The organism is Christiangramia qingdaonensis, from assembly GCF_048381525.1.
Lineage (GTDB): Bacteria > Bacteroidota > Bacteroidia > Flavobacteriales > Flavobacteriaceae > Christiangramia.
The window spans coordinates 284545-333470 of the sequence record NZ_JBLWIM010000015.1 but is presented as its reverse complement, the minus strand read 5'-3'; the positions used below and the strand labels follow the sequence as shown (position 1 = coordinate 333470).

Below are 48926 nucleotides of genomic sequence, written 5' to 3'. Positions count from 1 at the left end.
TTATCAATTTTGCATTTAGAGGAACCTTTCAGAAGCCCTGCTATTTCTGGCTTCGCATGATTTCCTTAATGCGGGTGCAAATATAAAAACAATTTGTATTGTCACAAACTTTATTTTCTAAAATATTTATTTTGATTTCTTTCAATCCTTCTAATTAATATCTATATTGCCCGAAACTAACTAAATTAGAATGGAAGAAAAGACAAAATACGAAATGGAGTTTCCAATTCAAGCTTCTCCTTCGCTATTGTATCAATATATTTCAACTCCCTCAGGTTTAAGTGAGTGGTATGCAGATAACGTAAATTCCCGTGGGGAATTTTTTACTTTTATTTGGGAAGGTAGTGAGGAGAAAGCCAAACTAATGAGTAAGAAAAGCGATGAACGCATTAAGTTCAAGTGGGTTGAAGATGAAGATTCTCCATATTTTTTTGAATTAAGAATACAAGTGGATGATATTACTAAAGATGTTTCCCTGATGATCACAGATTTTGCTGAAGAGGACGAGATCGATGAAGGAAAAATGTTATGGGAAAATATGGTTTCAGATCTAAAACAGATATTAGGTTCGGCCTAGAAAAGTCTCAAGATAATAGTACCTTTGCCCCGTTTTAAACGGGGTTTTTTTTATGATCAATTTAAATGGTAATATAGTTCAGGATTCAGAAGCTAATCTTTCAGTTCTCAACAGGGGGTTTGCTTACGGAGATTCAGTTTTCGAAACTATTAGAGTTATTAATGGAAAAATAATGTTCTGGGAAGATCATTATTTCAGGTTGATGGCTTCTATGCGAATTATGAGAATGGAGATCCCATCCAGTTTCTCACCAGAATTCCTGGAGAAAGAAATTCTGAGCATCGTTGCTGAAAATGATCTTTTAGAAAAAGCTGCAAGAGTACGGTTTGCTGTTTACCGCGAAGAAGGTGGTTTTTATACGCCTGCAACCAGGGAGATCGCTTACGTGATGACGGTAATAGAGATGGAGAACTCGTTCTATCTTTTAAATACAGAAGATTACGAGATCGAATTATTTAAAGATCATTATGTGGGTAGCGGACTTTTATCAACGATCAAGTTGAATAACCGTGCGGTAAATGTTTTAGGAAGCATCTATGCTAAAGAGAATGATTATCACAACTGTTTGCTTCTGAATGAGAAAAAGAGCGTAGTGGAAGCTCTGAATGGTAATTTATTTCTAGTTTCAGGTTCCAAAATCAAAACGCCTCCACTTACAGATGGTGTTTTAAACGGAATTATTCGAAAACAATTACTTGAGATCATCAAGAAAACTGAAGATTACGAATTAGAAGAAGCTTCAATTTCGCCTTTCGAATTGCAAAAAGCTGATGAGCTCTTTATTACTAATATTGCGGTTGGTATTCAGCCAGTGTCGAAATATCGTAAAAAACACTACGACTCAGTTGTAGCTAAAAACCTGCTTAGTAAGTTAAATGTAAAAGCGAGGTTAGGCTAATTAGTTGTAAGAAGGGTTCTCTGGTGAGTTGGACCATAACATATATTCTCCACCTAATTCCAGCATTTTATCTTTCCAGAAAGAAGAGTAGGGCTTTTCAAGTAGGTCCTTGTTGTCCTCATTTGCAGTGACCACCCATGAATGAGAATTTAACTCGTCATCCAGCTGCTGAGCATCCCATCCAGAATATCCTAAAAAGAACTTTATTTGCTTATCTGAAATTAGATCTTTAGAGATAAGTTCCATCACAGCTTCGAAATTACCACCCCAATATATTCCATGAGCGATCTCAATACTATCAGGTATAAGATCGGGGATCTTATGAATAAAATACAGGTTGTCCTGTTCTACAGGACCGCCATTATAGACATCAAAGTTCCCTTTGATTTCAGGGATAAGATCTTTAAGTGTGAAATCAAGAATCTTGTTCAGGATGAATCCTACCGATCCGTTTTCGGAATGGTCGGCAAGTAGAACCACCGAGCGATTAAAAGAGACATCTCCAATTATGGATGGTTCTGCAACGAGAAGATGGCCTTTGGTTGGTTTCAACGCAATCATTTGTAGCAGTCTTTAGAACTAAACTATATTTTTTCTGTTAAAAATGCAATACATATCTAAAATTTTTAGATAAAAAAAAGCCTTCCCTGGGGAAGGCTTATGATATTTACAATGCAAATTATTAGTTCACAGCTTTTTGTAAATCAGCTCCGGCTTTAAATTTCACTACGTTTTTAGCAGCGATCTTGATAGTTTTTCCGGTTTGTGGGTTTCTTCCTTCACGAGCAGCTCTTTTAGATACAGACCAAGATCCAAATCCTACTAATGATACTCTATCTCCTTTTTTAAGAGATTTTTCAACGTTTTCTAGAAAAGATTCCAATGCTTTTTTAGCTGCTGCCTTAGAAATTCCAGCATTCTCAGCCATTGCGTCGATTAAATCTGTTTTGTTCATAATTTGAATTTTAAATTAATTGTTGGTTAAACATTCTGTTAAACTGGTTTACAAATTTATACGGATTTCCCGTCCACGCAAGTAATGACAAGGGAAAAGCCCATATTTGTTGATAACTCGGTTGATTTGTTAATAAAGATAATTGTTTTTTATTAAAATCCAACCAAATCAGCATTAATAAGGGTTTAGCGCATTTTTGCTTTTTCTGAAAATTTGAAGCCATTCAAAAGTGAATGAGTTTCCATTTTACGTTTTCCCGGTAATTGAATCTGTTTAATTTCAATGAATCCACCCTTTGCCGCAACCAACAATTGCTTTTCTTTTATAAGAACCTTTCCGTAGAAGTGATCATGTTCTTCATTATGGCTAATCACATCGTAAATTTTTACAGTCTGTTCCTGCGCATCACCATTATCTAAATAACACCAGGCAGAAGGGTAGGGATTGAGTCCGCGTATATGATTGTATATTTCATTTAAAGGTTTATCCCAATTGATCTTGGTATTCTCGCGATTCAATTTTGGAGCTTCTCTAAGCGTTCCGGAATCTTTCTGGGCAATTGGCTTAGTCGTTCCTTCAGAGATTGCCTTTAGTGTCTTTACAACCAGTCCTGACCCTTTGTTCATCAATCTATCGTGTATGGTCTCCAGGTTTTCATGTTCACCTATAACAACAGATTCTTGCATGATCATGGCGCCGGTGTCAATTTTTTCATCCAGAAAGAAAGTGGATATTCCAGTTTCTTTTTCACCATTCATTATCGCCCAGTTAATTGGAGCAGCTCCGCGATACTGAGGCAGTAAGCTCGCATGTAAATTGAAAGTGCCAAACTCAGGGTAGTTCCATACAGATTCAGGCAGCATTCTAAATGCTACGACTACCTGCACATTAGGATCGATTTGCTTCAACTCTTGTTGAAATTCTTCAGATTTTAGATTAGTAGGTTGAAGAACATTAAGTCCTTTAGAAACCGCAAAAGTCTTTACGGCACTTTCTCTTAACTTTCTTCCTCTACCAGCTGGTCTATCTGGAGCAGTAATCACTCCTACAACATTATAGCCGGCTTCAAGAATTGCTTCAAGGCTTTTCACTGCAAATTCCGGAGTGCCCATAAATACTATTCTGAGATCAGTCATTTATTGTTATTTTGTACTTGTTAGTTATCGTTTTTTCTAGAATGCCTCGCTCCACCAGTAATCGAATTACCTTCAGAACAGAGGATTCTTTATAGTTTAATAGAGAAGATATTTCTTTAGTGTCCAATGCCCTTGATTTTAATAGTTTTTGCAGCGCCAGAAATATTTCATTCATTTCATCTCGACTTAAAATATCAGTTTCAGCATTGCAAACAGAGCAACGGCCACATTTCTCAGGCTTAGTTTCTCCAAAATATTTCAGCAACTGTATCTGTTTGCAAACCTGATCATTCTGAACGAAATCGAGCACAGCCGATATCTTTTCTCTTTTTGTTTTATTGTATTTAGTAATAAATCCAGAAACAGGATTTATAGTGGATTCGTCTTCCCTGGGAACCAGAAAGGTAATGGAAGCATCATGTTTGGCAATCGAGAACTCTATAATTTCCTGTTGCTGTAAGTCTTCAAAAAGGCTCAAACATTCATTTTCCTGAAGATCTGCTTTCTCGGCTACAGATGACATATTAAAGTTCACCAGATTATCAAATACACCACCATAGTTTCTTAACAGGGTTCTTAAGAGGTGTGCATATTTTGGATTGTCATCAAGATAAATTTCCAGTTGATCCCCGCTCAATTTTATCATTATTTCAGTTTTCTTCTGAAACTGTTGAGACAGTCTAAGGACACTGCAACGATCTAATAATTGTAAGGCGTTATAAGTCTTACCTGAAATTAAATGATATTGATTGCAGAAGCTGGCAAAATTAAAATCATATACCTGATTTTCACCTTCTCCATATGCTATGCTGAAATAAGCGTTCAGTTTTCTATAGATAAATTTGACATCTTCAACAGACGCGAGATTGTTTATAAACTGATTCTTTAGTACTGGAATGTCGCCAGCATTCGTCAGTATAACGGCTTTAGAAATCTCTCCATCTCTACCGGCTCTTCCTGCTTCCTGGAAATAGCTTTCTAAACTTTCAGGTAGATCAATATGCACAACGGTGCGAACATCTGGTTTGTCTATACCCATCCCGAAGGCAGTCGTTGCAACCATTACACTGGTATCGTTGTTCATCCAGGATCTAAACTTTGTGGTTTTATCCTCCTTTTTCGTTCCGCCGTGATACGCAGCGGCTGTAATTCCATTTTTGTTTAGAAAGTCGGTGATCTCCCTCGTGGCATTCCGGCTTCTTACATAAACAATGGCAGAATCATTTCCCAGCAGCCTCGTTAATCGAAAGTATTTATCTTCAGTTTTGACAACCTCGTAATACAGGTTACTTCTTTCAAATGATTTCTTAAATACCGCCCTGTTCTTTAACTGGAGCTGTTCGCAGATATCTTCCACTACCATTTTCGTTGCCGTAGCCGTAAATGCTGCAACAGGTACTTCTGGTATAATTTCCCTAACTTCTGAAATATTACGGTATGCTGGCCTGAAATCATGTCCCCATTGAGAAATACAATGCGCTTCATCTACAGCGATCAGGTTTACGTTCATTTGTTTCAGTCGTTCCTTGACTATATCCTGCTGAAGCCTTTCCGGAGAGAGGTATAGAAATTTAAAATTTCCGAAGATGCAATTGTCAAGATTTCTATCCAGATCGGCATAGCTGATTCCGCCGGTGATGGCCATCGCTTTGATATTCCTTTTTTGAAGAGCCTGTACCTGATCTTCCATTAAAGAAATTAGTGGTGATACCACCACGCAAATTCCTTCTTTTATCATCGCTGGTACCTGGAAGCAGATAGACTTCCCACCGCCGGTAGGAAATAAGGTCAGCGTATCCTGACCAGCGAGGATAGCCTCGATCACTTCCAGCTGTGAAGGCCGGAATTTCTGGAAGCCCCAATATTTTTCTAGAATTTTTAAAGCTTCCGTTTGCAAAAGATTTATAGTTGGTTCAGTATAAATTTAGTTCTTTCTGCCACACTTGCTTTAGGAATTTCAATAGGACTATAGCCAAAGCGCCTGTAAGTGTCATACAAATGTTCTGAAATTCGTACAGCTTCTTCATAGGTTTCGTAACGCTCATTATCGCTTTTGTAGATATCCTTCCATGGTGGTAAGATAAAAACTTTATCATAGGCATGCTCCTCACAGGTCGCACTGAATATCTCAGGATAAACAGTGTCAAAATAATCCATATAGGCAACAACATCGGGCAATCCACGATCTAGAAAGATGCGATTCGCTGAGGAATTAGAAGCTTCCTTAAACTGATTTAATCTCCCTTCAAGTAATTTTTCACTGAATAGTAAGGGCTGCTCCAGAAAGAGCTGATCGATACCATCTCTTTGTGCTTCAAGGGTTACCTGCCTGGAGATCTCATGGATACAGTTTTCTCCTTTAGCTTCCAGTTCGTGTATGATGGAAGACTTTCCAGTACCGGGTCCACCGGTAATAACAATTTTCATAGTTTTCACCCGGCAAATTTCGGTAAATGAATTTGATTATAAAAATGTTGTCTTTCCTTGTATCTTTGTCATAAAAGAAGGAGAAAACTATGAGTGATTCGACAAATCCGGAGGAATTTTACGCAAAACTTAAAAAACAGCTTCAGGATACGGCAATGTGGCCTGCAGAATATCTTTACAAATTTATTGTTCCCACAAAAGGGGAGAAGGTAACACAGGTTGAAGATATATTTGATAATATGGGAGCTGTGATCAATACCAAACAATCTAAGAAAGGTACGTATACCAGTGTTTCTATTAACGTTAGGATGAAAGATCCTGATCATGTGATTGCTAAATATAAGGAGGTCGCTGATAAAGTTGAAGGGGTTATTTCTCTTTAATGATCGCACAATTGCGCTATTTTCTTGTCATTCTTACTGAATATTTAGTATTTTGCACGCAGGAGAAAACTTCTATTAAATTACCTAATTAAATCTCAATTTTGACAAACGCTTTAGAATATAACTCTGAAAGGAGTAAACTGATCATTCCTGAATATGGCAGACATTTGCAGAAAATGGTCGAACATGCTGTAGAAATCGAAGATGATAAAGAACGTAACAAAGTTGCTAATTCAATTATTGCTGTAATGGGTAATATGAATCCGCATCTTCGTGATGTGCCAGATTTTCAGCATAAATTATGGGATCAGTTATTTATAATAAGTGATTTTAAGCTAGATGTTGAGTCTCCTTTTCCAAAGCCGACGAGGGAAATGCTTACAGAGCGTCCTGAAATGCTTGACTATCCTGAGAATAATCCTAAGTACAGGTTCTACGGAAACAATATCAAGCGCATGATCGATGCGGCAAAGGATAAGGAAGAAGGTGATTTTAAAGATGCCCTGGTGATGACTATCGCCAATCATATGAAAAAATCTTACCTGAACTGGAATCGTGATTCTGTAGACGATGAAGTCATCATTAATCATTTAAAAGAATTGAGTGGTGGAAAGATCAATCTAAAAAATGCAGATGAGGATCTAACCCAGGCTTCAGAGCTTATTCGTGGAAGCGGATCGAACAAGAAGAAATACTCAAAAAACAAAAAGCATTCCGGCGGCCGCAAGCCTGGTCGTAAACGCCACTAATATTTTCTTTAATGGGAACATTTCAAATAGAAGGCGGTCATCGTTTGAGCGGGGAAATACAACCTCAGGGAGCGAAAAACGAAGCGCTGCAAATTTTATGTGCAGTATTGCTAACCGATGAGAAAGTGGTTATCAATAATATTCCAGATATCCTGGACGTTAACAAGCTTATCAACTTACTAAAAAATCTAGGCGTTAAGATCGAAAAGCTGGGTAAAGGAAGTTACTCCTTTCAGAGCGATGATCTGGACATGGATTATCTTAATAGTGAACAGTTTAAGATCGATGGAGGAGGACTTCGGGGTTCTATCATGATCGTTGGACCTATGCTTGGAAGATTTGGGAAAGGGTTTATTCCGAAGCCGGGTGGTGACAAAATTGGTCGACGCAGGCTAGATACTCACTTCGAAGGTTTTATGAAACTTGGTGCAGATTTCAGATATAACAAAGAAGAACGTTTTTACGGAGTTGAAGCTCCAGAAGGTCTAACTGGAAGTTATATGTTACTTGAAGAAGCTTCAGTAACCGGAACTGCCAACATAGTGATGGCTGCAGTACTAGCTAAAGGAAAAACGACTATTTATAATGCAGCCTGCGAACCGTATTTGCAGCAGTTATGCCTAATGATGAACCGCATGGGTGCCAACATTAGTGGAATTGGTTCTAACATGCTTATTATAGAAGGTGTAGAGAAGCTAGGAGGTTGTGATCATACAATTCTTCCAGATATGATCGAAATTGGATCATGGATTGGCCTTGCCGCTATGACCAAAAGTGAGATCACAATAAAGAATGTAAACTGGGATATGTTGGGTATCATCCCTACTACTTTCAGGAAACTGGGGATTACTGTTGAAAGAAAAGGTGACGATATTTTTATACCTGCACATTCTGAAGGTTATGAGGTGCAAAGCTTTATCGATGGATCGATCATGAATATCAGTGATGCTCCATGGCCAGGATTTACACCAGATCTTTTAAGTATTATACTTGTAATTGCTACTCAAGCAAGGGGGAGTGTTTTGATACATCAGAAGATGTTTGAAAGCAGGTTGTTCTTTGTAGATAAACTTATAGACATGGGAGCCAAGATCATACTTTGTGATCCACATAGAGCTACAGTAATTGGCCATGACTTTCAATCTCAGTTAAAAGCTACTACTATGACCTCTCCAGATATTAGAGCTGGAATCTCCTTATTGATTGCTGCACTTTCAGCAAAAGGAACTTCAACGATACATAATATCGAGCAAATTGACAGAGGTTACGAAAATATTGAAGAAAGATTAAAAGCGATTGGAGCGAAGATCACCAGAATCGCCTAAGGGTTTTTTCTTCGGAAAGCAAAGCATAAAAAAAAGCTGTTCGTTAGAACAGCTTTTTTTATGTTTTATATATTATCAAGTTTAGACTTCTGACTTCGCCTGTTCTTTATGCTCCTTATAATGAAACAGGTTCTGCTCCTTGATCATTTTTGTAGTTTTTTCAGGCAGCATATCTTCCCAGCCACTTTTTCCTTCGCTGATCATTTTCAGAACTTCCCGGGAATAAACATTCAGCGTTTCTGGATTGTAATTCTTAATATCCTCAACACGTCCATTGTATTTAAAGAACTTAAATAATTCTTTCATTCTTGGGTGTACTTTTAGATTTTCGCTGGTAGTAAGCTCACCAGTTTCTTCATCTTTCAGTGGATATAAATAAACCTTCAGATCTTTAAAGAATAATTTTCCGAAGGCCTCAAGAATACCTCCGCTAAGATGTCTATAGTATTTTTCATCAAATACATCAACCAGATTCTGAACACCCATAGTAAGACCCATACGTTGTTTGGAGTATCTGGAGAAGTATTCGACTACCTTAAAGTATTCCTGGAAGTTAGAAATCATAACTGTTTGGCCTAGAGAACATAAGAGCTCAGCTCTGTCCATAAAGTCACGTTCGTCTATTTCACCTTCAGCCCTTAAGTTGGACAGCGTGATCTCGAAGATGATCTCAGTATTTTCTTCAGAAACTTTACTCTCGTTAAAAAACAATTCTTTTGATCTCTCATACATATCCATATTTACTTTAGTAACAGGTCTAAAGCTACCACGAAGGGCCAGGATATTCTTTTTATAAAGTATTTTTGCTGGAAGAACATTGTTACCGTCAGGACCGAACATTACTGCATCGGTCATTCCATTCTTAACTAGCTGTAAGCTCATTAGCCTGTTATCAACATTCTCGAAACGAGGACCTGAGAAATTGATCGTGTCGATCTCGATTTGATCCTTGTCTATATGATCATATAGATAACGTAGTAATTTTTTAGGATTGTCGTACTTGTAATAAGCGCCGTAAATAAGGTTAACACCTAGTATTCCTAAAGTGTTTTGCTGGTGGCGGGCATCATTTTCATGAAATCTTACGTGTAATAGGATTTCATTATATTCTTCTTTAGGATCTACCTGATATCTAATTCCTACCCAACCATGACCTTTGTATTTCTTCGCGAAATCTATGGTAGCTACAGTATTGGCGTAAGTAAAGAATAATTTGTTTGGATGCTTTTCACGAGAAATACGCTCTTCGATAAGATGGGTTTCGTGAGATAACATTTTCTTCAGCCTTGCTTCAGTAACATACCGCCTGTCATCTTCAACTCCGTAAATTGCGTCACTAAAATCCTTATCGTAGGCACTCATTGCCTTTGCGATGGTTCCAGATGCACCTCCAGCTCGAAAGAAGTTTCGCACTGTTTCCTGCCCGGCACCAATTTCAGAAAAAGTTCCGTAGATATTTTCGTTAAGATTGATACGCAGGGCCTTACTATTAATAGAAGGAACATTTTCAAATTCCTTATCGCCCATTATGGTAATTGGCATATTTTATTGTTTAGGTAAGCATTGTTAATTGCGTACTTCAAAAGTACTAAAAGCGGTAGGCATACAAAAAAATATATTTACTTTTGTGTCAAAAATAACAGCATTTGGAAGTTACATTCTTAGGTACTGGAACATCACAAGGCATACCTATAATTGGTGTAGATCACCCGGTTTGCTACAGCGATGATCCTCGTGATAAGAGGCTTCGGGTCTCTGTACTTGTAAACTGGAAAGGAAAGAATATATTGATTGACTGCGGGCCGGATTTCAGACAGCAGATGCTCGCCAATAATGTAAAAAAACTGGATGCTATTTTTTATACACATGAACACAATGACCATACTGCCGGTCTGGATGATATAAGACCATACTTCTTTCGGCAGGGAGATATTCCTATTTTCGCTCATCAAAGAGTTTTAGATTCCCTACGAAGAAAGTTCGATTATATTTTTACTTCGGAAGATCGATATCCCGGAGCTCCCGCAGTTATTGAAAACGTAGTGCGTAATGAGGAGTTTCAATTCGAGGGCTTGAATGTTCTGCCTGTAGATTTTAAGCACAATAAATTACAGGTCTTTGGATACAGAATGGGTGACTTTGCCTATCTCACAGATATAAAGACAATTACCGAAGAAGAGATCGCGAAACTGAAAAATTTAAAAGTTCTGGTAGTAAGCGCTTTAAGAAGAGAACCACATCATTCACATTTTAATCTGGAAGAAGCGCTTGAATTTGTAAAAATGGTGAAGCCGGAAAGAACATATTTTACACATATTAGTCATATGCTTGGATTTCACGCAGAAGTAGAGGAGGAGCTACCTGAGAATGTCCATCTTGCATATGATAACTTAAAAATTGAAATTTAGCATGCGCAGCAAAATTCTAATGTATCTATTCATTTTCGCTTTATTATTCTGCATATTCATCTATGTAAATGATAAAAGAATTCTGGATTCAAAACAGGAAAAGATCGAGCAGCTCGAGGATAAGCTTTCTGAAGTAGAACTCAATCAGGATCAATTGTCTGTAGCAACTTCAGAAGATTACTTCAATCTGGAGGATAATGAAGATGCGATCACTTACTTTCAGAATAATGGAGTAGAGACCGAAGGCCTTATTACGAGAATCGAGGATGCGATCATTTCGCAGAATAGTGCTTCAAATGATAATCCTCTGGTTCCACATGCCGGTATGGAAGGTTCTATGAGGATCAACAAGATAAAAGTGCTTAACCACAAATGGATCATTGCCGACTTTACCGATGGATCTTACTGGGGTGAAGTCTTCCTAACCTACACTATTCAGGAGGACGGTACTCCGGTTTTCAATACTGAGAAGTCATTCCTTTATCCTAAATATTAGAGTTTTTTCTTAAGCCATTCCTTTAGTTCAAAGAAATTCTGAGGAGCAACCCCATGGCCGACTGGAAATTCAGAATAAGTAAAATCTACGCCAAGATTTTCCAAGAATGGTTTTGTTCTGCGAGCCCAGTCTACCGGAATCACCTGATCTTCAGATCCATGTGAGCAGTAAAAAGATAGCTGACTAAGATCATTCTTAAGGTAATCCTGCCCAAATATTTCTTTATTAATATAACCGCTAAGTGCAATTACATTATCGACTTTTTCCGGATACGTCAATGCCACAGCATAACTTAGAATACTTCCCTGGCTAAAACCTAATAAATTGATCTTCGACGCATCTACTGGATAGTTTTCGATCACCTGATCAATAAAAGTAGCGATCATATCTCTTGACTTAATAGCCTGTATATCATCACTAAACTTTCCGTTTTCATTATCAAAATGAATAGCATACCAAGCATTACCATATGGTTGCATTGGGTAAGGCGCTTTAGCTGAAATGATAAACAATTCTTCTGACATTTCATCAGCGAAAGAAAACAGATCGTTTTCATCGCTTCCGTAGCCATGTAGAAGAATAAGTGCAGGCGCATTTTCAACGCTTACTTTAGGTTTTCTTATAATATGATCTAGAACAAAATTTTCTTGCATTACTTAACTGTACTTAAAAATTTCTGAAATAAGGCACCAAGAATAGGCACTTCCTTGGTTTGACCCTGTATTGCTGTAATAATTCCATAGCCCCATAGCACTATGAAAAAAAGGTAGAAGGCTCCTATGATAAACACCTGGTCAAACAACCCCATTAAAGCTCCAATGAGGTAAAAGGTGATATTGATTCCAAATGCCTGCCTTATATGAAAACTAGCAAATTCATTCTTCTCTTCCATATTCATGAAATAGGCAATGATGGTTCCTACAATGGTGATATAAGAGATAATGGCACTGGTCTTTGCGTTACCTTCGGTATTCATAATTATGATCTTAAAATTAATCCGGCATTGTTAACTACTCCAACAGCTTTTCCCTTTAATTGGCTATCCAGAAAGATGCTGTTCTTAGAAGTAGATAGAATATCGTTCTTTCCAAAAGTATAATTTACATCTGGCAGGAATAAGCTAAGATTGGCAGGGCTACCTTCTTCGAGTTTCGTTGTTTCCAGCTTAAAACGTTCTAATCCCGAAGTTAGAAACTTAATGGTTTCTTCAGTAGTAAATATTGTTTGCAAGGCACCAAAGGCCGATTCAAGACCAATACTTCCATACAATGCATTATCAAATTCTACTTTTTTATTTTCCACATCTATTGGATTGTGGTCTGTAGTAACCATATCTATAGTGCCGTCCTTTAATCCATGTATCAGTGCCTCATTATCTAGCTGGGTGCGTAATGGAGGTAAAACCTTTGCATTAGCATCGAAGCTTGCCAGCATTTTGTCTGTAAGAAGCAGATTATGAATCGCCACGCTGCAGGATATATCAAGGCCTTTCTTCTTGGCTTCTCTTATAAGTGTAACCGACTTTGCCGTTGAAATTGTAGGAATATGTAGTTTTCCACCGGTATATTCGAGAATGTAAAGATCGCGAGTGATTTGCAGTTCTTCAGCTAGATTGGGGATTCCTTTAAGGCCCAGGGCAGTACTATTCACATGCTCATTAACCATCCCATTGGTCGCAATTCGATTTTCCTGCGGATAACTTTGTATTAAAGCGTCAAAATTTTGTGCATACTGCAAGGCGATTCTAAGAAGATTGGGATTTTTTAAGGGTGATTTATAATCTCCAAAGCTAATCGCACCGGCCTGTTGCATATCCAGCAATTCAGCCAGATCTACACCTTCACTTTTAATGGTAAGTGCACCAATAGGATAAAGATTTACTGGATGTCCCGAACTTTTAGATTTTACCGCAGATATGGAACCGCTATGGTCAAGTACAGGATTGGTATAAGGATTTAGAGCAACGCCTGTGAACCCTGAGCTTCCAGCAACTTCAAGTCCGTTTTCTATGGTTTCCCTTTCTTCATAACCGGGTTCTCCAAAGCAAACACTACTATCAAACCATCCTCTGGATACATGCAAACCTTCGATCTCTACTTGTTTTACATCCTCCTTTAGTATTTCCTTCTCAATTTCAGTAATTACTCCATTCTCGATATAAATGTCGGTCGTTTGCCCGTTTAGAGGCGAAGACTCATCAATAATTGTAACCGCTTTTAGAAGTAATTTCATTTCAGAAGTTTTAATAATAGCATTTCTATTGCCAGAAATATGAGCGCAAAAATAATAAACCATTTCCAAAGCGAGCTGCTTTCGTTTCCTGCTTTTACTTCGGAAAAATATTCTGCTATAGATTCATGATTCTGGAATGAAAATATCTCTGGATCTAAGTATTCGAGCTCACTTTCGTTTCTTGGTGCGTTGAAACTCAAGTTTGCGAATGTCTTATCCCGGCTCTCAATCCTATAATTTCCGGCATTCAATTCTTCTGTACCAACTTTGATGGAAACCCGGTCTGCAAATCTCTGCTGTTGTGGTATAAAATCCAGTTTATCCCGGGTGAGATGAAGCACATGATCCTCTTCGATTCTTGCCGGTATAGATTTTTCTTCAACTTTTGAAGTCTGATAATAAAGTTGAGCAGGAGGGAGGCTCTGCAGTCCTATCTGATATAAAACAGGTACGATTAGTGGCGAATTCTGAAAATTTGATATTTGCTCATTTAACGGTGCCGTAAAAATATAGGTATTGGAATTGGATAGGAGAAAAGGATCATTACTCTGGAAATCCAGGATGCTGTTACCGGAGATGTTACTGAAATAGCCCGCAACACGGGGATACTCGAAATTTTGAATCCTCTTCTGGAATACATTTTCTAACAGCGGATGGTCAAAATTAATAGTAGTAATGAGTTTATCGCCCTCGATCCATTCAGGTTTAAATCCCAATTGAAATTTTTCTGAAAACCGAATTAACTCATTTCTGTTTTTTGAATTTGGAATAAATAGAACGCTGGACCCTTTGATTGAACGCTGTCGTATATTATTAAGGTTTGCATCACTTAACCTACTCACTTCATTTAAAATGATCAAACTGGCTTGCTGAATATCGTTGTATTCAACTCCATTCGGTTGGCTTATTTTTAGATTAAATTCAGGTTTTGTATATAATCTTTGTAGAAAATTTGAATCACCTTCAGAAATAGCCAGAACATTGATTGGGGTTTGTTCAGAAATACTGAAGTAGACGATATCATCATATTCCAGCCCCTCATCATCTATAACAACTCTTCCGTTAGATATGCTTTGTGATGGTATTGAAAATATGGTTTTTGCATCGGTGTTGTTGGCATCAATTGTTTTCCTGCTCAAAAGTTGATCACCATCATACATGGAAATAATTCTTCCCTCCTTTAGTGAACTTCCAGATAATAGAACTTCGAACTCAAGAATTCCTGCATTTGAATTTAGTAAATAAAGAGAATCGATCTGTAAATTCTGGGTACTTTCAGGGGTTAGTTTTATGCTTGAAATATTATAATCAGAAATATCTAATTCAGTTTGACCTAGAAAACTTTCCTGGAAATCAGAAATAAGAACCAGATTTGAAGAATCAATTTTACGCAGCTGCTGGGATTTCAGCAGAACACTTTTTAGATCCAGTTGTCTGGAGGAATATTTAATTTGCTGAAGTACCTCTCTTAATTCATCACCAGACTTTTGATAATGTACGGCATCATTGGTGATCAGGCTATATTCATATGTGGCATCGATATTTTCAAGAAGTTCGTTTCTGGCTATTTCCAGGAGTTCGTCACCTTGTTTCTTTAATTGCAAACTGTAAGAATTGTCCAGATAAATGATCAAATCTTTAGTTGAAGTTTCAGATTTTGCGGGAAAATAGGGTTTGGCAAACGCAAGTATTAGAAAACCTAGCAGAGACAATCTTGAGAAAAGAACCAAAAACTTCTTGAGTTGAGAGTTTTTGCGTGTTTGCTGCACGACACGTTTCAAAAATTTTACGTTGGTGAAGTCTTCTTTCTGAAATCTGCGTAGTTTAAAAAGATGAACCAGAATAGGAATTATAAGCAAAAACAAAGCATACAGTAATTCCGGATGTTCAAATTGCATAGAAACGAGGCTGTTTCTCAAATATAGCTAAACACTCAGAAGTTTTAGTGCCTGGGAACGCTAAATTTAAAATTACTTCCCTCACCTTCAGTAGAAGAAATACTTACTTTCCCATGCATGGATTCAACCAGTTTTTTTACGGTGGCGAGCCCAATTCCACTACCTACATTACCATCACGGTCGGCGGTATCCAGTGTTGCAAATAACTCAAAGATCTTATCAAATCTTTCCGCAGGAATTCCCTTTCCATTGTCTATAACTTCAAAGTAGTAAAATTCTTCTTCCGCAGTAAATTCGATCCTGACTTTTCTTATATCCTTATCATTATATTTAAGTGCATTACTGATCAAATTCATAAACACCTGAGTGAGTGCTGCTTTGTTCACCGCAGTCAACTCAATATCTTCAGGATAGCTGATCTCAATATTGTTGGAAACCGTATAAAGATCTACGATAGGCTTTAAGAGCTTGCCTAAGTTTATATTTGAAGCTTCTTTTTTAATGACATGGTCACTGCGATAAAAACTTAAAATACCATCAATATAATTCCGTAGAGAATACGAGGCTTCGACCAGAAACTGCAGGTATTGGTTCGTCTCTTCATCAAATTTCTCCTTATTCTCGTCTTTAAGTAATTCACTTAGGGAAATGATATTTGCAAGGGGAGACTTTAGATCGTGAGAAACAAGACTCGCGAATTTTTCTAATTCCTTATATTTTTCTTCCAGTTTGTTCTGAACAGTAAAAAGTTTCTGTTTCTGCTTTCTGGATTCAAATAACTTTAAAGCCTGTTTTGACAAGGCTAGCAAAGCTTTTTCCTGCATGGAACTAAGCTCTTTTTCGAAAGTATCAAAAATACAGAATACCGCTATGGCGTGACCATCGGGATTATATAATGGGACACCAGCGTAAAAACTATACTCAGTAGCATACATCCCTGTAGCGGACTCAAAAATTTCGGGATCTTCAGAGCGTTTGAGACAGAGAATAGGAGTTTTACTTTTGATCGTAAGATCACAAAAAGAATTTTCTCGATCGATTTCAGTTATTTCAGCGCCATGAACTGATTTGTTCCAGATACGATCCCGATCGACAATATTAATTTTAGCGACGGATACCTCGCAGGCGACTGTAGCCAGGAAAGTAAGATTGTCATAATCTTCGTCTGGTCCAGTGTTCACAATTTGATATTCCTTTAACGCGGCCCGCCTTAATTTCTCATTAAAAGTGCCTGAATTTTTCTGCATTACCCCTTATATTCTTGATTTAAAGTTATTTAAATTTAAATAACTTTTTCAGAATAAAAACTTAAACCGGGATATTATGTCTTAATACACTGAACTCGAATACAGTACCTCTATTTTCTTCAGAATTAAGCGTAATAGTACCTCCAAGACTGTTTACCAACTTTTTAACTGTGGAAAGTCCAATTCCATGACCTTTTTTACCTCTACGATCCTGTTTCGCAACCGTAGTAAAAAGATCAAAGATCTTAGACTGCTGTTCCTGGGCGATACCTATCCCATTATCACTGATTTTGAAATTGAAGAAGTGCTCATTTTCAGTACAATCAATGTCTATCACTATTTTTTCGCGATCATTGTACTTAAGACTATTATTAATTAAATTCATAAAAATCTGCCCTATAGCTGAGGCATTTCCATCTATTAATAAATTATTATCGGGTAGATTGATCTCACAGTTGTCTGCGATTTGGAGAAGATCTATGATGTCTTCCAGCATATCGTTCAAAAAGAATTCTTTTATACTACTGTCACCTTGGTGTTCATTGGAATAATGGTCTAGCAAACCATTAATGTATTCACTTAGAGTAAGCCCGGAATCTTTTAGATATGATATATATTTTGCTCCTTCTTCGCCTAATTTTACAGCATATTTGGCTTTTAGAACATCTGCAGTAATGATCATGTTCGCAAGAGGCATCTTAAGATCATGGGATACAGTACTCGCAAATTGTTGCAACACTTTATAGCTTTCATCAAGCTCTTCTTTCATCTTTTCCAATACACTATTGGCTCTACGTGTCTCTAGCAAAAGTTCGACCTGCTTTCCAAGTGATTTTAATGCCATTTTTTGTTCTTCATCCAAATGATGTTCTTTGGAATCATAAACACAAAGCGTCCCCATAGGGTAACCCTTAGTATCCAGTAGAGAGATACCTGCGTAGTAATTAATAGGCGTATCTGCAGTAACGAAGGGATTATCAAAAAAGCGATTATCTTTCGTCGCATCGGGAACTTCCAATAGATTTTCAGGATCTGTAATTGTATGACCACAGAATGAAACATCTCGTGCTGAGCCTTTCAGATCTGTTCCATAACTGGATTTAAAAAAATTGCGGTCGGCATCGATCATATTTACTACCGCGATGGGAGTTTTACAAATATAACTAGCCAGCCTGGTAATATTATCATATGCCTCTTCCGGAAGAGTATCCATAATATTAAGTTCTCGTAGAGACTCAAGTCTTTGAAGTTCATTAACGGGCTTTTCCGGAGTTATCATATAAGCAACCTTTTTTTAGAGTTCAAATAAAGATAAAAATACTGATGTTAAAAATACTAAAACTGATCTTTTTCGTAAACACCCAAACCAAAGAGTGCAAAATCATATTTAACGGGATCTAAAGGATCCATTTTTCTCAATTCCCAATCGAGCTCTTTTACTGCCTTAGCATCGTTCGCTTTCCTGTGCAAAATTCCGAGTTTCCTTGCAATGTTACCAGAATGAACGTCTAAAGGACAGCTTAGTTTAGCGGCAGAAATCGTTTCCCATATTCCAAAATCCACTCCATGATTATCTTTCCTGATCATCCAGCGTAAATACATATTGATCCTTTTTGCTGCTGAATTTTTGAGTGGATCACTCACATGTTTTTCTGTTCTTACCTGGTGAGCTAGTTCAAAAAAGATCTTTTTTAATTCATGAATTGCATTCTGAAGATGGGTTTCAGTCTGATATTTAACAAAAATATCCTCAAGTCCGCCGTGATGAAGATAAATATTCCTAAGAGCTTTTAAAAAATACTTTAGATCATACGCATTAAAAGTACGATGAACAAAACCTTCAAATCTATCAAGGTCTTTATCTGAATGATTCAAAATAAAATCATGCGGAGAATGATCCATTAAAGCCATCATCTGGTTGGCATTTTTCAAAATGCTTTTGCGGTTTCCCCAGGCGATAGTCGCTGCCAGGAAACCCGAAATCTCAATATCTTCCTTCTTCTGAAATAGATGCGGAATGCTAACCGGATCTTCAGCAATAAATGCAGTTGTGTTATACTGAGCGGTTTTGAAATCAAGAAATTCCTTTAAATCTGCTTTCTTCAAATACTGGTTTTTATTTCAGGAGCAATCTTCCCGTCTACCATCGTAAGTTTTCTGTCGGCCATGTTTGCCAGTTCCTCATTATGCGTAACGATCACAAAAGTTTGATCAAATTCATCCCTGAGTCTGAAAAATAATTGGTGAAGGTTCTCAGCCGATTCAGAATCCAGGTTTCCTGAAGGTTCATCTGCAAAGATCACGGCAGGATTATTAATAAGACTTCTGGCTACCGCTATTCTCTGTTGTTCTCCACCACTAAGTTCTCCAGGCTTATGAGAAGCCCTGTTTTTTAGACCAAGAAATTGAAGTAATTCCATAGCGCGAGCTTCAGCTTCCTTTTTCGGAGTTTTATGGATAAACGCCGGAATACAGATATTTTCCAATGCTGTAAACTCTGGAAGCAACTGGTGAAACTGAAAGATAAATCCTATATGCTTGTTTCGAAATTTAGAAAGTTCTCTGGACTTGAGTCCGTAGATATCAGTTCCGTTGATGAGCAGTTCTGAGTTTTTATCCTTTCCTGGTTTGTCCAGAGTACCCAGAATTTGCAATAAAGTCGTTTTTCCCGCACCTGAAGCTCCAACGATCGAAACGATTTCTTTCTTCTTGATATGCAGGTCTACCGACTTCAATACGTGCAGATCCCCGTAATATTTATGTATGTTCTTTGCGATTATCATGAATGCGAAATAGACATTCCGAAATTAGCCAAATTGCAAGCATTCCCCAAGCTAACTGCGGAATATGTTTCGGAGGTTATTGTAATCTATAAAATAAACGACTCTAAGACTTAAATTATGCCTTGCAGGCTTTGAAAATAAATTATCCAGGCTATCTGAATAATTGAGTTCACTCAACTTATCTTCGTTAAAGATCGAATTTCTATACAGTAATACGGCTTCACTACCGGGAGCAAATTGCCAGCGGTAGCTTAAATCCAGATTCCAGATGTTGAAATTAGCGTCTGGATCTCTAAAGGTACTGGTGTCATAATTTGTAGCCTCGAGTTCACCATCTTCAATCAAATTAAGATATGAGTTGTCACCAAAACTAGCCGTGGACCAGAATTGTCTTGCGCTCAAACTTAATCCCTGTTTTGTATTAAAGTTATAATTAGCTCTAATTGAATTTTCCACGGTTTTCTGATCTCTTATTCCGAAGATGATATTGTCATTTACTTTGTTAACGAAACTAGGTCGCTCTTTTTGTAATCCGTAATCAAACTCATAGACCATATTAAACCTGTCACTAAACCTGAATCTAGGTTCAATGCTTAAACCATAATAGGCATAATCTGTATCAAAATATTCTTCCACATAGATCCTTGAGTCCAGCGCAAACTTCTTGCGATAATCTGAAGAAATAAAGAACCTTGAACTTGCAAAAGGTTTGTAGGTTATATAAGTGTCTACAGCCCTGGTTTCAAAATAATCTCTAAACTTTGAATTGAAATCCAAAGATCCTCCAAAAGCAAACCGTTCGCGAGTCATAGCGAAGAAATCTACGCCCATCCCAGTATTGATCGTTTTGTCTGGTTTATATCTTCTACGGTGCTGGCCGTATAGACTAATTTGAAAATTATTAAAATTACCCTGTGGTTCAAAGATCTGGTAGGAAGTTCCCCAGAAGATATTATTATAATTGTTCGTAAAGTTGATGCCAAGGTCGTTAATGTCGAAAGTCTCGTTCGCGAACTCATGAGCAACTCTATACCTGAAATTTCCTTTCGTACGACGTGCTGCGAAATAGGAGGCAAAACCAGTAAGATTCTGGCCAGGAAGGTTGACATTACTCATCTTCGCCTGCCCTTCAACATTAAAACTGTTGGCTTTATTATATACATCAAATAGAAAGCCAGTTACATTTCCATCTCTAAAGTTACCGTCACGTGTTACATTCGTATTAATCAGCGTTATAGAAGAGTTTTTATTAAACCTTTGATCCAGAACTACAATATTATAATTTGCAAGAGGCTCAGTGATCGTGGATCTTGTTTTGCCAGTTACAGTGTCACGATAAACTGCTTTTGCTTCGCTGGTAATGGCATTAAAAACTCCAATACCTAAACCGCGGTCTGTTCTTCCGGAAACCTTCAGGGCATTAATAAGATCTGTTCTACTGGGATTTTCAAGAATTTCCTCACTATCAAGTCTGTTGGTTTGAGCAGCGTTAAAACCAATGGGAGTACTCCCAACTCTTCTTGAATAAAATAAGTTGCCTTTGTTAAATAGCTCGGTTCCTTCAGTAAAGAAAGCACGGTTTTCACCAAAGATCTGTTCAAAAGGCCCTAGATTCAATTCTACTTCATCATAAGCAGTTTGGCCAAAGTCTGGCACTAAGGTCAGGTCTAATGTAAAAGAGTCATTGATTCCATATTTAAGATCCATCCCGGCGTTGAAACTAAAATCGTCATTACCGTCAAAAGAATCAAAAGCAGATTGTATATAAGGGTATAAACTCAGGCGAACAGGTGGATCAATGTTATTAATACCAGTAAGCAAGCCTGTATATTGTGCCATTTGTCCTACCGACTTATTTATATAGTTCCAGACATAGGTCTCATTTCTATGCGTGATCTCGCGAGAAAATTGTAAGCCCCATCGTTGTTTTTCAGTTTCCGGAAATCTCAATGCAGAATAGGGGATCTTCATCTCCAGATACCAACCATTTTCATCCTGTGAAACTGCCGACTCCCATACCACATTGTAACCATAATCTTCCTGAGATCCAGTGATGCGGGCATCTGCTTGTGTTCCGGCGGAAGTTACGATAAACCGGGTCTGGTTTTCACCGTCATCGTAAGTATTGATGTCCATCAAAAAATATTCAGATTGCTGAAGATTATCTCGCTGAGTAAATTGCCTGATCGTTTTATCGGGATCACTTTCCATCATGGTTGCAGCAATGTAGATGGCAAGGTCATCATACAGAATCTTAACTTCGGTAGCGTGAGATTCCGGAATAGGAGTACCATCTCCAGGTTCTACCATTACAAAGTTTTTAGCTATAGAAGCTTTTTTCCATACATCTTCCGAAGCCAATCCATCGATTTTAGGAGCTTCCTGTATACGAGTTGCTTTGTAATTCTTTCTGTTTTCTGAATTTTGTGAGGATAAAATGCTGCAATTGATGATAATAATGAAAAGCAGCCAGTATTTTTTCGACATTTATTGATGAATGTTCAATATTGTTATTTATGTAAAAGTATATGCTTAATCTTTATCGGCAAAGTTTTTCATTAAATTCCCGTTAAACGAGGTATTTTTTGTTTAATTAGACATTAAATTTGATAAACAAAAATTATATTGCAGGTTATGAAAGAAGATAATTTGAAGAAAGCGACTCTTGCCGGGGGATGTTTCTGGTGTACAGAGGCTGTTTTTCAGAGATTAGATGGTGTAGAAAAAGTGGTGTCAGGTTTTACAGGTGGTGCGATCAAGAATCCCGCATATAGAGAGATCATTACAGGTCGCACCGGTCATGCTGAAGCAATACAAATTACGTACGATCCAGGTAAGATTACATACAACGAATTATTAATGGTGTTTTTTGCAACTCATGATCCTACTACGCTTAATAGACAACAGAATGATGTTGGAACTCAATATAGAAGTGCGATATTTTTTCACGATGAAGAGCAGGAGAAGGTTGCTAAAAAAACAATAGAGATCATTGAAGAAGAGAATGCGTTTGACGATCCTATCGTTACCGAAGTTACTGAAGCTTCCGCTTTCTACGTTGCAGAACAGGAACATCAGGACTTCTACAATCAGCACAGGCAACAACCATATTGTCAATTTATAATCGACCCGAAAATAACAAAGCTAAAAAAATACTTTTCAGATAAGCTGAAGCAAACTAATGATCATGGCATATAAATTTTTTGAAGAATATAACCAGGAGGTTACTGGTAAAATGAAACAGAGCTTCCAGGATATCATAGTGGGGGTAGGGGAAAACCCGGAACGCGAGGGAATTGTAAAGACTCCTGAAAGAGCCGCCAAAGCAATGCAATTCTTGACACAGGGGTATGAAATGGATGCGGAAAAAATCCTGAAGAAAGCGATGTTCTCTGAAGATTATGACGAAATGGTTGTGGTAAAGGATATAGAGCTTTATTCTCTTTGCGAGCATCATATGCTGCCATTCTTCGGCAAAGCCCATATAGCATACATTCCTAACGGAAAGATCGTGGGATTAAGTAAACTTCCTCGGGTTGTGGATGTTTTTGCTCGAAGACTACAAGTACAGGAAAGACTAACTCATGATATTCTGGAATGTTTGAACAATACATTGCAGCCACAGGGAGTAGCTGTAGTGATCGAAGCGGTCCATATGTGTATGATGATGCGCGGAGTACAGAAGCAGAATAGTGCTACAACAACCTCGGGTTTCCGTGGACAGTTCAAAGAAATAGAAACCAGGAATGAGTTCCTGAAACTTATAAGCTCAGACCTTAAATAAATTTGGCACTTTATTTGCTTTTATCTAGTCAAAACCAAAAAACATGAAGCTATTTAAAAATAAATTATTTGCAAAAGGTCTGGTATATGACCTTGTAGGGATGGCAACTGTTGCCATTCCCTTTGTAGGTCCGTTTTTGGATTTACTTTGGGCACCATATGCTGCTAAAAAGATGAGAGATATGTATCCGGGTAGAAAAGGTAAATTAGCCTCAGTGCTTGTTTTCATTGAAGAGATCCTTCCTGGGACTGACATCATTCCAACATTTACATTAATGTATTTATATACCTATGTTTGGAAAAAGGAACCTATGATGCAACCACAGGTGATCGAAGTAGAAAGCTACTAGAATTTACCAGATAAAAATTAAAAAGGGCTACTAATAACAGTAGCCCTTTCTAGTTAGATATGGATATTAGCTGAGAGCATTATGTTTCTACCAATATTAGAAATTCCATCATTCTTCAATCTGGACAGGTGTGAGAAATAATCTTTATCAAATAGATTATTCATACTTAGTCGCAATTCAAATAATGCGCTGTTTGTTCTAATTTCAGTTCCGGCCCCCAGGTTAACCAGGCTGTACCCACCAGTTCGGGTTTCGAAACTGCCAGGATTTTCCTGATCAAACACATTTTTTAGTGTTATAAAACTATAAGAACCTGATAATAATTTCCCTTTGTCAAACTCGACCCTGAACGTATTCGTAAGGGAGTTTGCTGGAATTAAGGGTAAGTAATCATCATTGTCCAGTTTTCCGGTTACCGTTTCAAAGCTACTTTCCAGGTGAAGCCAATCCAATGGGTGGGGGTGAAGATGGATACCAATTTCACCTCCATACAATTTAGCATCATCCTGTTGATAACGAAATACGTTTTCATCATCTATAATTTCTCCCGAAGGACTTATAAATATATAGTCATTCACATTATTGGAAAAACCATTAACAAAAGCTTCAAAATGTTGATTTCTCCACTCAACCGCAAGATCAATTTGGAAGTTCTGTTCATTATCAAGATCAGGATTTCCAATTTCATATCTGTTAGCACCATTGTGAGAACCATTAGAGGTTAGTTCAGATAAGTTAGGCGCTCTAAATCCACTCGCAAAATTTAACCTTGAGGTAAGATTATCGGTAATATCGAATTTCGCACCTATAGCTCCATTAAAACTATTGAACTGTCTGTCTACTTCATCCAGAATATCTCCATCCTCTGCGATATATGATTCTGTTTCAATAGACCTGTTGTCATATCTAATTCCCCCTTGTAAATCGATTTTTGATAAATGGTAATGCGCAGTGGCGAAGACCCCAAAGTCAGTAGTTGTCGCATCAGGTATTAGGATTTCCTCACCAAAATTTTCGTTGCTCTGCCACATTCCCTGTACTCCGGCAATAACATCAAGATTATCGAACTTAGGGAAATTGTATTTTAAATTATAGTTCAAGGTTTCCAAATGCATCTCAAGAGCTGGTTCATCACCTTCATGCTCCTCATCTCCATGCTCTTCCCCTTCATGCTCTTCCCCTTCATGTTCTTCCTCTTCATGCTCCTCATCTCCATGCTCTTCCCTTTCATGCTCTTCCCCTTCATGTTCTTCCTCTTCATGCTCTTCACCCTCGTGTTCTTCGTGCTCTTCATCTTCATGATCTTCGTGATGATGATCTTCAAATTCCTGGCGATCATTGAACTGGTAACCAACTTTCAGGTCGATACTGGAATTGTTCAGATAGAACTTGTTGTCAAGACTCAGGATATGGTTGTCAATATTCTGGTAGGGTAGAAGTGGGTCTTTGTTAGTAGATTGAACACCTAATTCATCAGGAATACCAATTTCTGAATTGTTAAAATTATATCGTAGGTCTCCTTTATACACACTATTCTGGAAACCAATCCCTGCTTTAATATCTTTCTCATTGAAACGAGTATTTGTAACTCTTTCTCCATCTCCCGTTTCATAATCACTATGAGCCGCATAACTTCCTCGAGCAATAAACTTTAATCGATCACCAGCAGTAGAAGCCATTAAACTGGTTTGATACCCTAGCGTATTTGTAAAATAATCTGATTCCAGACTTGCTTTGGTGCTGTTCTCATTTGCATATCTTTCAGGATTCAGATATAAAACTCCACCAATCGCATCACTTCCGTAGAGTAAAGAGGCAGGGCCTTTTATCACTTCCACGCTGGCAATTCCTTTTGAACTAATTCCCAGGCCATGCTCATCGCCATATTGCTGATTCTCTAAACGAACTCCCTGGGTATAAACAAGCACGCGATTAGAACTCAATCCTCTAATTACTGGTTTTCCAATACCTAGTCCAGTGGTAAGATTTTCGACTCCCGCAATTTGAGTAATTCCTTCGGAAAGGTTTACAGCGCCATTTTTAGAGAGTTCAGAAACACTTTCGCGTTCCACCTTCATTACATTATCGCTTTGTAATTGGTGAAAAGGAGTGGATACTATAACTTCTTCCATTTCTATTGCTGAAGGTTTTAAAGTAATTGTAATATCCTGGGAAGGTAGAACCACATCCTGTGTATAACTGGCATAACCTATAGAGGATATCACCATTTTGAAATTACCGCTTGGCAGATCTGATATTTTAAAATTACCATCAAGATCTGTCATCGTCCCTCTTTCAAGAGCAGGGAAATAGATATTTGCACTAAGAACTGGTTCCTGGGTGTCCTGATCGGTGATTTTTCCGCTCAGGGAATTCTGTCCATAAATAATAGACTGCACTGCCAATAGCAGTGTCAATAACATTGTGTTACGCATTGAAATATTTTAAATGATTATTACTGAATTAGCCTGCAATAGATAAAGCAGGTGGACCACGTAGCTCATAGCACAATGGTTCGTAATCATTTAAAAATCGATAATAATCGTAGGTAAGAGTAGAGGTATAGAAAACCTCAGCAAATTCAAAACTCTGGAAGTCCAGAGATATTATTGGATTCTTTTGAAACTTATGAAGTTCGCAATCTAAGGACTTATCATGATAATGTTGATCTGCATAATTATCACACAATTTATGTCCATGACCTGAAAAAGTATGAGAAAAACTCACTCCAGTAGGAAGCAGTATAAGGACTGCTGTAAATGTTAGGAGTATGTTCTTCAGTAAAGTCATTTAAGAATTGAACATTTTAGCAAAACCCAGCCTGCTCAACATTTTCTTTTCGAAAGCCCAGAAAAATTGAAATTGACCAAAGATCCAACCAAAACTAACCAGTAAAACCTGGTAGATTGGAAAGATCAATAAAATTCGAAGTGTCCAGTAAATGCTCCAATGTGTAGTTTCAGAAGTGATTCCGAGAAATTCACAGAGCGGACCAGCAATTTTCGCAGAGGAAGAACCCGTGATGGCAAATACCAGCAATATGACGAAGAGCTGCCAGTTATCATCAATTCCCCATCTAGCCTTCAATTTTTTCATACGGCAAATATACGATTTTGCTTAAAAAATCAAATTCGTGTAGGAACACTAAATCGTTGATTGTAATGTCTGCTGAAAAAAACAAAATAATTGTACAGCAAATAATTCACCTCATACCCATAATCTATATTCGGATCGTAGTTTATTTGATTGATATATAAATTAGGATCGTAGGTTTGTGGCTGCATAACCCTCGTATTATATTCAGTTACCAAAAACTGATTTTTATTCTCCAAATAGGACTGCGTGTGATATCCTCTTGGACGTGCCACAGAGTTTATAAATAAATTGAAACCTGGCTCAATAATGATAATTTCATATTCGAGACTATCATTGGCTATGCGAACTGTATCATTAGTAGCATCCTTATCCTTTAAATCTCTGGATCTCCCGGAGCCACAACTGTAAATAAATAAGGCCAGTAGGCAAATGTAAATTAGATTCTTCATAACAATTTAATTAGCTGCAATAAGTGTTCCCTATTTCCCTCCTGTAAATCCTCCTAAAATGCTATCTTCGGAAGAGTCTTTATCTTCCAGAGCAATTCTTCCTGCAGGTTTGATAAGATCTGCGGAATCATTTGATCCGCTCGTAATTACTTTTATAAATTCTTCTGAAGATTTTTCAGAAGCACCTAATAAAGTTCTTTTAATTTCAGTTAGCTCCAATTGGCCGTTTATAGATTGGATTTCAGAAATGATTGAAACTATAATGTTTTCAGCAATGTTTAAAAATCTGGCTGAATTATTAGACTCTACCTTAAATGTATTTAGCAGTAATGAGTTCATCACCTTTTTATCTTCCGAAGAGATAATAGAACTTTCCTTCAATAAATCGGCAAACTTCAAATCACTAAATTTTGCCAGCGCTGATCTGGATTCAGATAGTTCGACTCTTGAAATAGTCCACGGCAATAGGCTTGCAAAAATTTGCAGAACCAAGTCTTCCTCCAGGTTTAGTTCTTTATGAGTATTTTGGATGAGCTCCTTACCTGATGAAATTTTGAAAAGGTCCAGAATGTTTGCCATTGCCTTTTATTTTTTAAAGATCTTGATAATTTGATGTGCCAATTCTTCTCCAATTCTTTCCTGAGCTTCACTAGTTGCAGCACCAATATGCGGACTAAGGGAAATACTTTCGTTCATCAACAATTTTATGGCTGGGGAAGGTTCGTTCTCAAAAGTATCTAAAGCAGCAAAAGAAACTTTTTCTTCTTCGATCGCTATCAGGAGCGCCTCTTCATCTAGAATCCCACCACGAGCGGTGTTAATGATTCCCACACCCTTTTTCATTTTATCAAATTCAGCTTTACCAATAATTGGCTTAGACTGTGCGGGAACATGTAAACTTATAAAATCTGCATGCTCTATTAGTTGCTCTACGGGTTCAGTCTTGATAGGAATAGTAACCTTCTGATCATTGTAGAACCCCAGTGTGATCTCGGTTTCTCCCACTTCCTTGTCGCTTGCAACCACACGCATTCCAACTCCCAAAGCAATTTTAGCTACTTCACGACCAATTCTTCCCAGACCTATAATTCCTAGAGTTTTACCACGTAATTCAGATCCGCCAGCATAAGATTTTTTAAGATCCTTAAATCTTGAATCTCCTTCCAAAGGCATATTTCTATTGGAATCATGCAGTTTTCTGGCACCTCCAAAAAGGTGAGCAAAAACAAGCTCTGCTACAGAAGCTGAAGAAGCTTCCGGCGTATTTATTACCGAGATACCTTTACTTTGGGCGTATTCCACGTCAATATTATCCATGCCAACACCACCGCGTCCAATAACTTTAAGATGTATACAGTTATCTATAATATTCTTGCGAACCACTGTTGCACTGCGTACAAGAAGGACGCTAATTCCATTACTTTTTAAGTAATCTTCCAGTTGATCCTGGGCAACTTTCTTAATGATGACTTCAAAGCCGGCATCCTTTAATAGTTGTACACCACTTTGAGATAAACCGTCATTTGCTAATACTTTCATTCTAATTTATGTCTGGATTAGTTTATTTCTTTCTCTAATTTCTGCATGAGATCTACTACTACCTGAGCACTTTCTATTGATAATGCATTGTACATGGAAGCTCTGTATCCACCAACACTTCTATGTCCGCTAAGACCATTCACGCCAGCATCCTTCCACATATTATCGAATTGTTCTTTATGAGACTCATCTTTAAGGTTAAAAGTAGGGTTCATTGGTGACCTGTCTTCTTTAGCGGCGAAACCTTCGAATAAAGGATTACGATCAATTTCATCATATAAAAGAGCTGCTTTCTCTGCATTTCTTTTTTCCATAGCAGCGATACCACCGTTCCTTTTGATCCATCGCATGGTAAGCATAGAAACATATACCGCGTAAACAGGAGGTGTATTGAACATACTATCCTTGGAGATATGTACCTGATAATCCAACATGCTTGGGATCTTACGGTCAACTTTGCCTAAAATGCTTTCTTTTACAACGACAAGAACAGTTCCAGCTGGTCCCATATTTTTCTGGGCTCCGGCATAAATAAGATCAAAATCTTCAAAATTAAGTTGTCTAGAAAATATATCACTACTCATGTCGCAAACGATGGGAGCATCAGTTTTTGGAAATTCCTTTATCTGTGTTCCAAAAATTGTATTGTTACTGGTGCAGTGAAAATAGTCTGCATCTTCAGGAATTGAATAGTCTTTCGGAATATAATTGAAGTTCTTGTCTTTTGAGGATGCTACTTCGATCACCTCACCAAATAATTTAGCTTCCTTGATCGCTTTAGAGGACCACGTACCTGTATTAAGATAGGCCGCTTTGTTATTCAGTAGATTGTAAGCAGTCATTAAAAATTGCATACTCGCGCCTCCCTGAAGAAAAAGTGCTTTGTAACCTTTATCCTGCAAACCCAAAAGTTCAAGAGCCAGATTCTGTGCTTCTTCCATAACCGACACGAAATCTGCACTACGGTGAGAAATTTCAAGTATAGAGAGACCTGAGTTATTAAAATCCAGAATCGCTTGCGAAGCTTCCTGAAATACTTCCTGTGGTAATATGCATGGACCTGCGCTGAAATTATGCTTTTTCATTGATGTGTATAATTAATGTGTATTCACAAAGATGCCAAATTTCGAAAGTCTTTGCTGTTATCGAAATGATAAGATTAAAGTTTACTAAGGAACTTTATTGTATCAATATTATCTGCGTAATCCCAAAGTTCTGGTTGTTGTGTTTTTCCGAATGCAACTTCGCTAGCCTCTGGATCTTTCCTTACTACACACTGCAATTTTTCGGAATTGGATTCTAGAACGTCTTTCAGGTTATCGTCATCCTTGTAGGTTTGGTAAAAAACTGTTGCTATAGGAGAGCCAAAACTTTCATCCTCTTTCAGCATTAAGAAACCATTATCAAGGATCTTATATTCACTCATTAAATAAACCGCCTTGTTGTAATCATAGTTATTGGCATATTTATTTTCGTTGATAATAGGATTCCAGGAATACATTGCCTTGAAAAACTGGTCAAAATCATATCCTTCAGGCACATATAATTTGGAGACGTTACGGCAGCCAAGACCATAATATAGAAAGATATCTTCACTCAAAGCCTCCAGTTCCTCTTTGGACTCTTTACCAGTAAGGATAGCTATAGAATTTCTGTTCTTGCGAACAATGCTTGGTTTTCCTTTAAAGTAATATTCAAAATATCGGGCTGTATTATCACTCCCGGTTGCGATCACTGCATCAAAGTTCTCTAATTTACCTTTGGTGAATTCTATACGGTTCTTATATTCTGAATTCTGCTCGATAAGAAATTGAGCAATGATAGGTAGTAATAGCTCATCACTGGAAGATTGTTTTATCTGTATTTTGTGATCACAGATGATCGTGGAAATAAAATCATGGAAACCAACCAGGGGAATATTTCCAGCCATGACAATCCCAATTTTTTTTCCCCCAGAATTGGAAAGATCATAGCGACCTATCCATTTTTTAATATTCTCGAATTTTAAGGCTTCACTCCACTGCTGAAGCGAGAATATAATATTTTCCCGGGTAAACCATCCGTTACGATGAATGGAAGCATCGATCTTCTCATGCATCTCATTAGTAAGCTCGTCTAATTCTGAAAAATCTGGATGTTTTTGAACTCCATCGATCTGAAACTGACCTAAAAATTTTCCTAATGCAACAAGGTTTGAAGTATGCTCTTCGATTGTCATGTTCATATTTGGTTATGAGGGTGGCCTATCTTAAATTTGTGAAGCGAAATTAAAGTTTCCGAAGCTATTAACCATAATTTTCTCTAAAAGCTCAGGTCTTTTTTCGCTCAGTACTTAAATTTACCAATAAAAACAGAGCTATGGCAATTGTAATAACCGATGAATGTATAAACTGCGGTGCATGTGAACCAGAGTGTCCTAACACGGCAATTTACGAAGGTGCAGATGACTGGAGATATGCAGATGGAACCGATCTAGAAGGTGATGTGGTACTTCCCGGAGGGAAAGAAGCCAACGCAAACGAAGCTCAGGAACCAATAAGCGACGAAATTTACTATATAGTACCAGATAAATGTACCGAATGTAAAGGTTTTCACGAAGAACCTCAATGTGCGGCAGTTTGTCCAGTGGATTGTTGTGTTCCAGATGATGAGCATGTTGAATCTGAAGAGAAATTACTTCAGAAACAAAGTTTTATGCATCACGATTAAAAATCGATTTATAAAATACAAACCCGCCAATTGGCGGGTTTTTTTATGTTACGCTAAATTTTAATTCACTTCTATAGACTGAAGGTGACCTCCCCGTAAATGCCTTGAATTGTTTGTTGAAATGACTAAAATTATTAAAACCACTTTCAAAGCAAACATCGGTTATGCTAATCTGTCTTTCGTGTAATAGTTTAGCTGAATGCGCAAGCCTGTACTCATTCACAAACTGAGTAAATGTTTTTCCGGTAATTCTTTTAAAATATCTACAGAAAGCCGGGTTGGTCATACTAACCTTATCGCTGATCTCCTTTAAGCTAATTGGTCTCTGGAAGTGTTCTTTTACAAAATTAAAAATGATATTGATCCTGTCACTATCCTGTAAGTTAGTTTCCAGTAGAAAACCTTCCGCATTCAAAATAGTATAATCGCCAGTTTTTTCAAGAGAATTTAAAACTTCCAGTAGACCGAGTAATTTCTCGAAAGGATTGAGTTCTCGTAAGGATTCAATAATAGCTCCAATATGACGCTTGGTATCACCATGAAATACGATTCCTTTTTTCGCTCTCTCGAGCAGGTTCTGGATTCGTGACATTTCAGGAGCCTCCAGAAATTCATTGCCAAGAAAATCATTTCTAAACTGTATCACCGTTTCGCAATTATGATTAGTGAGCCCATCGGTAAAAGCACAATGGGGAAGAAGCGAGCCAATTAATATGAGATCACCATTCCTGTAATATGATATATGACTGCCTATCTGCCGCTTTCCGCAGCCGCCATTCACGTAAACCAGTTCGACCTCCGGATGATAGTGCCAAAAGGTCTTTTTCGAACCGACCTGGAATTTATCATGTGTTCTATATGAAAATGAACTCCCAAATCCAGGTTCTATTCTTTCCAGCCTTGGTTTCGATGTTGTATTCATAATATCGAGATTTCATCTAAAATTACACCTGAATAGTAATTGCTTGTATTACAAAATTAGCAATTATATGTGCTGGATTAACCGATAACGTTTGAAATGGATTTTGTCAAGGTAATTGAGTACAGAAACTGGATCATCTAACGCTACATTACGAGGTAGATCTAGGGTAAGTTTACATCAGTTAATCCAAGTATAACTTAAAACCTTAGATTATGAAAAACACAATCAACAAGTTCGTAGTAGCATTCATGTTACTGGTATCATTCAGTAGTTCTGCCACAGATGGTGTGAATCTAAAAGTAGAGAATCAGTCTGATCTCATCGTAGATATACAGAAAACTGAATATGGGTCTGAACTTAGTCTTTTAAACCAAAATGCTGAGGTTATTTTTAGAGATCAACTGGACGAGAACGCCAGGTTTTCGAAGAAGTTTAATTTCGATTCGCTTGAAGATGGGGAATATTTACTGGTTCTGAATAAAAAGTACTGTAAGTCTACCACGGTGATTACCAAATTAAGTGATCAAATTGAAATTGACCAGGCTAATTACAAATTCGCTTTCAAACCTTGTTTCAAAATTGAAGAAGATCAGGTAGTAGTATATATGCCTAATTTAAACGAAACAAAACTTAGTGTTGAAGTCTTCGATAAGAAAGGAATCAAGGTTGGGAATTTTGAAACCAGAGAACCAGAACTTAGAAAAGCGTTTGATTTCTCTGAAGTGGATTCTGGTAAATACACCTTTATAATTGAAACTTCTGAAGATAGTTTTGAGCAAGTTATCGAAATAGGATAGCCCTTTGGATTTCAGGTATAAAAAAACCCGCCGACTGGCGGGTTTTCAAATTTTATATTTAAAGCTTAATCCATTTTGCGTTTGATTTTATCAATCGCATTCTGAATAGATTTTTCAGGTTCGATAATATTGTTATTACCCCAGAATTGTGAATCATAGAATCCAGAAACATCGTCTACCATTACGATATTAGGTCTTATTAACTCTTGGTTCATTTTAAATTCTTCTTCAGAATATGGCTGCCAGTCGGTCACAACCATTTCGCTATTGATCTTATATTTAGAATTGAAGATCTTTCGTTTCCAATTAACTACATAATCCATCTGAGCTTTTCCATATGCAAAATGCCATTTCCCATTGTTCTGTGCGTAATCAACCTGATAGTTTAATTCAGTAGGATAAACTTTCGCTCCATTTGGTTTTTTCTTTACGAACATTTCCTGAGCTGCATTTCTATTATCTACGTTCAGGTTATAATCGGCTTTAACCAGAGTTGAAGTTTCAGCATCGATAAAAAGTTTCCCGTAATACCATGGATCTGATTCATCACGTTCTCTAAAATTTACAACATAGGTATAACGATCATTGATCTTGGCAGGCTCATCAAAGCTAAAATCATAGCTATCCATCATACCTTGTCTAAGTACATACTCTGTGTATTTCATCATATCCAGGTATAATGTATTAAAGGGGCCACCGCGTAGCTTTAACGCCAGGGTGTCCAGTTTATCATAATCTGTGCTTTTTCTGGCTTTATATAGAGATACAAGATCTTTTTTGCTATCCTTATAAGATGTTTTGTGGATCTTTACAACTGCTTCAGATAAGCTGACATTATTCCAACCTTTCTTGATGGTCTCCCGGTAAAAGGAAGTCATGATACTTTGATCTGAAAGATAATTTTCATCCTTTTTGTCCAGCATATCCTGAACCAGTAAACGTGGATTCGTTGCCTTATATAAGCTAACTTCCGTAAGTTCTTCCATAGTTTCTGAAAGTTCTATACGCGTATCTTCCGCTTTGAAATAATCCAGGGGAAGGGTTTTACTTTGAAATCCAAGAACAGATATGGTCACGGTAGCTTCAGTCATATCCTCTGGAACTTTGAGGGAAAATACACCATCTGCATTCGTGATGGTTGAAATGTTACTATTATTCAGGGAAAGGTATGCTGAAGAAATAGGCCTTCCGGTCCTCTCATTCACCACTTCACCTTTATATTCATTAAACGCTTTAGCCGAAGGCTGAAAAGCATATATCTGTAATGAACCTAGAATAAAACTTAGAAAAAATAGCAGGCTACTTTTTCCTGAAATAGGGTTTAAAAGTTTTGCATTCATAGTCATATTATTAAAGTTTACTTAAACTTATACAATATAACCATTTAAAAGCTTATAAAGATGTGAATCAGTTAATTATTGAGCTGAACGATTGTTAATCTTTCAATGAAAGTGAGTAATCAACAATTTTTATAACTGTTGTTCTGAAAGATGTTAAAACACACATACTTATTGTGTCAGTTATCCACACATTGAACTTGAAGCTCTTCTTCAAACAATCATTTTCTCGTGTGGCATGAAATATGACCATCAATTCTTCGTTATCAAAGGATTTCAAAACCAATCAACTATGCATAAAATATATTTTGCTGCTCTCTTCATTATCTTCGGAAGTATTTCAGCTTCAGCACAACTATATGGTGAAGATCAGAGTGCGTCTGTTACTGAGCAGGTATTAAAAGAACTAAACCGGGAACGTTCGTTATTAAGTCAGAATCTGGAATTCAGAATTAAAGAGATCGATTCCAAGATCACCAATCTGGATGAAAGCATTCGTACTTCTAATTCGGCTTCAGAAAAAGTAGAGAAACTACTAGAGCGAGTTAAGTTTTTAGAGCAGCGGCAGGAGGAGATCGATAAGAATACGGTAAGTGTTTATAAGTACAATTATAGCTCAGCTGTTCTTAACCTTGCTTCTATGGAGCGAGAAATAAAACCTCTAAGTCTTTTTAATAGTTCACGTGAATTCTACTCTACACTGGATAAAGTGAGTAATCCTATGAACTATGAAGGATACCAGCAATGGTTTGGTAAATTCAAAGGATACATTGAAGAAGAGAAAGAGGACGATGCAAAACTGGAAGCGCTGAATCATATGTTACAGGTGACAGGCGATCTGGCAAAAGGAACACCTTTTACGGGAATGTTTGCGGGAAGCCTGATAGATGGGATCAGTCAGTTTGTTGGTTCACTAAATAGGAGGGATAAAGAGTTAAGAGAGAAAAGCATTAAAATGCTCAAGCTTACCACTAGTATTTCCCAATTTACGCATGATAAAGACCTGATCGAAACTGAATGGCAAGGAATTAATAAGAACCTGAATGAGCTTAAGGAATTACAGCAAGAAGCTATTGAAGATAACCTGGTGGAGATCCTCGGAATCTCCCGAAATGGTTTTACTGAAAAATTCACCAACGAAACTGATGCTAAAAAGCGAACTCATTATATTCTGGATATTTCCAAAATTGCTGAAAATAAGATCGTAGAAGAGCGAAAGTCTAATCCGGAAAACTGGAAGCAAGAGTATCACGACCAGATGTTGACGGTACAGAATCTTAAGATTCGTTTCGGGATGCTAACCTTCAGAATACTGGAGAATCTGGAAAAATATGAAAAGTTGATCGCTAAATATGAAAATGACCCATTTCTGAAGGACGAAATGAAGAACTTGAGATTGAAACTAGACCTGGTTAGAAACAGTTTCGAGAGCACATTTAATCCGCAGGAATATATAAGAGCTTCCAACGAAATGTATATTGTGGAGTAATTAAATTGTTTCAATGTTTATTAAAGCCCTGTAAGATATAATCACAGGGCTTTTTTTATTCGGTCAAGCTGCTAAGAGGATGTATGTTATTCTCGAATCTAATACCTATCTTTGCAGCCGCAAAAACAAAGCATCTAAATTATAGTATATGAAAGCCGGAATTGTAGGACTGCCAAACGTAGGAAAATCGACCCTTTTTAATTGCCTTAGTAATGCTAAAGCACAAAGTGCAAACTTTCCGTTTTGTACGATAGAACCTAACGTGGGAGTTGTAAACGTTCCAGACCAGAGACTGCTGAAGCTTGAAGAACTTGTAGATCCTGAAAAAGTGATTCCTGCAACGGTGGAGATCGTTGATATTGCTGGTTTAGTAAAAGGAGCCAGTAAAGGGGAAGGACTTGGAAACCAGTTTCTTGGAAATATTCGTGAAACCGATGCTATACTTCACGTTCTTAGATGTTTTGAAGATGATAATATTGTACATGTAGATGGTTCTATAGATCCAATTAGAGATAAAGAAACGATAGACATGGAGCTGCAATTGAAAGATCTGGAAACTGCAGATAAGAAACTTGAAAAAGTTAAAAGGGCAGCCAGAACAGGTAATAAAGAAGCTCAGAAAGAGGAAGCTGCTTTACTTAAAGTGAAGTCTGGTCTTGAAGCTGGGAAATCTGTTCGAGCGATCGATCTTACTGAAGACGAACGTAAGGAATTTATCGCTCCTCTACAGTTTATCACAGATAAGCCGGTAATGTATGTTTGTAATGTAGATGAAGGTGCTGCTGTTGATGGTAACGAACATGTAGAGAAAGTTAGAACAGCTGTAGCAGAAGAAAATGCGGAAGTTCTCGTTCTTGCGGTTGGAACTGAAGCTGATATTACTGAACTTGATGATTTCGAGGAAAGACAGATGTTTCTTCAGGATATTGGGCTCGAAGAGCCTGGTTCAGCAAAACTAATTAGAGGAGCTTATAAGTTGCTTAATCTTCAAACTTACTTCACAGCAGGAGTTAAAGAAGTTAGAGCATGGACCATTCCTATTGGATCTTCAGCCCCACAGGCTGCAGGTGTGATTCACACCGACTTCGAAAAAGGTTTTATTCGTGCTGAGGTTATAGCCTATGACGAATATGTTAGTTTTGGAAGTGAAGCAAAAGTGAAGGAAGCTGGTAAAATGCGTGTAGAAGGCAAAGATTATATCGTTAAAGATGGCGATGTAATGCATTTCAGATTCAATGTCTAGTTGCTAGATTTGAGAATGTAACGAATAACACTTCATTTTAAGTTCATTCTTTTAATTAACATCGTATCTAAAATCTTTGTTAATTACTTTCCTCTGGAACTGTTTCAGTTTTTCGGCTATTACCTTATATTTAGACCGAAACTCCATGAATCTATATGAGCGACAATACTAAATATACCGAAGATAATATTCGGTCTTTAGACTGGAAGGAGCATATTCGTATGCGACCTGGTATGTACATCGGGAAACTTGGAGATGGATCCAGCCAGGACGATGGTATTTATATTTTATTAAAAGAGGTTATCGATAACAGCATCGATGAATTCGTGATGGGTGCTGGAAAGACCATCGAAATTTCTGTGCAAAATCAACGGGTAATCGTTCGTGATTTTGGTAGAGGGATTCCTTTAGGTAAGGTTGTGGATGTAGTGTCCAAAATGAATACCGGTGGTAAATATGATAGCAGAGCTTTCAAAAAGTCTGTAGGTCTAAATGGTGTAGGTACGAAAGCAGTAAATGCTTTGTCTTCCTATTTTAGAGTAGAATCTTCGCGTGATGGCAAAAGCCATGCTGCCGAGTTTGCAAAGGGAGAACTTCAGGATGAAGAGCATCTTGAGGAAACTTCAAGAAGGCGAGGAACTAAAATCACCTTCATTCCAGATGAGCTGATATTCAAGAATTATAAATTCAGAAATGAGTATATAGAGAAAATGTTGAAGAACTATGTTTACCTGAATCCAGGTTTAACCATAGTTTTTAATGGTGAGAAATTTTATTCTGAAAATGGGTTAAAAGATCTCCTGGGGGACAGTATTAGTGAAGAAGATATGCTGTATCCAATTATACACCTGCGTGGAGATGATATAGAAGCAGCGATCACTCATAGTAGAACGCAATATAGCGAGGAGTACCACAGTTTCGTAAATGGGCAGAATACTTCACAGGGAGGAACACACCTTGCTGCATACAGGGAAGCGATCGTTAAAACCGTTCGTGAATTTTATGGTAAGAACTATGAAGCCAGCGATATTCGTAAATCTATCGTAACCGCTATCAGTATAAAAGTGATGGAACCGGTGTTTGAGAGTCAGACGAAAACAAAATTAGGTTCTACAGACATGGGAGGAGAACTTCCCACGGTAAGAACTTATATCAATGATTTTATTAAAAGAAATCTTGATAATTATCTCCATAAAAACCCGGAAACGGCTGAAAATCTTCAACGAAAAATTCTTCAGGCAGAACGCGAGCGTAAGGATCTTTCCGGAATCAGGAAGTTAGCGAAAGACAGAGCTAAAAAAGCCAGTCTGCATAATAAGAAATTAAGGGATTGCCGCGTACATCTTGGCGACAGTAAACATCAACGATGTCTTGAAACAACATTGTTTATAACAGAGGGAGATTCAGCATCCGGTTCTATCACAAAGAGCAGGGATGTGGTTACCCAGGCAGTATTTAGTTTGAAGGGTAAACCTTTGAATAGCTACGGACTAACAAAAAAGATCGTATACGAAAATGAGGAATTCAATCTGCTGCAAGCAGCATTGAATATCGAAGATTCTCTGGAAGATCTGCGTTATAATAATATTGTTATTGCTACAGATGCAGATGTTGATGGAATGCACATCAGGTTGCTGCTTATCACATTTTTCCTTCAGTTTTTTCCGGAACTAATTAAGGAAAATCATCTCTATATTTTACAGACCCCGTTATTTCGAGTAAGAAATAAAAAGGAGACTATTTACTGTTATAGTGAGATGGAGCGAAAGCAGGCAATGGAGAAATTGAAAGGTAAACCTGAAATTACCCGATTTAAGGGATTAGGTGAGATCTCGCCAGATGAATTTGTGCATTTTATAGGAGAAGATATTCGTTTGGATCCTGTAATGCTGGATAAAGACAAATCTATAGAGGAAATGCTTAGCTTCTATATGGGCAAGAACACACCAGACAGACAGGAATTTATTATTGATAATCTCAAATTTGAACTTGACCTGGTCAATGAACTTGGCGTATGAGATTTACCAATAAAAGTGAGGTCAAGATAATCCCATCGATCTATATCGTTCTTGTTGCGGTATTCGTTACGAATCTATTCGTAAATATAGAGATCATGGCTTCAGATTCTGAACAGGAAATAACCTTCAGTCATTTTCTGCCCAATATCGCCACCTTGCTTTTAGGTTTATACGTTCACCGGATTGGACAGGCGTTCGATTTTGACAGCGATGGAGAAACTTTGAACTTTAAAAATAACGGAGTATTTCTTTCAAAATTTATGGAATATCGCGTGAAGAAGGCTGAATTTCCGAAGAGAAAATTAGGGAAGTTCAAATTTTACGATGTTGGCATCTATTCTGCCCTGACGATCTATATTAACTCAAGAAGAAAAAAAGGATACCGGAAATATACTTTTAATACCACATTTTTAAACCGAAAAAAGAAAAGAGGCTTAGTGGATTCACTGAATAAAGTTCTTGAAAACACCCCCAAAGTGACTGCCTAATGGAAGAAAACCTTGATGGAGCTCAGGAAGAGCAATTTGAAAATAAGGAAGAATTAATAAAGGTAACCGGAATGTACAAAGACTGGTTTCTGGATTATGCATCATATGTAATCCTCGAACGAGCTGTACCGGCAATTGAAGATGGCTTTAAGCCAGTTCAACGCCGTATTATGCATTCTATGAAAGACCTGGATGATGGCCGTTACAATAAAGTAGCGAACATTGTTGGTCACACCATGCAGTATCATCCCCACGGTGATGCCAGTATTGGAGATGCCATGGTACAAATAGGACAAAAGGATATTCTAATTGACACTCAGGGAAACTGGGGTAACATTTTAACTGGAGACCGAGCTGCCGCCCCAAGGTATATTGAGGCGAGACTATCAAAATTCGCTCTGGAAGTACTTTTCAGCCCGAAATTAACTGAATGGCAGTTGTCTTACGATGGTAGGAAGCAAGAACCGGTAAACCTTCCGGTAAAATTTCCAATGTTGCTTGCCCAGGGTGCAGAAGGTATTGCCGTAGGTTTAAGTACGAGATTTTTACCACATAATTTTAATGAACTTATTGATGCCTCGATCAAACATCTTCGTGGTAAAACCTTCAAATTATTTCCAGACTTCCCAACGGGAGGTATAGCAGATATTTCCAATTATAATGATGGGAAACGTGGAGGACGCGTAAGAATTCGTGCACGTATCAATCAGTTAGATAAAAATACTCTGGTAATAAATGAAGTTCCCTACGGAACCAATACCGGAAGTTTGATCGATTCTATTCTGAAGGCGAATGAAAAAGGTAAGATCAAGATCAAAAAGATTGAAGATAATACTGCAGCTCAAGTAGAGATCCTGATACATTTACCTAACAATATTTCACCGGACAGAACTATAGATGCATTATATGCATTTACTCAGTGTGAAAACTCATTATCTCCTCTAGGTTGTGTAATTATTGATCATAAACCGGTATTCCTGGGCGTTTCAGAAGTATTGAGAAGATCAACAGATCATACGCTTCATCTTCTTAAACGAGAGTTGGAGATAAAATTGAATGAGCTCCAAGAGCAATGGCATTTTGCATCGCTGGAAAGAATATTCATAGAAAACAGGGTGTATCGGGATATTGAAGAAGAAGAAACCTGGGATGGGGTTATTCTGGCGATAGATCGCGGATTGAAACCTTTTACTACCCATTTAAAACGTGAGGTTACCGAGGAAGATATTATAAGACTTACTGAGATTAGAATTAAAAGAATCTCAAAGTTCGATATAGATAAGGCACAGCAGAAGATCGATGCACTCGAGGATGAGATCGCCCAGATTAAACATCATCTTGACAACCTTATAGACTTTGCGGTAGATTATTTTCAGAAATTAAAGAAAGACTACGGAACCGGCAAAGAACGAAAAACTGAACTCAGGCTATTTGAAGATATTGAAGCAACAAAAGTCGTTATTCGAAATACCAAGCTTTATGTGAATAGAGCCGAAGGTTTTGTGGGAACAAGTCTCAAAAAGGATGAGTATGTAACTGAATGTTCAGATATTGATGATGTCATATGTTTTACCGCCGATGGTAAAATGATGGTGACCAAGGTTGATACTAAAACTTTTATTGGTAAGGATATTATTCACGTGGCAATCTTTAAGAAAAAAGATAAACGTACGATCTATAATATGATCTACCGAGACGGGAAGGCTGGCAATACATACGTAAAAAGATTTGCCGTTACTTCAGTTACCAGGGATCGGGAATATAATTTAACTCAGGGTAAAAAGGATAGTAAAGTCCTTTATTTTACGCCAAACCCGAATGGAGAAGCTGAAGTAATTACAGTTTTACTTAGACAGGTAGGAAGCATCAGGAAAGTGAAATTTGATGTGGATTTTGCAGATATTTCTATCAAAGGCCGAAATGTCAAAGGAAATATCGTCACTAAATATTCTGTAAAACGAATTGAGCTGAAAGAAGAAGGTGTTTCAACGCTAAAACCTAGAAGAATCTGGTTCGACGAAACGGTCAAACGCCTGAATGTAGATGAACGAGGAGAATTACTAGGAGAATTTAGAGGAGAAGATAGATTACTGATCATCACACAGGATGGTGTTGCAAAAACAATCAAGCCAGAGTTAACTACCAGGTTTGATGAAGAAATGGTAATTCTGGAGAAATGGGTTAAGAATAAACCGATTTCTGCGATTTACTGGGAACCTGAGAAAGAACGTTATTATGTCAAACGATTCATAATCGAACATCCTGATAAAGAAGAGAAATTTATTAGTGATCACGAAGAGTCTTTCCTGGAAATGGTTTCTACAGATTATTTTCCAATGGCGGAGATCGTTTATACTAAACCGAAAGGAAAAGAGCGTCGCGAAAACGAAGAGATCAATTTAGAGGAATTCATTTCAGTAAAAGGAATAAAGGCTTTAGGAAATCAACTGACCTCAGAGAAAGTGAATCAAATCAATCTTTTGGACCCTATACCTTATGAAGGACAAAATGAGGGTGAAACTGACGAAGAGCAAGGATCAAAGGATTCAGAAGAAAATATAACAGGAGAAGATATTAAAAATGGGACGATCAAAGCACCAGAGAAAAAATCTGGTGGCGATGGTCAACCTTCGCTATTTGACGAATAATGGGGTTATTTAAAGAATTCAAGGAATTTGCTGTAAAAGGCAATATGATCGATATGGCCGTAGGTATCATTATTGGTACGGCCTTTAATAAAGTGGTTGATGTTCTGGTAAAGCAAATTATAATGCCACCATTAAGTATGATTACCGATGGCGTGAATTATGCTGATAGGAAGATCATTCTACGAGATGGTGTAGGAACTGAAGGTGCAGCAGATTATGTAAATGAAGTGTCAATTGGTTACGGACTGCTTATTGAGACCATGGTAGATTTTATCGTTATTGGTTTCGTTGTCTTTATAGTGGTAAAATTTATGAATCGCTTTCGGAACAAAGCTCAGGATCCAAAAAACACCAAGGTTGTTACCCCTAAAGATATTGAACTGCTCTCCAGTTTAAATGATCTAATGGAAGAGCAGAATAAATTATTGCGGGAAAAGCAAGCTTAATTCTATTCTGAAACTTTTTTTACTTCTCCGCGGGCCTTTTGGGTTTCACCTACCTGTCCGTACTCGAACGTATAGCTATTCTTTGAAGTCGTGAGGATCTTCATGTGGATTGGCTTCTGTTCAGCCATATTCTTCGGATTGGTATTCTTGATAATATATTCACATGGATTGATCCATCGTACGGAACTTGTATCTGTCTTTCCCTGAAAAAACTCAATTTCAATCGAGTCATTTCTTATGAAAGTAGATTTTTGTAATTCTCCGTTTATATACGTTTCAAACTCAAAAGTACCAGTTCTAAAATCAGCACAGTTTCTGTTGGCTTCAAAACAAGAGCTCAATGTGAGTAACAGGACCAAGAAGAGTGGAATCATTTTGTTCATACTGCAAGGTAAGTTTTAATCAAATGAGAGTCAATTTTCAAAGGCTTCAAAACTACCATCCTCATAAAAAAATACTATTCGTTTCACCTTTTTGTTACTCACAGATTTCTCATGGACCTGATCGTCCTTCGTAGCCCTGACTTCAGGATTTCTGATTTGGGGTTCAGGAGCTGAGTGAACGGCTTTTATTTGCTGTACACTTTTTTCATTAACTGAGTCGGTTTTGGGAGGGAAGGAGCCTTTACCATTCAATAACCAGTATAATTCCACCTCAGGAAAATTCTTGACAACTTTCATGACAAAATCTAAACTTGGTTTATTCCTGCCGGATAAGATATGAGAGATGGAAGACCTTCCAACATCAATTTTATCTGCAAAAGATGCAGCTGACAGATCGTAATATTCAAGGATGCGTTGCAGCCTTGTTCCAAATTGTTCCGTGTTTACCATTGTAAATTATTTCTCATTTTCCCATTGATTACAAATGTAAATATAGCATATTTTAGTGTAAATATACATCTGTAAACGATTGGATTTACATTAAACTTATACTTTAGAAGAGCAAATATAAGTAGTTGACCAAGAATACCATAAAGTAGATTTTATTGAGATTTGGATAAATTCCTAAGCATACTGCCATTGCGAAGATCAACTTATTTACAACTGTAAACTTTAGATGGATTGGAAGCTGTATACAATTGTGAATATTTGATTGTTTAATTTTGTAAACATGAAAGAGAAAGCAAAACTGTGGTTAAGTAATCGCGATTATGATAAAGCCAAATTCAGGAAAGTGGCAGGCCGTTATTTTCATAATAATCATCTGGAAGATTTTATTTCTATGCATTCAGATAGATTCGAATTTGAAACTATAGGTACTTCCGTAGAGCACAGGAATATTTACGGATTGCAAATTGGGTCGGGTTCAAAGAAGGTTTTGATGTGGTCGCAAATGCACGGCAATGAATCTACAACAACCAAAGCTGTACTGGATTTTTTAAACTCAATAGCAGAGGATGTAGAAAATCTTTATAATAAATCACTTCTGGAAGAGACGAGTTTATATATTATTCCTGTTCTTAATCCAGATGGTGCGGCGAATTATACGCGGGTTAATGCCAATAATGTAGATCTTAATCGAGACATGCAGGATCTTAGTCAGCCAGAAAGCAGATTGTTGATGAAGGTCTACCGGGAATTCCAACCTGATTTTTGTTTGAATCTTCATGATCAACGAACCATCTTTAGTGCTGGAGAAACAAATTTACCAGCGATCCTATCTTTTTTAACACCTTCGAGCGATATAGATCGTAGTATCACGGGGGCACGTAAGGATAGTATGTCATTAATTGCTGGAATTGTAAAGGATTTGAAAGATGAATTAGGGGAGCGAATAGGGAGGTATGATGATGGTTTTAATATCAATTGTGCTGGCGACACCTTTCAAAGCTTAGGAACTCCGACTATTCTTTTTGAAGCAGGTCATTATCCTGGAGACTACAATAGGGATGTAACGCGAAAATTTATTTTTAAAGCTTTGAGAAGCTGCCTGGAGCAAATAATGAATGGGCAAAGTCCTGATCACAGGCAATATTTGAAAATTCCTGAGAATGCTAAATGTTTTCGTGATGTGATTTTAAGAAATGTAAACATAGAAGGAGATCAAAAGGATATCCTGATACAATTCAAAGAAACATTAGTTCACGATCGAATACGATTCGTCCCGGTTATCGAAGGGATTCATAAAGACTCAGTTTTATTTGGTCATCGTGAAATTGATGCAGCATGTAAAAAGATAAGTTTGATGGAAGAGGGCGAAATTTCCGAAAACGTTGTAGTTAATAAAATATTCTTAAATGATGAGATTTTCGAGCTAAATCCCCAATAAATGTGTTTTTATTTAGCAATAATTCAATGATTTTGTATTAATTTTGAATTTCATTAAAAATAGAACTTCAAGATGGCTAAGTTTAAATTAGACGACACCGACCACCAGATTCTTGACATGCTTATCGAGAATACCAGAACTCCATTCACCGATATTGCTAAGAAACTACTGATATCAGCTGGAACTGTCCATGTTCGTGTAAAGAAAATGGAAGAAGCTGGAATTATTATAGGATCATCGTTAACTCTGGATTATAAGAAACTTGGATACGCGTTTATCGCATATGTAGGTGTTTTTCTTAAGAATACTTCACAAACCAAATTTGTACTTGAGAGAATTAATGAAATTCCATTCGTTACGGTTGCTCATGTAACAACTGGCAAGTTTAACGTGTTCTGTAAAATACGTGCTAAGAACACTCAACATGCTAAGGAAATTATTTTCCAACTTGATGATATTGAGGGTGTTTATAGAACAGAAACTATGATTTCTCTGGAGGAGAGTATCAATGATAAAAAACGTTTGATGCATTCCATATTTAAAGAGATGTAATTTATACTAAACTTTTAATAAAGACCCTTTAGACCTAGCTGTTTAGAGGGTTTTTTTTTACATTTAGGTCAGTTGAAAAAATTGAAATTATGAATAGAGAACCTCGTTTAGATAGATTTAATGATAATGTGCTGGCAAAGTATCAGGTCTATAATAGTATCTTTTTAACCTTACCCTATGATGAGATACAAAAGACCGGAGCGCTGTTACCACTTTTTCAAGAACTTTGCGAACGTGGATTTTCTGAAAATAAGAATCCTTCTGAGATCGTTGAACACTTTTTTGAACGTTACGGAGAAAGCCCAACGGAAGATGAGCGTAACGCTTTGCTTTTTCGTTTCATCCAATACATAGAGCGCCAGGTAGTTTTATTTGACGCCATTGAAGATGCGTCGTTCCCTATCGTAAATAATATGGATGGTCGTGGTACCCTGCGAAGTGTTAAAGAAGAAGCGGAAGCAAAACAAAAAACTGAGCAGTTAAAGGAATACTTGAAGCGATTCAATGTAAGACCCACTCTTACAGCGCATCCTACCCAATTTTATCCTGGCGCAGTGCTGGGAATTATAACAGATTTGGATAAGGCAATTCAAAAAAATGATCTGGTTCGTATTAAGCAGTTATTAGCACAGCTTGGAAAAACTCCGTTCTTTAATAAAGAGAAACCAACCCCATACGATGAGGCTGTTAGCCTCATTTGGTATTTTGAAAATGTTTTCTACCAGAGTGCAAGTAAGATCCATAATTACATTCAGCAGAATATATTTGATGGAGAGGATGTGGGCAACCAGGTGATCAATCTCGGATTCTGGCCAGGAGGTGATAGAGATGGAAACCCGTTTGTAACAACTGAGATCACTTTGAGAGTTGCACGTAGACTTCGCCGTACCATACTCCTTAATTATTACCGGGATATTCGTAAACTAAAGAGAAGACTTACATTTAGAGAGGTTAATGAGATCATGGCTGAGATAGAGAAAGCTTTGTATGATTCAGCCGTTACGAATTCAGACACACCAAAAATATCCTTAGAGGAATTGGTTTCGAAATTGCAAACCGCGCGAGAAATTTTGACAAATAAACATCAGTCATTATTTCTTGAAGAGCTCGATGACATGATCAATAAGATCAAACTCTTCGGTTTCCACTTCGCAACTTTAGATATCAGGCAGGACAGCTCGAAACACGAAGAAGTATTTGCAGATCTCAAGAAATACAAACCAAAGTTGATTCCGGAAAATTTCGAAACTCTTTCAGAACAGGAGAAAATTGCTGTAATGACAACGACAGATGCACAGTTAGATCCTGAAGAATTCGATGAAGGGATGACTAAATCTACGCTTTCATCCATATATGCGATGAAGGAAATTCAGGAAAAGAATGGCGAGCAGGGAGCCAACCGCTATATCATTAGTAACTGTGGAAGTGTGGAAGGAGTTTTGCAGCCATTTTTATACATGAAATTATGCGGTTGGAAAAAACCAACTGTGGATGTGATCCCATTATTTGAAACGGTACCTGATCTAAGAGAAGCACATCATGTGATGGAGAGGTTGTACAAAAATCCAGTGTATAAAGAACATCTTGAAAAACGAGGTAATAAGCAAACGATCATGCTAGGCTTTAGTGATGGAACTAAAGATGGTGGTTACTTAATGGCAAACTGGAGTATTTATAAAGCTAAAGAGGAACTTACTCGAATTTCACGTGAGTACGGAATTAAGGTTGTCTTCTTTGATGGTCGTGGTGGACCACCGGCAAGAGGTGGTGGAAAAACTCATCAATTCTATGCTTCTTTAGGACCAACGATCGAGAATGAGGAAATTCAATTAACCGTACAAGGGCAAACGATTAGCTCCAATTTTGGCACCAAAGATAGTTGTACGTATAATCTAGAGCAATTATTAAGTTCAGGAGTTTCTAATGAAATTTTCAGCGAAGGTAAAAATAAACTGAATGATCAGGATCGTAATACTATGAGCGAGCTTGCTGAGATTAGCTACAAAACATATACAGACTTTAAAAAGCATCCTCGTTTTATTCCTTACCTGGAAAAAATGAGTACTCTGAAATACTACGCTAAAACTAATATTGGAAGTAGGCCTAGTAAACGAAATAAGTCAGCAGAACTTAATTTATCAGATCTAAGGGCGATTCCATTTGTTGGAAGTTGGAGTCAGCTCAAACAAAATGTTCCTGGATTCTTTGGAGTGGGAACCGCTATGGAAGAAATGGATAAACAAGGTAGGTTTGATGAAGTCCAGGATCTCTATAACAATTCTGAATTCTTTAAAACCTTGCTTGAAAACAGTATGATGAGCTTGACTAAATCATTTTTCCCATTAACTGCCTATATGAAAGATGATGAAGAGTTTGGAGAATTCTGGACGGTGATTCATGATGAGTTCGAACGTTCAAAGAAAATGTTATTGAAGGTTACCGGCTATAATAGTCTGATGCAGAATCAGCCAGCAGGAAAGGCTTCTATTCAGGCTCGGGAAAGAATTGTGCTCCCATTATTAACCATTCAGCAACACGCGCTTAGAATGGTGCAGGAGCTGAGTAAAAACCCTGAAGCCAACCAGCAAGCCCTTGAGGTATATGAAAAAATGGTTACAAGGTCGTTGTATGGAAATATAAATGCCAGTAGAAATTCTGCTTAATGAAGAAATCTGAACTTACTAAGGGAGAAATAGGTGAATTTTATAGAGGTTATATCGATAGATTAGAACCCGAAGCCGAATTAGTTCCAAGCCTTAAATCGAATACTTCTGAGTTTATTCAATTTTTGGAAAATATTCCGGAAGATAAATGGGATTACCGCTATGAAGAAGGTAAGTGGACATTAAAAGAAATGATTCAGCATATAATTGATACTGAAAGGATTTTTCAATTCAGAGCATTAGCAATTGCCAGAAACGAACCGCAACCTTTGCCAGGATTTGATCATGATATTTATGTTTTAAATAGTCGCTCAGAACACAGATCGGTTCAAGATCTTATTAAAGAGTATAAAATTGTTAGAGAGGCAGGCATCATTCTTTTCGAAAGCATGACTGTCGATATGCTAAAACTTGGTGGAATCATGAATGATATTAATGCTTCACCCAGAGCGCTCGGCTTTATGATGGTTGGTCATGCTATGCATCATATTGAGGTGATTAAAGAGAAGTATCTCTAATGTTTCGCAAAATCAAGGTTTTTGGCAAGCTTCTTAAGAAGACTTATGTGAGCTGGGATAAGAATGAACCTTATGCCCGAAGTGCTACCATCGC

The 48926-nt window shown here is 37.4% G+C and carries 49 protein-coding genes; 22 read left to right on the top strand and 27 right to left on the bottom strand.

Translation table 11 applies throughout. The annotated features are described in order from the left end of the window. The first annotated feature begins 190 nt into the window (after positions 1–190). Both ACNI3T_RS12895 and ACNI3T_RS12890 read left to right on the top strand, forming a co-directional pair. Positions 191–577: an START-like domain-containing protein gene (locus tag ACNI3T_RS12895; protein WP_141877870.1), complete on the top strand. Its 387-nt coding sequence runs from the start codon at positions 191–193 to the stop codon at positions 575–577. Between the two features lie 52 nt (positions 578–629). After that, positions 630–1475, top strand: a complete 846-nt coding sequence (locus ACNI3T_RS12890; RefSeq protein ID WP_418228144.1) for an aminotransferase class IV — start codon at positions 630–632, stop codon at positions 1473–1475. Here the strand turns inward: ACNI3T_RS12890 and ACNI3T_RS12885 are convergent, their stop codons facing one another. The 5 genes from ACNI3T_RS12885 to ACNI3T_RS12865 all read right to left on the bottom strand — a co-directional run bounded on the left by ACNI3T_RS12885 (position 1476) and on the right by ACNI3T_RS12865 (position 6002). Next, a complete protein-coding gene (locus ACNI3T_RS12885; RefSeq protein WP_141877868.1) occupies positions 1476–2036 on the bottom strand; it encodes a YqgE/AlgH family protein in 561 nt (186 codons plus the stop codon). A gap of 121 nt (positions 2037–2157) precedes the next feature. Next, entirely contained in the window at positions 2158–2430 is a 273-nt protein-coding gene (locus tag ACNI3T_RS12880) for an HU family DNA-binding protein (RefSeq protein ID WP_006990442.1), read from the bottom strand. Between the two features lie 185 nt (positions 2431–2615). Further along, a complete protein-coding gene (fmt, locus tag ACNI3T_RS12875) occupies positions 2616–3566 on the bottom strand; it encodes a methionyl-tRNA formyltransferase (protein ID WP_418228143.1) in 951 nt (316 codons plus the stop codon). Beyond that, the gene (locus ACNI3T_RS12870; protein ID WP_418228142.1) at positions 3559–5463 is read right to left on the bottom strand and encodes a RecQ family ATP-dependent DNA helicase; all 1905 of its coding nucleotides are present in this window, start codon (positions 5461–5463) and stop codon (positions 3559–3561) included. Before ACNI3T_RS12870 ends, fmt begins: the two co-directional genes overlap by 8 nt. 5 nt (positions 5464–5468) lie before the next feature. After that, on the bottom strand, positions 5469–6002 hold the full coding sequence (locus ACNI3T_RS12865) for an AAA family ATPase (protein WP_418228141.1): 534 nt from the start codon (positions 6000–6002) through the stop codon (positions 5469–5471). Between the two features lie 80 nt (positions 6003–6082). Between ACNI3T_RS12865 and ACNI3T_RS12860 the strand changes: the two genes are divergently transcribed. The 3 genes from ACNI3T_RS12860 (at position 6083) to murA (ending at position 8450) form a co-directional block, all read left to right on the top strand. Then, positions 6083–6376 carry a DUF493 family protein gene (locus ACNI3T_RS12860; protein ID WP_417921115.1) on the top strand — a complete coding sequence of 98 codons (294 nt, stop codon included), beginning with the start codon at positions 6083–6085 and terminating at the stop codon, positions 6374–6376. A 101-nt stretch (positions 6377–6477) separates the two neighbouring features. Continuing rightward, entirely contained in the window at positions 6478–7125 is a 648-nt protein-coding gene (locus tag ACNI3T_RS12855; protein WP_322300348.1) for a DUF4290 domain-containing protein, read from the top strand. 11 nt (positions 7126–7136) lie between these two features. Continuing rightward, positions 7137–8450: a UDP-N-acetylglucosamine 1-carboxyvinyltransferase gene (gene murA / locus ACNI3T_RS12850; RefSeq protein ID WP_418228140.1), complete on the top strand. Its 1314-nt coding sequence runs from the start codon at positions 7137–7139 to the stop codon at positions 8448–8450. 81 nt (positions 8451–8531) lie between these two features. Here murA and ACNI3T_RS12845 read toward each other — a convergent pair whose 3' ends face one another. Further along, complete coding sequence (locus ACNI3T_RS12845; protein WP_322300346.1) at positions 8532–9992, bottom strand: TonB-dependent receptor; 1461 nt, start codon at positions 9990–9992, stop codon at positions 8532–8534. 104 nt (positions 9993–10096) lie between these two features. Between ACNI3T_RS12845 and ACNI3T_RS12840 the strand changes: the two genes are divergently transcribed. Both ACNI3T_RS12840 and ACNI3T_RS12835 read left to right on the top strand, forming a co-directional pair. Continuing rightward, positions 10097–10858: an MBL fold metallo-hydrolase gene (locus ACNI3T_RS12840; protein WP_418228139.1), complete on the top strand. Its 762-nt coding sequence runs from the start codon at positions 10097–10099 to the stop codon at positions 10856–10858. Position 10859: 1 nt separating this feature from the next. Then, the gene (locus tag ACNI3T_RS12835) at positions 10860–11354 is read left to right on the top strand and encodes a hypothetical protein (protein WP_418228138.1); all 495 of its coding nucleotides are present in this window, start codon (positions 10860–10862) and stop codon (positions 11352–11354) included. On the opposite strand, the gene ACNI3T_RS12830 is transcribed toward ACNI3T_RS12835, so the two are convergent. From ACNI3T_RS12830 to ACNI3T_RS12790, 9 genes are all read right to left on the bottom strand, one after another. Further along, positions 11351–12007, bottom strand: a complete 657-nt coding sequence (locus ACNI3T_RS12830; RefSeq protein ID WP_418228137.1) for an alpha/beta hydrolase — start codon at positions 12005–12007, stop codon at positions 11351–11353. The two genes, ACNI3T_RS12835 and ACNI3T_RS12830, sit on opposite strands and share 4 nt — an antisense overlap. Continuing rightward, entirely contained in the window at positions 12007–12330 is a 324-nt protein-coding gene (locus tag ACNI3T_RS12825; RefSeq protein WP_141877857.1) for a magnetosome magnetite crystal formation protein family, read from the bottom strand. The genes ACNI3T_RS12830 and ACNI3T_RS12825 overlap by 1 nt, the downstream gene beginning before the upstream one ends. 2 nt (positions 12331–12332) lie before the next feature. Beyond that, complete coding sequence (locus tag ACNI3T_RS12820) at positions 12333–13586, bottom strand: dihydroorotase (RefSeq protein WP_418228136.1); 1254 nt, start codon at positions 13584–13586, stop codon at positions 12333–12335. Beyond that, the gene (locus ACNI3T_RS12815; protein ID WP_418228135.1) at positions 13583–15484 is read right to left on the bottom strand and encodes a BatA domain-containing protein; all 1902 of its coding nucleotides are present in this window, start codon (positions 15482–15484) and stop codon (positions 13583–13585) included. The genes ACNI3T_RS12820 and ACNI3T_RS12815 overlap by 4 nt, the downstream gene beginning before the upstream one ends. Positions 15485–15528: 44 nt before the next feature. After that, the gene (locus tag ACNI3T_RS12810) at positions 15529–16731 is read right to left on the bottom strand and encodes a GAF domain-containing sensor histidine kinase (RefSeq protein ID WP_418228134.1); all 1203 of its coding nucleotides are present in this window, start codon (positions 16729–16731) and stop codon (positions 15529–15531) included. Positions 16732–16792: 61 nt separating this feature from the next. Next, positions 16793–18010: a GAF domain-containing sensor histidine kinase gene (locus ACNI3T_RS12805; RefSeq protein WP_322300338.1), complete on the bottom strand. Its 1218-nt coding sequence runs from the start codon at positions 18008–18010 to the stop codon at positions 16793–16795. A gap of 56 nt (positions 18011–18066) precedes the next feature. Then, positions 18067–18837: a TIGR02757 family protein gene (locus ACNI3T_RS12800; protein WP_418228133.1), complete on the bottom strand. Its 771-nt coding sequence runs from the start codon at positions 18835–18837 to the stop codon at positions 18067–18069. Next, the gene (locus tag ACNI3T_RS12795; protein ID WP_322300336.1) at positions 18834–19514 is read right to left on the bottom strand and encodes an ABC transporter ATP-binding protein; all 681 of its coding nucleotides are present in this window, start codon (positions 19512–19514) and stop codon (positions 18834–18836) included. The genes ACNI3T_RS12800 and ACNI3T_RS12795 overlap by 4 nt, the downstream gene beginning before the upstream one ends. Positions 19515–19565: 51 nt before the next feature. Further along, positions 19566–22001 (bottom strand): DUF5916 domain-containing protein, encoded by a 2436-nt coding sequence (locus ACNI3T_RS12790; protein WP_418228132.1) that lies wholly within the window; start codon positions 21999–22001, stop codon positions 19566–19568. A 147-nt stretch (positions 22002–22148) separates the two neighbouring features. On the opposite strand from ACNI3T_RS12790, the gene msrA reads away from it, so the two are divergent. The 3 genes from msrA to ACNI3T_RS12775 are packed head-to-tail and all read left to right on the top strand — an operon-like array spanning position 22149 to position 23647. Next, on the top strand, positions 22149–22712 hold the full coding sequence (gene msrA, locus ACNI3T_RS12785) for a peptide-methionine (S)-S-oxide reductase MsrA (RefSeq protein ID WP_418228131.1): 564 nt from the start codon (positions 22149–22151) through the stop codon (positions 22710–22712). Continuing rightward, on the top strand, positions 22702–23298 hold the full coding sequence (folE, locus tag ACNI3T_RS12780; RefSeq protein WP_298247227.1) for a GTP cyclohydrolase I FolE: 597 nt from the start codon (positions 22702–22704) through the stop codon (positions 23296–23298). The genes msrA and folE overlap by 11 nt, the downstream gene beginning before the upstream one ends. Positions 23299–23341: 43 nt before the next feature. Then, positions 23342–23647: a hypothetical protein gene (locus ACNI3T_RS12775; protein WP_141877847.1), complete on the top strand. Its 306-nt coding sequence runs from the start codon at positions 23342–23344 to the stop codon at positions 23645–23647. A gap of 53 nt (positions 23648–23700) precedes the next feature. Here ACNI3T_RS12775 and ACNI3T_RS12770 read toward each other — a convergent pair whose 3' ends face one another. The 8 genes from ACNI3T_RS12770 to ACNI3T_RS12735 form a co-directional block, all read right to left on the bottom strand. Continuing rightward, entirely contained in the window at positions 23701–26082 is a 2382-nt protein-coding gene (locus tag ACNI3T_RS12770) for a TonB-dependent receptor (protein ID WP_418228130.1), read from the bottom strand. 28 nt (positions 26083–26110) lie between these two features. Then, entirely contained in the window at positions 26111–26437 is a 327-nt protein-coding gene (locus tag ACNI3T_RS12765; protein ID WP_418228129.1) for a hypothetical protein, read from the bottom strand. Next, a complete protein-coding gene (locus ACNI3T_RS12760; protein WP_322300330.1) occupies positions 26438–26743 on the bottom strand; it encodes a DUF6787 family protein in 306 nt (101 codons plus the stop codon). 29 nt (positions 26744–26772) lie between these two features. Further along, positions 26773–27192, bottom strand: a complete 420-nt coding sequence (locus tag ACNI3T_RS12755; RefSeq protein WP_418228128.1) for a DUF6146 family protein — start codon at positions 27190–27192, stop codon at positions 26773–26775. Between the two features lie 30 nt (positions 27193–27222). Beyond that, on the bottom strand, positions 27223–27771 hold the full coding sequence (locus tag ACNI3T_RS12750; protein WP_418228127.1) for a hypothetical protein: 549 nt from the start codon (positions 27769–27771) through the stop codon (positions 27223–27225). A 6-nt stretch (positions 27772–27777) separates the two neighbouring features. Further along, entirely contained in the window at positions 27778–28731 is a 954-nt protein-coding gene (locus ACNI3T_RS12745; RefSeq protein ID WP_418228126.1) for a D-2-hydroxyacid dehydrogenase, read from the bottom strand. Between the two features lie 17 nt (positions 28732–28748). Next, on the bottom strand, positions 28749–29816 hold the full coding sequence (serC, locus tag ACNI3T_RS12740) for a 3-phosphoserine/phosphohydroxythreonine transaminase (RefSeq protein WP_418228125.1): 1068 nt from the start codon (positions 29814–29816) through the stop codon (positions 28749–28751). 74 nt (positions 29817–29890) lie between these two features. Continuing rightward, positions 29891–30955 carry an acyl-CoA reductase gene (locus tag ACNI3T_RS12735; RefSeq protein ID WP_418228124.1) on the bottom strand — a complete coding sequence of 355 codons (1065 nt, stop codon included), beginning with the start codon at positions 30953–30955 and terminating at the stop codon, positions 29891–29893. Between the two features lie 134 nt (positions 30956–31089). Here ACNI3T_RS12735 and ACNI3T_RS12730 point away from each other — a divergent pair, with 134 nt between their 5' ends. Beyond that, positions 31090–31440: a 4Fe-4S dicluster domain-containing protein gene (locus ACNI3T_RS12730; protein WP_298247220.1), complete on the top strand. Its 351-nt coding sequence runs from the start codon at positions 31090–31092 to the stop codon at positions 31438–31440. A gap of 43 nt (positions 31441–31483) precedes the next feature. Here ACNI3T_RS12730 and ACNI3T_RS12725 read toward each other — a convergent pair whose 3' ends face one another. Beyond that, entirely contained in the window at positions 31484–32362 is an 879-nt protein-coding gene (locus ACNI3T_RS12725; RefSeq protein ID WP_418228123.1) for an AraC family transcriptional regulator, read from the bottom strand. A 212-nt stretch (positions 32363–32574) separates the two neighbouring features. Between ACNI3T_RS12725 and ACNI3T_RS12720 the strand changes: the two genes are divergently transcribed. Beyond that, on the top strand, positions 32575–33159 hold the full coding sequence (locus ACNI3T_RS12720) for a hypothetical protein (protein ID WP_418228122.1): 585 nt from the start codon (positions 32575–32577) through the stop codon (positions 33157–33159). Positions 33160–33224: 65 nt separating this feature from the next. Here the strand turns inward: ACNI3T_RS12720 and ACNI3T_RS12715 are convergent, their stop codons facing one another. Continuing rightward, the gene (locus ACNI3T_RS12715) at positions 33225–34499 is read right to left on the bottom strand and encodes a carboxypeptidase-like regulatory domain-containing protein (RefSeq protein ID WP_418228121.1); all 1275 of its coding nucleotides are present in this window, start codon (positions 34497–34499) and stop codon (positions 33225–33227) included. Between the two features lie 289 nt (positions 34500–34788). On the opposite strand from ACNI3T_RS12715, the gene ACNI3T_RS12710 reads away from it, so the two are divergent. The 6 genes from ACNI3T_RS12710 to mscL all read left to right on the top strand — a co-directional run bounded on the left by ACNI3T_RS12710 (position 34789) and on the right by mscL (position 42828). Next, entirely contained in the window at positions 34789–35985 is a 1197-nt protein-coding gene (locus tag ACNI3T_RS12710) for a hypothetical protein (protein ID WP_418228120.1), read from the top strand. 148 nt (positions 35986–36133) lie between these two features. Then, positions 36134–37228: a redox-regulated ATPase YchF gene (ychF, locus tag ACNI3T_RS12705; RefSeq protein ID WP_418228119.1), complete on the top strand. Its 1095-nt coding sequence runs from the start codon at positions 36134–36136 to the stop codon at positions 37226–37228. 155 nt (positions 37229–37383) lie between these two features. After that, positions 37384–39246 (top strand): DNA topoisomerase IV subunit B, encoded by a 1863-nt coding sequence (locus ACNI3T_RS12700; protein ID WP_418228118.1) that lies wholly within the window; start codon positions 37384–37386, stop codon positions 39244–39246. Continuing rightward, complete coding sequence (locus ACNI3T_RS12695; protein ID WP_417921084.1) at positions 39243–39734, top strand: hypothetical protein; 492 nt, start codon at positions 39243–39245, stop codon at positions 39732–39734. Before ACNI3T_RS12700 ends, ACNI3T_RS12695 begins: the two co-directional genes overlap by 4 nt. Continuing rightward, positions 39734–42382 (top strand): DNA gyrase/topoisomerase IV subunit A, encoded by a 2649-nt coding sequence (locus ACNI3T_RS12690; protein ID WP_418228117.1) that lies wholly within the window; start codon positions 39734–39736, stop codon positions 42380–42382. Before ACNI3T_RS12695 ends, ACNI3T_RS12690 begins: the two co-directional genes overlap by 1 nt. Beyond that, positions 42382–42828 (top strand): large conductance mechanosensitive channel protein MscL, encoded by a 447-nt coding sequence (gene mscL / locus ACNI3T_RS12685; protein ID WP_418228116.1) that lies wholly within the window; start codon positions 42382–42384, stop codon positions 42826–42828. The genes ACNI3T_RS12690 and mscL overlap by 1 nt, the downstream gene beginning before the upstream one ends. Before the next feature lie 2 nt (positions 42829–42830). On the opposite strand, the gene ACNI3T_RS12680 is transcribed toward mscL, so the two are convergent. Together ACNI3T_RS12680 and ACNI3T_RS12675 are read right to left on the bottom strand one after the other, a co-directional pair. After that, positions 42831–43211 (bottom strand): DNA topoisomerase IV, encoded by a 381-nt coding sequence (locus tag ACNI3T_RS12680; protein ID WP_418228115.1) that lies wholly within the window; start codon positions 43209–43211, stop codon positions 42831–42833. 30 nt (positions 43212–43241) lie between these two features. Continuing rightward, positions 43242–43661, bottom strand: coding sequence for a helix-turn-helix domain-containing protein (locus tag ACNI3T_RS12675; RefSeq protein WP_418228114.1), 420 nt, complete (start codon positions 43659–43661; stop codon positions 43242–43244). A 280-nt stretch (positions 43662–43941) separates the two neighbouring features. Between ACNI3T_RS12675 and ACNI3T_RS12670 the strand changes: the two genes are divergently transcribed. The 4 genes from ACNI3T_RS12670 to ACNI3T_RS12655 all read left to right on the top strand — a co-directional run bounded on the left by ACNI3T_RS12670 (position 43942) and on the right by ACNI3T_RS12655 (position 48832). Next, complete coding sequence (locus ACNI3T_RS12670) at positions 43942–45099, top strand: DUF2817 domain-containing protein (RefSeq protein ID WP_418228113.1); 1158 nt, start codon at positions 43942–43944, stop codon at positions 45097–45099. A 72-nt stretch (positions 45100–45171) separates the two neighbouring features. After that, positions 45172–45651 (top strand): Lrp/AsnC family transcriptional regulator, encoded by a 480-nt coding sequence (locus tag ACNI3T_RS12665; protein ID WP_026916117.1) that lies wholly within the window; start codon positions 45172–45174, stop codon positions 45649–45651. Positions 45652–45740: 89 nt separating this feature from the next. Continuing rightward, positions 45741–48314: a phosphoenolpyruvate carboxylase gene (locus ACNI3T_RS12660; protein WP_418228112.1), complete on the top strand. Its 2574-nt coding sequence runs from the start codon at positions 45741–45743 to the stop codon at positions 48312–48314. Beyond that, positions 48314–48832: a DinB family protein gene (locus tag ACNI3T_RS12655; protein WP_418228111.1), complete on the top strand. Its 519-nt coding sequence runs from the start codon at positions 48314–48316 to the stop codon at positions 48830–48832. Before ACNI3T_RS12660 ends, ACNI3T_RS12655 begins: the two co-directional genes overlap by 1 nt. Positions 48833–48926 lie beyond the last annotated feature (94 nt).

Bases quoted from the DNA above. Each gene is read 5' to 3' on its own strand.
- ACNI3T_RS12895 (WP_141877870.1), top strand. From the start codon at position 191: ATGGAAGAAAAGACAAAATACGAAATGGAGTTTCCAATTCAAGCTTCT.
- ACNI3T_RS12890 (WP_418228144.1), top strand. From the start codon at position 630: ATGATCAATTTAAATGGTAATATAGTTCAGGATTCAGAAGCTAATCTT.
- ACNI3T_RS12885 (WP_141877868.1), bottom strand. From the start codon at position 2,036: ATGATTGCGTTGAAACCAACCAAAGGCCATCTTCTCGTTGCAGAACCA.
- ACNI3T_RS12880 (WP_006990442.1), bottom strand. From the start codon at position 2,430: ATGAACAAAACAGATTTAATCGACGCAATGGCTGAGAATGCTGGAATT.
- fmt (WP_418228143.1), bottom strand. From the start codon at position 3,566: ATGACTGATCTCAGAATAGTATTTATGGGCACTCCGGAATTTGCAGTG.
- ACNI3T_RS12860 (WP_417921115.1), top strand. From the start codon at position 6,083: ATGAGTGATTCGACAAATCCGGAGGAATTTTACGCAAAACTTAAAAAA.
- murA (WP_418228140.1), top strand. From the start codon at position 7,137: ATGGGAACATTTCAAATAGAAGGCGGTCATCGTTTGAGCGGGGAAATA.
- ACNI3T_RS12845 (WP_322300346.1), bottom strand. From the start codon at position 9,992: ATGCCAATTACCATAATGGGCGATAAGGAATTTGAAAATGTTCCTTCT.
- ACNI3T_RS12835 (WP_418228138.1), top strand. From the start codon at position 10,860: ATGCGCAGCAAAATTCTAATGTATCTATTCATTTTCGCTTTATTATTC.
- ACNI3T_RS12830 (WP_418228137.1), bottom strand. From the start codon at position 12,007: ATGCAAGAAAATTTTGTTCTAGATCATATTATAAGAAAACCTAAAGTA.
- ACNI3T_RS12825 (WP_141877857.1), bottom strand. From the start codon at position 12,330: ATGAATACCGAAGGTAACGCAAAGACCAGTGCCATTATCTCTTATATC.
- ACNI3T_RS12820 (WP_418228136.1), bottom strand. From the start codon at position 13,586: ATGAAATTACTTCTAAAAGCGGTTACAATTATTGATGAGTCTTCGCCT.
- ACNI3T_RS12815 (WP_418228135.1), bottom strand. From the start codon at position 15,484: ATGCAATTTGAACATCCGGAATTACTGTATGCTTTGTTTTTGCTTATA.
- ACNI3T_RS12810 (WP_418228134.1), bottom strand. From the start codon at position 16,731: ATGCAGAAAAATTCAGGCACTTTTAATGAGAAATTAAGGCGGGCCGCG.
- ACNI3T_RS12805 (WP_322300338.1), bottom strand. From the start codon at position 18,010: ATGATAACTCCGGAAAAGCCCGTTAATGAACTTCAAAGACTTGAGTCT.
- ACNI3T_RS12795 (WP_322300336.1), bottom strand. From the start codon at position 19,514: ATGATAATCGCAAAGAACATACATAAATATTACGGGGATCTGCACGTA.
- ACNI3T_RS12790 (WP_418228132.1), bottom strand. From the start codon at position 22,001: ATGTCGAAAAAATACTGGCTGCTTTTCATTATTATCATCAATTGCAGC.
- msrA (WP_418228131.1), top strand. From the start codon at position 22,149: ATGAAAGAAGATAATTTGAAGAAAGCGACTCTTGCCGGGGGATGTTTC.
- folE (WP_298247227.1), top strand. From the start codon at position 22,702: ATGGCATATAAATTTTTTGAAGAATATAACCAGGAGGTTACTGGTAAA.
- ACNI3T_RS12775 (WP_141877847.1), top strand. From the start codon at position 23,342: ATGAAGCTATTTAAAAATAAATTATTTGCAAAAGGTCTGGTATATGAC.
- ACNI3T_RS12770 (WP_418228130.1), bottom strand. From the start codon at position 26,082: ATGCGTAACACAATGTTATTGACACTGCTATTGGCAGTGCAGTCTATT.
- ACNI3T_RS12765 (WP_418228129.1), bottom strand. From the start codon at position 26,437: ATGACTTTACTGAAGAACATACTCCTAACATTTACAGCAGTCCTTATA.
- ACNI3T_RS12760 (WP_322300330.1), bottom strand. From the start codon at position 26,743: ATGAAAAAATTGAAGGCTAGATGGGGAATTGATGATAACTGGCAGCTC.
- ACNI3T_RS12755 (WP_418228128.1), bottom strand. From the start codon at position 27,192: ATGAAGAATCTAATTTACATTTGCCTACTGGCCTTATTTATTTACAGT.
- ACNI3T_RS12750 (WP_418228127.1), bottom strand. From the start codon at position 27,771: ATGGCAAACATTCTGGACCTTTTCAAAATTTCATCAGGTAAGGAGCTC.
- ACNI3T_RS12745 (WP_418228126.1), bottom strand. From the start codon at position 28,731: ATGAAAGTATTAGCAAATGACGGTTTATCTCAAAGTGGTGTACAACTA.
- serC (WP_418228125.1), bottom strand. From the start codon at position 29,816: ATGAAAAAGCATAATTTCAGCGCAGGTCCATGCATATTACCACAGGAA.
- ACNI3T_RS12735 (WP_418228124.1), bottom strand. From the start codon at position 30,955: ATGAACATGACAATCGAAGAGCATACTTCAAACCTTGTTGCATTAGGA.
- ACNI3T_RS12730 (WP_298247220.1), top strand. From the start codon at position 31,090: ATGGCAATTGTAATAACCGATGAATGTATAAACTGCGGTGCATGTGAA.
- ACNI3T_RS12725 (WP_418228123.1), bottom strand. From the start codon at position 32,362: ATGAATACAACATCGAAACCAAGGCTGGAAAGAATAGAACCTGGATTT.
- ACNI3T_RS12720 (WP_418228122.1), top strand. From the start codon at position 32,575: ATGAAAAACACAATCAACAAGTTCGTAGTAGCATTCATGTTACTGGTA.
- ACNI3T_RS12715 (WP_418228121.1), bottom strand. From the start codon at position 34,499: ATGAATGCAAAACTTTTAAACCCTATTTCAGGAAAAAGTAGCCTGCTA.
- ACNI3T_RS12710 (WP_418228120.1), top strand. From the start codon at position 34,789: ATGCATAAAATATATTTTGCTGCTCTCTTCATTATCTTCGGAAGTATT.
- ychF (WP_418228119.1), top strand. From the start codon at position 36,134: ATGAAAGCCGGAATTGTAGGACTGCCAAACGTAGGAAAATCGACCCTT.
- ACNI3T_RS12700 (WP_418228118.1), top strand. From the start codon at position 37,384: ATGAGCGACAATACTAAATATACCGAAGATAATATTCGGTCTTTAGAC.
- ACNI3T_RS12695 (WP_417921084.1), top strand. From the start codon at position 39,243: ATGAGATTTACCAATAAAAGTGAGGTCAAGATAATCCCATCGATCTAT.
- ACNI3T_RS12690 (WP_418228117.1), top strand. From the start codon at position 39,734: ATGGAAGAAAACCTTGATGGAGCTCAGGAAGAGCAATTTGAAAATAAG.
- mscL (WP_418228116.1), top strand. From the start codon at position 42,382: ATGGGGTTATTTAAAGAATTCAAGGAATTTGCTGTAAAAGGCAATATG.
- ACNI3T_RS12680 (WP_418228115.1), bottom strand. From the start codon at position 43,211: ATGAACAAAATGATTCCACTCTTCTTGGTCCTGTTACTCACATTGAGC.
- ACNI3T_RS12675 (WP_418228114.1), bottom strand. From the start codon at position 43,661: ATGGTAAACACGGAACAATTTGGAACAAGGCTGCAACGCATCCTTGAA.
- ACNI3T_RS12670 (WP_418228113.1), top strand. From the start codon at position 43,942: ATGAAAGAGAAAGCAAAACTGTGGTTAAGTAATCGCGATTATGATAAA.
- ACNI3T_RS12665 (WP_026916117.1), top strand. From the start codon at position 45,172: ATGGCTAAGTTTAAATTAGACGACACCGACCACCAGATTCTTGACATG.
- ACNI3T_RS12660 (WP_418228112.1), top strand. From the start codon at position 45,741: ATGAATAGAGAACCTCGTTTAGATAGATTTAATGATAATGTGCTGGCA.
- ACNI3T_RS12655 (WP_418228111.1), top strand. From the start codon at position 48,314: ATGAAGAAATCTGAACTTACTAAGGGAGAAATAGGTGAATTTTATAGA.